Raw genomic sequence first — 57671 nt, 5'->3', positions numbered from 1 at the left:
GGCTTTTTCATACTCGCAGCTGGCTTTTTGATAGGCGAGTTCCTTTTGAAGCCGTTCCAGTTTAGGAGAGCCTTCAAGCTCCTTATCTTCTTCAATTTTCAGGAGAATCAATTCCGTTTCGTTTTGCTGCAGAGCGTCCTCGGAATCCTGAAGTTCGTTCCTGGAGATGAAACCCTTATCAAAGAGTTCCCGGTTGCTTTTCTCTTTTTCCATGAGCAGCTGATTCAAAGCAGAGAGTTTTTCCTTTTTCAGGGCCAGTTTTTTCAGACTGGTCGGGTTGGCTGAGCATGCCAGCTCGTATTCAGTCTCCGCAATTTCAAGCTTTTTTTTCAGGTTGTCCAGGGAAATATCCACCGACTGCCGTAGTTTATCCTCTTCGTCTGCAAGCAGCTCTACTTCTGAACTTTTCTGGGAAAGGGCATCTTCCCTGTCTTTCAACCTTTTATCCAGATCCTCATTGGAAAACACAGCCATCACTTCATCTGTTTTCACTTCACTGCCATCCTGGGCGAGTGTATCTGCCTTTCCCCTTGAAACATTGGACAGGAAGACGCTTTTCAGCGAATAAAACTCTGCCATGCCCTCCAGCTTTTTCACGAACTTCTTTTTAGCAACCGTTATTTTTTTGAACTTGGTAATCGTTCCTGAGCGGTCGGATCGGGCAATCGCGCTTCCGCTGATGTTCCCGTAAACCGTCATTCCAGGCAGCAGGTCAATTCCGGAAGCTTCGAAAACAGCATGACCCTTGATTTTCCGGACTCCTTTCCTGTCGTTCCTGTCATAGGATGCCACAGGGCTCAGATAGCTGATTTCAGCGGTCAGCAATTTATCCGGATAAGGCAGCAGATGAAATTCAACCTGACTCCCGACTTTGAACTCCCTGCTGTAAAATTGCGGAATCTGGAATTCCACCCTGTACTTTGAGGCGCCCTGCACTTTGGCATAGATTAGTCCTTCCCAGAGCGTAGTGCCTTTCATGACTTTCCGTGATTCACCACCGATCCAGGTTTTTTCCAGCACCAGGAATCCGGATGAAGGCGAAGTGATGCTGGATTCCTGCAAAAGCTTCTCAAGGCGCAGAAGACTTTTCTGCTTCAGGGAAAGTGTGATCTCATAATTTATCCTGTCGATCTCCTGATTTTTGTCAAAGGACTGCAGCTCTACTTTACACTGCTCGAGCTGCTGTTTTTGAGCGGAGAGCTCAGCGGCTTTCGATTTATTGGTAAGTTCCGGCTGATCATTTTTAAGCGCGAAATCCTGCCTTAATTTTTCAAGCTCGATCTTAGCCACCTGCACTTCTTTACTTTTCTGGGATACTTCCTCGCTGGAAATATAGCCTTTTTCCGCAAAACCCAGCGTATCTTTCAGTTGAATAGACAGATCTGCAAACTTTTTTTCAGACTGAGCTATTTCCCTGCGCATGGGGATCAGGGTTTTCTCTTCAGGTTTCAGGTTTTTCAGTTCCTCTTCCACGACAGCGACTTCATAGGATGCGAATTTGATTTCATTTAACAGCTGAATCCGCTCGATTTCCTTATCCAGAAGCTCTATCTGACGATTCAGATTCAAGGTCTCGATTTCTGTAGTGACTCCGTCCAGCTCATTTTTGATTTCTTCCGTGGAAAACCGGGCGATAATCTCACCGGTCTTGATAAAACTGCCTTCGTCCCTGATGTCTACAAGGATCGATTCGCTGGGACTGCAGAGGCTGTGCGAGACGAGCGGTTTCAGTTCTCCGGCGAAGATCAGGGATTTTTCCTGTTTTATTTCCGCACTTTTGAACACACTCCGCCCGCAGCCAAATACAAGCAGCAGGAACACAAAAAAAAGCAGGAGAGATTTATTGCTTTGCATTAGATATTACCTATCGGGCAGCGCCAGGGAAAAGTATAATGATTTTTAAAGGTCAGGCTGCAAACCGACCGATAAGAAAGATAGATGAAACTGAAATCATTGCTGTTATTTCTATTCGTTTCACTGGCATTCACCGGCTGCATCTTCAAGAGGAGCGGGGATATCATTTTTCCTGCTGCTGATACGCCATGGCATTTCAGCATTGAAGCCACTATTTTCAACATCACTGCCGTTGTTCCACAAGGCAGGACCGCATTCAACGATGTTGATGCCGCTTCGGAAAATCCATATTACCTGGCTTTGCCTTTCAACCCTTCCGCATATTCCGGACCCTCAGGCGCTTATCCCGCGGATGTAAAGAATCTCTGGGTGCAGATCGTGAACACTGTTAATCAGAGGAGCTGTTACGCCCAGTGGGAAGATGTCGGGCCATGGTTTGTCGACGACTGCAACTATGTATTTTCAACTGACGGCAAGATCAGGCCGGCCACTGAAAGCCTGTTCGGTAAAACTGCAGGAATCTTCCTGCACAGTCAGAATCAGACTGTCAGGACTGTCCTGAACAAGGCGGGCATCGATCTTTCTCCAGCCACAGCCGAATATCTCGGGATCAGCGGCAAAGGGCTGGTCCACTGGCGGCTGGTCGATCAGGATAGCGTACCGTTCGGACCATGGAGCCAGAAGATCAGCACCACAGCCCCTCATTACAAGAGCAAAGTTCAGTTCAGTGTCTGCAACTAGTGGTCCGCCACACTTAAATTTGTGATTTCAGCCGGAGTGCCGGGGATTCGGATGCAAGGCGCGGTGAGGAAGAAAATGTGGTGCATTTTCGACGAACCGCAACGCAGCAGACGGATCGCCGCCACCCGGCAATCAACGAGGGATGAAACATGATATCGGTCAGCTTCTTTGTCGCGGCTGTCGCGGCAACCAGCCCAGGTTGCCTTGTCGCCGCTTCGCGAATCTGTCTCGATCTCATGTTTCTGAAAGCACAAATTTAAGTGTGGCGGACCACTAGCAGCCTCTTATCTAAAGATTGGAGAACGTGGGGCACTTTCGGCAAAATTCTTGCATTGAACATGCCTGATAGGATAAAGTCATACTGAAATCTGAACTTAGCTTAAGGTGCTCCAATGACTAAATGGACTTTCATTTTTGACGCTGATGACACACTCTGGGAAAATCAGGAGCTGTTCGATCATTTTGAGGAAAAGTGGGCTATACTGGTAAAGGAATTCGGCCTGGAGATCGAAAAAGCCAGGCCCAGGCTTCATCAGCTTGATGCAGAATGTTATCAGCTGGGAAAATTCGGGAATGTTTTTTTTCTCTCCAGCATGGAAAAGGTTTTCACGGAATTTCTTACTTCACCTGAACAGGCGATCCGGAAAGTCCGCGAACTGCATGACGGCATCTTTCTCTCGCCTCCCAAAGTATTCTCTGAAATTCCAGGGGTGCTCGAAACTTTGAAAAAGAAGGCGAATCTCTATCTTCTTACCAAAGGCGAACTGTCCACGCAACGCAGAAAGATCGAGCAGAGCGGACTGGAGCACCATTTCAATGGGTTCATCGTTACCAGCCGGAAGGATGTGGACACCTACAGAAAGCTGGCCCGCCAGTATGCCCTGGATCCAGCCAGCACTGTGATGGTCGGAAACAGTCCGAAGTCCGATATCAACCCCGCACTCAACGCAGGCTGGTGGGCCATCTTTTATCAGCGCCGGCTGCTCTGGCATCTGGAAGCAGAGGAACTGGTTGAAACACCCAGAATGTTTATCATCGATAATCTGGCGGAAATAATTTCCATCGCCGAAAAAATGCAGGGAAAGCCATAACTTCCAGTCAGGAAACCAGTTGACCGGGACAGCAGTCGAATTCCGGAACACTCTGAATGCCACTGCAGTGGAAGGTTAGCGGTATTGAAATTACCTTGACAACTGTCCTGCATCTCACTACAATACAACTCTACAAAATGTGAAGACGATCTTCGCATTTAGATGGGATAGAGAGGGGTGAGTTGGGAATGGCAGAAGTCAGGGTCGAAAAAGACGAACCTTTGGAGAAGGCTTTGAAGCGCTTCCGCAAGAAGTGCGAGCTTTCCGGGATCCTGTCTGAAATCAAGAAGAGGGCGCATTATGAAAAGCCTTCTGAGAAGAAGAAGAGAAAGATCCAGGAAGCCCGTCGCAAGATGCGGAAAAAGATGATGAAAGAAAGAAAGTATTCCTGAGCGGTAAATCCGATGAAGAAAATATTGGTTGCACTTTTGACTGCAGGCGGCGTTTTCTGTGTGACATTCGGGATTTACAAAATGTACATGAATTATCTTTATAAGGAGATAATCTAGATTTGAATCAGTTCTGACTAAAAAAAAGGGAGGGATCCGACCCCTCTCTTTTTTTATCGAGTCATCTGCATGAGGCTCTATGGGATTAGTTCCGAGGCACGTTATTGACGAAATTGTCAGCCGGGTCGATCTGCTCGAACTGGCTGAAAAATACCTGAGTCTTGAAAAAAGCGGATCTAATTTCAAGGGGCTTTGCCCGTTCCATTCTGAAAAGACTCCCTCATTCATGATCAGCCCGGAGAAGCAGATCTATCACTGCTTCGGGTGCGGCGCAGGCGGGAATGTGCTTAAATTCCTGATGCAGATCGAAAACCTGAGTTTTTACGAAGCGATCAAGAGACTGGCCCAGGTCACGGGCATCAGCCTCAAATTCGATGAGAAACTGATGGACGAGGAAACCCGCAATGCCGAGAAAAAGGAGCGGATGAAAAAGCTCCTGGCCAGGGTAACCCAGATTTACCGCTCTCAGCTCAGCCAGCATCATGACGGCATGAATTATTTTCTAGCCAGGGGACTCACCCCAGAGACTCTCGACAGATTCAGCCTGGGATATGCTCCACCCAGCGGAGCGGTTGCGAGAAGCAGCGAGTTCACACCTGAACAGAGGGATCTGCTGGCTGAAGCCGGAGTTCTGCAAGGAGAGGCTGCCGACTGTTATGAAAAATTTTCCGGCAGGGTGATTTTTCCTCTGCAGAACAAGCAGGGAGAGGTGATCGGTTTCGGAGGCAGGATCATTGTGGAGAAGAATGCCGCTAAATATCTCAACTCTCCTGATTCTCTGCTTTTCAAGAAGGGTGAGAATTTTTATGGCATGCTGCAGTGCGCGCAAGGCATCCGGCAGAAGAACGCTGCCCTCCTGGTCGAGGGATATCTGGACCTGATTACACTGGTTCAGGCAGGTGTCGACAATGTCCTCGCCACGCTGGGGACAGCTCTTACTCCTCATCAGGCCAGAACTCTGAAGCGGATGTGCCGTGACATCTTTATTCTCTATGACAATGACGAGGCAGGCATCAAAGCTTCGCTGCGCTGCGGGGAAATTTTCGCCAAAGAGGGGGTGCTGGTATCGATCGTCAGAATCCCCGGGGCTAAAGACCCAGATGAGTTCATCAGGAAGTTCGGGCCTGAGAAGCTGGAGGAAGTTCTCAGAAAGAAGGTTTCCTATTTTGAGGTGAAGCTTGAGTTCCTGAATCGTGGAATCGACCTGGAAAATATCATTGACCGCAAGCGGCTTTATACTAATCTGAAGCAAGTGTTGACAGAAGTCCTGGAGTTTTCGGAATTGCTGTACGAAGACCTGCTCACGCTCTGGTCTTCAGAATACCGGGTCAGGAAAGAGCTGCTGAGGATTGAAAGCATCTCAATCCAGTCTGAAAAAAAACTGAAAAAAATCCTTGACGAACCGAAACCTATGGATAAAATTGAGAGAGAAGTTCTGCGCATGGCCTTGAATTTTGAAGAATACAGGGAAAAGCTTAAGTCCCTGGGGTCGCAGAGCGAGGATTTTTTCAAGGACGAGAGTCTCAAGGAGATTACCAGACAGATTATCAGTTCAGACAATCGAGCCGGCTGGATGAGGGAGCTTTCAGAAAAAGCGGTCCAGACCTTTACGGAGCTCACTTTTTCTCCTCCGACCGGGCTGGAATCCAGCGATTACTGGATGGGGCATATCTCAAAGCTTGAGCAGCGCTTGAAAAATGAGCAGCTGAAAAATATTAGACAAAAAATCAGCCAGGCCGAAGAGGCTGGTGACTATGAGGCGGTGCAGAAATGGCAGGAGCTTTATCTGAAGCTTTCGAAAAACCTACAACCCAATGGATGAAAAACATGAAAAAGACCAGCAAAGAAAAGACCAAGGCTAAGACTCAGACTGTGGTTGCAGCAGAGGACCCAGGGACACTGGCCATCAAAGTCGTGGAGCAGATTTCCTCTGAGAACGGGAAGAAAAAAGTCTATACTTATAAGGAAATCAACGAAATCATCCCTGAGGGACTGGATCCGGAAATACTGGATGAAGTAGTGACCAGATTGATGGACCGCGGTGTAGAGATTGTAGACACTGAAGATCAGAAATTCGAAGAAGAGATTGAACATATCATTCTGACAGACGACAAGTTCCGCCAGAAGTTCCTGCCTGACGAGAAAGTGCTCGACGCTGTCAAGCTTTATCTGCGCAACATCGGCCGTGTCAAGCTCCTCACAGGTCTGGAAGAGGTGGAACTGGCCAAGAAGATCGAGAAAGGCGACAAGAATTCAGAGCGGAAGCTGATCGAAGCCAATCTCAGGCTTGTGGTATCAGTTGCCAAGAAATACACCAGGCGAGGCCTGTTTTTCCTGGACCTGATCCAGGAGGGCAATCAGGGCCTGATCAAGGCAGTCAAAAAATTCAAATACAGGAAGGGTTTCAAGTTTTCCACCTATGCCATCTGGTGGATCAGGCAGGCCATCACCAGAGCCATTGCAGACCAGGCGAGGACTGTTCGTATCCCTGTACACATGGTGGAAATAATCAACAAGCTGAGCAAGATCTCCAGACAGCTCCTGCAGGAACTGGGCAGAGAGCCGCTGGTGGAGGAAATCTCAGGCAAAGCCAAGATGACTGTTGAGAAAGTCAAAGAAATACTCAAGATTTCCCAGGAACCGATTTCCCTGGAAACTCCTGTGGGCGAAGAGGAAGACACTCATCTGGGCGATTTCGTGGAAGATAAACGTGCCAAATCCCCTGCAGAAAGCGCTTTTCATACCATGCTGCGCGAGCAGATCAATGATGTGCTCTCCACTCTGACTACCCGTGAAGGCAAAGTGCTCAAATACAGATTCGGGCTCTGCGACGGCTGCCCGCGCACACTGGAAGAAGTGGGACAGATCTTCGGCGTGACCCGCGAACGCATCAGGCAGATCGAAGCCAAGGCTCTGCGCAAGCTTAGGCATCCCAGCAGGAGCAAGAAGCTGCGCGAATTTTACGTGGATTGAGAAGGAATTCATGTTAGCCTATAAAGGAACTTTAACCAACCGGATCGCCAAAACCGGCTTCCAGTATCCTGACGAATACCGCGCCGAGCGCGACGTGGAGCTGAACAAGAAGGGCATCCACACCTGCTCGGATCCTTATGTGGTTTTCCTATACGGCCACTGGGAAGAACTGTGGCTCGTGGACATCGATGTAGTGGAGACCAAGCATCACGTGCTGCTCGGGAATTACGTAAAATTCTTGAAGAGGCTGGATTTCAAGGACGGGCTGGCGCTCACCAAGGACAGGCCGCTCTTCGCCTATTACTGGGCTGTGAATTTCCTGGAGAAGCTGACCGAGGATGAACTCAAGCTGATCATGCAGAACATCTTGGAAAACGAGGAATGCGTGATTTCCTGGGCAGAGAATATCGCGCTTTTCATTCCTGAGCTTTCCAATCAGATCATCACTCCGCGTTATGCCTATCTCTGGAAGATCGAGGGTTTCCCCATGAACAGCAGGCTGGAGACACTGGCCCAGGAATACGCCCGCCTCTCCAAGGGGATGTGGAATGCCAAATCCCATCTCAGCGTCTCCCAGACCCCTGCTTCACTGAGTCCGGGACAGATCCAGATGCCGTTTACCGGAAAAAAATAACTTTTAAATTACCCCTCAAATTTAATTTCTTGCAAGATAGGAATTGATTCCTAAATTGTATACATTCCAGTACTAAGTAATAAATTGATTGTCATCCTACAGGTTAAAATGTATAATCATTGTAGATACAGGAGGGGATATGGTGCTTAAAATTCAGAAATGGGGGAACAGCCTGGCTCTGCGGTTGCCCAAGGCATTGCTGCAACTATTGGGCGTGGGCTGCGAGACTGCTGTTGACGTACAGGTTGAGGATGGAAGGATCATGATTCTTCCCCTGAAGAAAAAAATGGATCTCAACGAAATGTTGAGCAAAATCGACAAGCACAATCTGCATGCCGAAGAATGGGAAGTAAAATCCCGCGGCAGGGAAGCTATCTGATGGGTATAAAATACGTACCTGAGCGTGGCGACATTGTCTGGCTCAGTTTCGATCCCCAGGCCGGGCATGAGTATTCAGGCCGCAGACCTGCCCTGGTGCTGTCACCATTTTTATATAATGAAAAAACCGGACTGGCGATATTCTGCCCGATAACCTCCAGAATCAAAAGCTATCCTTTCGAAGTCCTGATTCCGGGGGATCTTTCTGAAATTGAGGGGGCAATTCTCTCAGATCAGGTCCACAGTCTGGACTGGCGAGTACGCAAGGCTCTATTCATCTGCAGGCTTCCGGAAGAGATCACGGCAGAAGTCCTGGAAAAGCTCGGGCTGCTGCTGGAGCTGGGATCTTTCTCTTGACATGAGGAAGTTATGATGCTTTACGACAAGGCGGTTTTGTCTCAGCCAGTCTGGCGCGAGTAACTTTTGCCTTGCTTTTTTTCTGCAGCATTCTCAGCTCATCGGTTCCTTTTTTCCAGAACAGCAATTGCTCATCAATGCTCATATCCTTGATCTTTTTCCAGACCATTTCAGCTCCCCGCCTCTTTAACTGTACGCAATCAAAATCCTTTTTCATCCACATACCTCCTGCGGAGAATGAATAAAAATAGCCTGGTATCCTTTGAGAACATTGACGGCATTGTATTTCGGAATCTTCTGGTAATGAACAATGTGCTTGAGATTCCAGCTGATAATCCCGTTACATCCCGAAGAAGTGCAGATTGCCACATGGAGAGCATCGTCAAAGTGTCTTCTGGAAAGGATTCCTGCTTTGAAATAGGCCTGCTGCAGTTCATAAGCCTCACGGGTGACATCAACAAGTTCACAAGCTCCAAGCATGTTATCGAAAAAAGCAATCACTTCTTTCGGAGCTGCTTGGATTTCCTGTCGCACCAGTTCGGAGGTTGTCAGAATAAACGTATTTTTTGCAGCCTGGTCAAAAAAGGCTCTGCTGATCTTTTGAAATTCAACGTCAAATACTCCTCCGAACACGGAAGTATCAATATAAAGTCGTTTTAATTTTGACATCTTATCATTTTACAAAAAATTTCAGCTCTTCTCAAGGTTCCTAATTTGTTTTGCCATTATTTTATACTGAGAGGACTTGGGATTCCTGATTGCTCTCACAGTTAGTTCAATTGATGCAGGAGACAGCATCAGCAGCCCATTCCACTCGAAAATTGACTGGGAAATACGCTTCAAGATGTAGAATACGATAAAGACAGCGTAATTGTACTTGTGCAATTTCTCGAATTTATCGTCGCTGGGAGTTAACAATATGAAAAAGGCAGTTCGGTTTGGACAGATTCTCAGCCAGATAGCGAAAAGATATGCGAAGAAAGCGGAAATAATGGGAAGATAGAAGTAGTGATGATAAATGGTTTGAATTATCTTTTCATGCATTGCGCCTCCTGGGTTGAAGGTTGTTAAATAATATCTTATGAAACCTGCCGATATTGTTAACAGTTTATTGAAATCAGGATAATTCTGTCAATTTGAGGTTTTCTGATGAATTTTGACGGTTTCGAGCCAGTATTTTTTCTCCACTCAACTGATTATTGGATTACAACCGCCCGGGTAAATCATGAGTTAGCTGCTAAAAATCGACCTGCAGTGTCCTTCAGATGTCCTACAATTGAGCTACAGGGCTTTTTTGCCGAAAATCGTGGAAAAATCGGAGAGCATTACCATAGTGCACTTCAATTCCAGGATTTTTCCAGCAGTTCGCGGCAGCCGACAAAATGGACGGTCATCCCATCTAGAGTGCGGACATATGGCTTGACTGTCCCGGGAGATACGACGAAATTGTCTCCATCCGGGTAGAAACCCCGGAAAACTCTCAGGGACTCAGTCTCAAGACGATCAGGGTTGATCTTGCACTCAAAGGCTTCGACCTTTCGGCCGCGGCTGAGCACAAAGTCCACTTCCCGGCCTGATTTGTCGCGCCAGTATCCGAGTCCATGCTCACCAGCCGAAGTACGCAATGCATCAAGAACCAGGTGCTCCCAGAGCAGACCGCGGTCTGTGTCGCGGATTTCTGAAGATCCGCGGACAAAGGAAACGAACCCGGTATCAAAGGCATACACTTTTGGCCTTTTGAGCTGCTCGCGACGCCCTCCACCATGAAAGGGAGGAAGCGCGAACAGCGCGCAGGCTACGGACATGGCTTCCAGATGAGCTTTCACTGTCGGCCTGCTGAGGTCGCATTCCCGGGAAAGGGCTGAATAATCAACTGTGCCGCCGCTCTGCCGCAGCATGAGACGCAGAAGATTCAGAAATCCGGTTCTTTCCCTGATTCCGAAAAGTTCCTGAATATCCCGGGCATAAAAACCGTCCAGCCATTCGCTGAAAAAAGCATGATCGGGTTTTTCCGCCAGCAGCTGCTCCGGAAGGCCCCCGTTCAACAGGCGGCGGTCCAGATCCATGGTGGAGAAGCCGTCAGCGCACTCCGTCCAGAGCACGGGAGTCAGATTGACAACTGTTTTTCGTCCGGTCAGGCTGTCGCGGAACTTTCCTGTTGCCGCAAGAGTGGATGAGCCTGTTGCCAGAACGTGCAGTCTGGGAAAAACATCGGCTGCAATCTTCATGACCCTGGAAGGATCTTTCAAACGATGGATTTCATCAAGTATCAGAATTCCATCCTGGGGCAATGAACTCAGAAAATGCTCAGGGTCTTCCAGTCGCCGTTCGTCGGATGGCAGGTCGCAGTTCAGGCAGACGGCTCCGGCCAGCATTTTTGTCAGAGTTGTTTTGCCGACGCGGCGCACTCCTGAAAGCCAGACAAGCGGTCTCTTGCTCCAGGCCGCATGGATGAGGGAAAGCCAGTAAGGTCTTTTAATCATGCAAGTATATTTACCAAATAGACGGCTATTTGTCAAGTATGTTTGCAGATCAGCGCGCTACGTTATCTTACAATAAAAAACCCGCCATACGACGGGTTTTGCTTGAAGTTCTCATCCTTTAGGACGCTTCGGGGGTAAGAAGCTGTAAAGTCCTCACGAGGTTCGGACTTAACAGCTTCTATACGGTCGCCACCATTACAGCCTTGATCGTGTGCAGGCGGTTTTCGGCCTGGTCGAAGACAAAGGAATATTTGCTCTCGAACAGCTCGTGGCTGACTTCGTTCTCGTGGACTGCGGGCAGGCAGTGCAAAAAGATCGGGTGCTCCTTGCCTGTAGCCTTGATCAGAGCCATGTTCACCTGATAGGGCCGCAGCTTTTCCACGCGCTCCTTGATGCCTGGCTTGTCTTCTTCGCCCATCGAGACCCAGACGTCCGTGTAGAGTACGTCAGCTCCCTTGGCCACTTTTTTCGGGTCCTCGCCGAACTCGATCACTGCACCGGTTTCCATGGCCACGCTGTTCGCATACTGGATCAGTTTCTCTTCAGGCCAGAGTTCGCGTGGAGCTGCCATGCCGAAGGTCATGCCCATCTTGGCGCAGCCGATCAGCAGTGTGTTGCCCATGTTGTTGCGGCCGTCGCCGCAGTAGACGAACTTGATCCCGCGTAATGTACCGAATTTTTCCTTCACAGTCAGCAGGTCGGCCAATACCTGGGTGGGGTGGAACATGTCAGTCAGTCCGTTCCAGACCGGCACGCCCGCGTATTTAGCAAGCTTTTCCACCACTTCCTGGGAGAAGCCGCGGAACTGGATGCCGTCGAAATAACGGCCGAGCACTCTTGCGGTATCTTCAACTGATTCTTTCTTGCCGAGCTGGATGTCATTCTTGGAAAGATATTCGGCATGTCCGCCTTCATCCACGACAGCTGCTACAAATGCGCAACGGGTGCGTGTGGAAGCTTTTTCGAAAATCAGGGCAATGTTTTTTCTGTTCAAGGCATTACCCAGAATTCCCATCCGCTTATTTTGCTTTAAAGTAGCGGAAAGGTCTAGCAGGTATTCGATTTCCGCTGGTGTGTACTCCATGAGAGAGAGAAGGCTGCGTCCTTTGAGATTGAAGGGCATGAGTCCTCCTGTTAATGATTTGGGTTAATCTATCATTGTGCCCACGGGATTGTCAAGGAACTAGTGGACTGTAAACATAGTTTTAATGCTTGGCCAGCGCTTGATAAATCATGTTAGTGACCGGATCAAGCCAACTGGCTGTCTGACAAAACTCTGTTAACACTCCACTAGGATGAGGCGTTTTCCAGGATGATAAGATACGGAAAGATACAAAAAAAATCCTTCAAAGCTCTTGACTCTCCGCGATCCCCGGGTATTATTCATTCAATAATACATCGGGGAGGAGCCTTGAAGAGACTGATCATAGCGCTGGCAATCCTGTATGTTTCGCTTCCGCTTATGGCTGATCCGCGTTTCAACTTTCCCTGGCCGTGGGGTGAAAAGGCCGGAACAGTCGCCGCAGAACTGAGATCAAATGTATCCGATTACCTCAAAGCCCAGCTTCCTTCGGCCACAGACGGACAGAAGGAATCCCTGAACGCGATCCAGACTGATCTCGGTACCGGTTTCCTCTGGACTCTGAATGACGGGAGCGCCTGCATTTTCTTCTCCAAAACCGACGGCAGCTCCTGGCCCTATGCCTTCAGCACCCAGGACCAGCAGATCATCTCCGACATCCTGGCAGCCCAGGACAAGATCAAGGACATTCTCTACAAGAAGCAGTATAAGGATTTCAAAGTCACCACTGGTTTTTTTATCAACATCAACAATGAAGTGGCTTTTGCCCTGGATATGGTCAACCAGGCAGGGGAAACAAAAGAAATCCAGTACGAAGGCAACCTCTGATCAAATAATCAAAGTGCGATCTCAAAAAGCTGGAGGATTGACCTCCAGCTTTTTTATTTGTAGAAAAATTCTGATTGTTTTCCATCCTTTCTGGGGAAATAATCCCCAGTCAGCAGCCTCCGGAAAATCATTTCTCCAGAAAGCTCAAGTCTTCCAGCCTCCAGGCACAGGGATTGCTAAAATTAATGCGGACAGTCAGGAGGTTTTGGCATGAGCGACAATCTTTTGAAAAAAGAAGACACAACAGAAGCGCCTGCAGATATGGAAAAGTTTAACGGGGCAGTGACTGAACTGATCGAAAAAAACAAGCCCAGGCTCGAGGAACTGAAGCGGAATTTTGATGCCTTTCTTCAGGACCAGAACGGAATGGATGACCTGAAAAAGAAAATCCTGGAGTCAGGAGTGCTTCCTGCGGACCTCTCCCGCGAACAGGCCGGGAAATATCTTGCCAGCATCCTGGACAACCTGAAAAAAGGCAATGATTTGAACGGCTTTGTGGAAGATTTCAAGACCCGTCTTTCTGAATGCAAAGCCTTGCCTGACCTGGAAAAATGCTTTGAAGAGACATACAATTCCTGCGCCGAGATCGAGAAGATTGTCAGGCAGTCGGCAGAAGGCATGTTTTCCCTGATGCTGGAGCAATACAGGACGGCTTCATTCGATAAAAAGGAACGCGAGGCCCTTAAGGCAGAGCTTGATAAGTACAGGAAACTCTCAGAAGAATACCTGGAAATGTCCAGAAGCCTCAAGAAGGATTACACCAGGATGCGGGAGAGGCTGACAAAGGAGAAGGATGAGATCGCGCAGACAGCCAATAAAAAACTGCTTTGCGATCTCCTGGAAGTGGCTGACAACCTCGAAGAAGCGCTGAATCAGTCGCGCAAGGAGCTGGACTGCGAAAAAAGCATGCATTTCAAAGGAGTAAGTCTGGTCTGGGACAGGCTTAAAAAAATATTCTCAGACAATCAGGTGAAAGAGATGGAAGTGATTGACAAGCCTTTTGACCCTGTTTTTCACGAAGCACTGGCTCAGGATCTGGAGTCAGGCAGGGATGAAGGCACGATCACTGAAATCTTTAAAAAAGGTTATTTCTATCGGGAGAGTGTGCTCCGTTCAGCCCTGGTAAGGGTGGCTGCGGGCAAACCAAAGATAGAGCAGACCCAATCAGAAAATCATTAAATAGGAGGCTGACATGAGCAAAATCATTGGAATCGATCTCGGAACTACTAACTCCTGCGTGGCTTACATGGAGGGCGGCGAAACCCACGTCATCCCTAATGTCGAAGGCGGCAGAACGACCCCTTCGATTTTGGCGTTTTCCAAAACAGGCGAGCGGCTGTGCGGTGTGGTCGCCAAGAAGCAGGCTGTGCTCAATCCTGAGCGTACAGTCCGCTCCATCAAGCGTCACATGGGTGATACCGACTTTTTTGTAAAAATCGACGACAAGCAATACACGCCGCAGGAAATCTCGGCTATGATCCTGCAGAAACTGAAGGCTGACGCAGAATCCTTCCTGGGCGAAAAGGTCACCAAAGCCGTGATCACTGTGCCCGCCTACTTCAACGACGCTCAGCGCAAAGCCACCCGCGACGCAGGCAGGATCGCCGGCCTGGAAGTCCTCAGAATCATCAATGAACCCACTGCTTCGTCCCTGGCATACGGACTGGACAAAAAGAAGGATCATAAGATTCTGGTGTACGATCTGGGCGGCGGAACGTTCGATGTTTCCATCCTGGAAGTCGGGGACGGTGTGTTCGAAGTGAAATCAACTTCAGGAGACACGCATCTCGGCGGCGACGATTTTGACCAGAAGATCATCGACTGGATGGTGACTGAATTCAAAAAAGATCAGGGCATTGACCTGACAAGCGATGCCAAAGCCTTGCAGAGGCTGAAGGACGAGGCGGAGAAAACAAAGATAGAGCTGTCCACAGTAATGGAAGCCACGATCAATCTGCCTTATATCACCGCAGACGCCAACGGCCCCAAGCATCTGGAAATGAAGCTGACCCGCGCCAAACTCGAAAGCCTGACCGAAGACCTGCTGGAGAGGACCAAGGCACCTATGAAGCGCGCTTTATCCGATGCCGGCCTCAATCCATCCGACCTGCACGAAGTGATTCTTGTGGGAGGCCAGACCAGGATGCCGGCAGTGGTTGCGCTTGTGAAGGAATTTTTCGGCAAAGAACCCAACAAGAACATCAACCCCGATGAATGTGTGGCTGTGGGAGCTGCGATTCAGGGAGCAGTGCTCGCCGGTGAAGTCAAGGATATTCTGCTCCTGGACGTGACCCCTCTTTCCCTCGGCATCGAGACCCTGGGCGGAGTGTTCACCAAGATTATCCAGCGCAATACAACTGTTCCCTGCAGGAAGAGCCAGATCTTCTCCACTGCGGATGACAACCAGTCCGCTGTCACCGTGCATGTGCTGCAGGGCGAGCGCGAGATGGCTTCAGACAACAAGACACTCGCCAAGTTCGACCTGATCGGCATTCCGAGCGCACCGCGAGGCATGCCACAGATCGAAGTGACTTTCGACATTGACGCTAACGGCATCATCCATGTTTCTGCCAAGGATCTGGGAACAGGCAAAGAGCAGAAAATCAAGATTGAAGTCTCCGACGGCCTGGCTGAGGACGAGATCCAGAGAATGCTGAAGGATGCTGAAGCCAATTCCGATGCCGACAAAAAGCGCAGAGAAACGATAGAAACAAAGAATCAGGCTGACACCTTGATTTATACCACTGAAAAATCGCTCAGGGAATATGGCGACAAGCTTCCTGCAGAGGAAAAAACCAAGATCGAAGCAGCGATTGAAGACCTGAAGAAATCCCTCAACTCCACAGATAAGGATCTGCTCAAGAAGAAAATGGAGAAACTGGCTCAGGCCAGCCATAAACTGGCAGAAATTATCTATTCCAAAGTGAATGCAGGAGGGCCGGGAGCCCAGACCGGCGGGCCTCAGCCTGAGCAGCCTGCCCAGGAAGATGGTCAGGGAAAAGACGAAAAAGTGGTGGATGCTGAATTTGAGTCTGTGGATGATAAAAAACAGTAAACAGTAAATAAGTCGTTGGGTAATAGGGTGAAAGAGTTTCTTCTTTCACCCTTGACCCTTCGAACTTCGAAGCATACAATGATCCCGCTAGAATTGCAGTTGATCTGGAGAATACTATGAATCGCGATTTTTACGAAGTGCTGGGTGTGCAGAAGAACGCCGGTGACGACGAGATCAAGAAGGCATATCGCAATCTGGCCCGGAAATATCACCCTGATGTCAATCCCAACAATAAGGAAGCCGAAGAGCGCTTCAAGGAAGTGAATGAAGCTTACGAGGTGCTTTCAGATCCAAAAAAGCGCGAGCAATACGACCGCTTCGGACACGCCGGTGTCAACCCTGGTGGTTTCGGGGGGAGCGGTTTCAACGGTCAAGGATTCAACTTTGAAGACATTTTCGGCGAGATGGGGATCGGCGACATTTTTGGAGACATCTTCGGTGCAGGCAGACAGGGAAGACGCGGAGCCCAGAAAGGACGCGATCTGCGCTATGACCTGGAATTCTCGCTGGAGGACGCTTACTACGGCAGGGAAATCGTGATTTCGGTGCCGAAGTTTGCAGCCTGTGAGCGTTGTCACGGAAGTGGAGCCGAACCGGGAACTGCCCCTAAGGTATGCCCCCAGTGCAAAGGAAAAGGCAAGGTCCTTCACGCCCAGGGGATCTTCAGCATCAGCACGACCTGCCCGGCCTGCCACGGCAGAGGAAGCATCGTGGATAAGCCATGCTCAGCCTGCAGAGGTGAGGGACGCGAGAAGAAGACCTCACAGATCAAAGTCAAAATCCCCAAGGGTGCAGAGGACGGAATGAGGCTGAAACTCGCCAATGAAGGAGAAGCAGCCGTTGGAGGAGGGTTGTCCGGGGATCTTTATCTTGTCATGCACCAGAAGGAACATCAGATTTTCCATAGAGAAAGTGATGACATCATCGCAGAGGTTCCGATTTCTTTTTATACTGCGGCCGTCGGCGACAACATCCAGGTTCCGACTATGGATGGGCAGGTTAAAATGACGGTCCCGACCGGAACACAAAGCGGAAAACTTTTTAAACTGAAAGGCAAGGGCATGCCTTCAATTAACAGTTACAGTCAGGGTGACCTCTACATCAAAGTGAATGTGGAAGTCCCCACAAATCTCAGCGCAAGGCAGAAGGAGCTTCTGAAAGAGCTGGATTCTTTGAGCAGCGTGAGAAATTCTCCGCAGCAGCAGGGATTCGCCGAAAAGCTGAAGAATTTTTTCAAAAAGTAGATTGCCATTAAATGGTACGCGGTACTCGATTATCTTGTTTTTTTCCTTCAGGTCGATATACTTTCCGAAACTTATAACATAATTATGAATAATGTGTAATTTTATAGTGTTTTTTATCGTGATTGCAGGACTTGCTTCAGCAACTGCCAGACCTGTTTTTCTGGATTACACACTTAATCTTGACCTGTCTGTGCAGCCTGAACTGTCTGTCCCTGAGCGGAATTCCCCTGAATTTCTTGAACGGAACTCGTTCCAGAATCATCTTAAAAAAATAGGTTTCCGCGGGAATTATTTTGAAAACAACGATCGATTCCTGCTGATCGAGAGGGGGAAAATCGCAGGCAGCGGTTTCAGAGCTCCTGAAAACAGCAGGATCACGGTTGTCGACACTGAACTTCTAAAGCGGCAATACAATTTTTCGGTAATTTTTTTCGGGAATGCCTGTAATTGGTCTGTTGGTATAGCAGGGGAAAGCAATCAGCCGGTTTCTTCTGCTCGCATCGCTGAGGGAAAACTTGTTGCAGCAGATCTGATTCAGCAGAGTGGAAGAATGCAGGGTAACAATTTATTCGTTAACAAGTATAACAAAGAAAATGGATTTGAATTAATCACTTCAGTTGATATAAATTTTTAAAGGTGGGAGTTTAGTTAAATGAACATTACTGAAGTTAGAATCAGGCCCGTGAAGAGGGAAGGAAAACTGAAGGCTGTCGTTTCGATCACTATCGATGATGTATTTGTAGTGCATAATCTGAAAATCATCGAAGGCAAGAAAGGCCTGTTTCTGGCCATGCCTTCACGCAAGATGAGCAACGGCAAGTTTCAGGATATGGCCCACCCCATCCTGACTGAAACCAGGGATGAACTGCAGAAAATGGTTCTGGAGAAGTACGAGGAAGTCCTTAAAAACGGCGGTGGCGAAGAAATCTGATTGGGGTGTAGCCAAGCGGCAAGGCACAGGACTTTGACTCCTGCATTCGTTGGTTCAAATCCAACCACCCCAGCCAAACTACATCCTCTCCATCTTCATCGATTCTCTTATATTTTTGACATCTATTCCGAGAATAACTATAGTACCCCAAACTAAATCTGCGAGGATCATATGCAAGCAATAGTTCTGGCAGCAGGAAAATCCACGAGAATGAAGAGCGCACTCAGCAAGCTCACTTTCAACCTTCTGGGAAAGAGGGTTGTCGATTATGTATATCAGGCCGTTTCAGGGCTTGGCACTGAGAAGACAGTATTTGTTCTGGGTCCCCATAATTTCGAGCTTGAGCTTCCGCCGCAGGTGCTCAGGGCAAGGCAGGAACAGCCTCTGGGTACCGGACATGCCGTCCTCTGTGCGCTTCAGTCCGGTTGCCTGTCAAAGGGAGAGATTCTGATACTTCCAGGTGACATTCCTCTGATCACTGCCGATTCCCTGAAAATTTTCGTGGATTGCCACAGGCGTGAGCAGGCCGACTTGTCCGTGCTGTCGACAGAACTTCCTGATGCCGGAAGTTACGGGCGGATCATTCGTGATAAAAATGGATTTCATTCCATAGTCGAGGCCCGGGACGCTACTGACAGGCAGAAGAAAATCAGGGAAATCAATACCGGGATTTATCTGATCAGTCTGGAACTTCTTTTGCAGGTCATCGACCGGATCGGAACCGACAATGCGCAGCATGAATTTTATCTGACAGATATCGTGAACCTTTGCAGGAAGGAACGGAAAAAAGCTTGTGCTTTCAACCTGCCGGATTCGGCTGATTTCATCGGGGTAAACACACCGCTGGAACTCGCCGAAGCCTTGCGTGAGCTAAAAATCAGGAAAAATCTTCAACTGTCGGCATCCGGAGTGATAGTTCTCGATCCTGACACTACTTACGTCGACTGGGATGTGCAGATCGGAACAGGGACCGTGATCATGCCGGGTACCGTAATCAGCGGAGACACTGTAATCGGTGAGTATAATCAGATCGGGCCATATACGCAGATCCAGAGTTCAAGGATCGGAAACCGTAATCAGGTACAATTCAGCATTGTCAATGGTTCTGTCGTCTCATCGGACTGCCAGGTCGGTCCTTTCGCCCATATCCGTCCGGGAAGCCGGCTGGAAGACACTTGCAAGGTAGGCAATTTCGTGGAACTCAAGAAAACCCGTTTTTCCCCTGGAGTGAAGGCCTCCCATCTTTCATACATCGGCGATGCGGATGTCGGAGTGGACACCAACATTGGCGCAGGCACCATTACCTGTAATTATGACGGAATCAGAAAGAATGAAACTAAAATCGGGGAGCATGCATTCATAGGCAGCAACTCCTCTCTGGTAGCTCCGGTGACGATCGGTGCACACGCTTATGTCGGCGCCGGCTCTGTGATCACAAAGGATGTGCCGCCATATGCCCTGGGCCTGGGACGTGAAAAACAGGTCAACATCGAAGACTGGGTGAGAAAAAAGGAAAAAGCTAAAGATTAATCTGGTGGAGGAATTTTGTTCAAAGAGATGAAGATAGATGAATTCCTGAGAGGGCTTTCATCAGACGCCCCTACACCTGGCGGAGGGGCGGCAGCAGCAGTTGCCGGGGCCTGCGGAGCAGCTCTGATGCTGATGGTATCGAACCTCACCCTGAAGAACGGAAAATACGTGAAAAGTCATAGTGAAATGCGCAGGATCGCGTCAATTGCGCAGCCTGGAAGGGAAGAGTTCCTAAGGCTCGCTGATCTGGATGCCTGCGCTTTCAACTCTCTGCTTTGTGCCATGCAGCAAAAGCCAAGCAATGACGCGGAAAAGGCAGCCAGAAAATCAGCCATCAATACCGCCAGCGTCGAAGCCACCCTGGTCCCACTCCATACGCTCGAACTTGCCGTCAGCCTGTCGCGGGAACTTCCGGTGCTGGCCAGGCTCGGTATCAGGCACGCCGTCTCGGATGTGGGAGTGGCTGGATGCCTGCTGGACACTGCTTTTTCCGGAGCCGAACTGAATGTGATGATCAATCTCCCAGGTATAGTCGACGAACAGGTCAGGCAGGATTTTACCGATAAAATCAAGCTTTTGAAACCTGTGTTGACGGATAATCTTAGGGATTCGCGTTCAGAAATCAAATTGTGAGGAACAGATGAAAACTGCTGTCATGATTGTTTTGATGTTGTGCCTGCCTCTTTTGGCCTTGGATCAAGCCTATCAGAAGAGGATTGAAGCTGAAGCCCCTTTTGAAAACATCAGAAAAATGAAAGTCCCTGATTCGCTCGACGCATTCAGGGTGGAAATCCAGAAAGAACTGGAGGAAGGGATTCTCAAATCCAAACTGGGAGACATAGAAGAAGCCCGCCGCCTGTTTGATGAAGTTAAGCTCAAATGCATCCTTTTTCATGAAGTGCTGGAGGCCTATCCACCCTGGGAAGAGATGCTGTCTTTCTACGAGACAGTCAAGCCCAAGGTCGAGGAGATGGAAAAGCTGGATTTTTTCAGGTTTTTTCCGGTTGCCTGCCAGCTCATGTATGAAAATTACCAGGAATTTGAGCGGAATCTGGAGAAGACAGGTCAGTCGTTGAAGGATCTTCATTACAGAGTTGTGGAGCGTCACAGACGGCCGGAACGGGTCCGTGAGATGTACTACAATGTCGAAGAGGTGATTAAACAATACCACGACAAGCTGCAGCGTTTCTATGAAATCGATACTCTGATGAAGCGTATCCGTGATACCCTGAACCAGTATAATGAAAACCGCGACATTGCAAGGCGTCCTCCGAACTACCGCGCGATCCGCGACAGTCTGGAAATAATCACTCCGGAATTCAACAAGCTGCTCGCTTCCGCCCGGGACTCGATCTGGTACGTAACACCCGCTCAGCTCTGGGATCTCAGGAACAGGCTGGGCAAGGTAAGTTCCAGTCTCGGAAATCTGAGGAGCGAGTATATCGAGCCTGTGTATACGAATCGCGAGAATGAAGCCATGGCTGCTGCCATGGCGGGCGACGAATGCTTCCGCCAGCTCTATCCTTCGCAATATCAGGATTTCAACGGGAACTATCAACGCTATCTGAAAGATAAAAAGAGATCCTATAACCCAACTGAACTGGGGCTTTCCATCCAGTATCTCGACCGTGCGCTGAAGCACAGGGGTTTGTATCTGGAATTTTCGGAAAACCGCAGGCAGGAGCTTGAGATCAGCGAGTGGCTTTCCAGGGAGGAAAAAACCTCCAGCTATACTGAGCGCAATCTGAGAAGCTTCTATTTCTATGCCGCCAAGACCGCCATTGCCGAAGCCGCGGCTGCGAGGCAGGCCGGGAATCCGAAAAAATACCTCAAGGAGTTGAAAATTGCGGTACAATACCAGGAGAAGTATGGGAAAAATTAGAATTGCGGTTTTGGCGGCTTTTTTAATCATGCTGACTGCAGCTTATGCGGACACGCTCTTTTTAAAGAACGGCGTGATTCTGCACGGCAAGGTCAAGGAGCTTTCTGACAACACTGTTTATCTGGCCAGCCCTGAAGGTGAGCAGGTGAAGATCAAGGAAGACAAGATCGAAAGCCTGGTTTTTTCGGAGCATTCAACAGGCATTTTTGAAGGATCATACAGGAATTTCAAGTTCAAGATCGCTTTCCCGATGCCAGCGGATTTCTGGTACCTGAAGGAAGGAGATCTGAAAGACAACCTGCTGATCACGCTTTCCAAGGAAAAAGATATCAGGGAAGACGCCACTTTGATCAAAATGTATGTGATCGAAATGCTGCCCGAGGAGTATCCTGACCTGAGGCAGTACCCGAAAAATGAAAAACAGATGGTGCAGACTTCTGAAAAGATCCTGAAAGGGCTTCTGCCTGACGACACTGCCCGCATCACCAAGGAAATGTACCAGAACTCCAGCGAAGTGCTTTTTTTCAAGCAGATGACCACATATACAAAGAAAATGGTGTTCGGGAACGAATTGCTTTTCAAGCAGATAAACCTGGTCACTTTCGCCCAGAACAAGGCTTTCGTGATTCTCTACGATGCCAGTGAGTTGAACTATGACAGGGATCTGCCGTATTTCACGAAAACAGCGGGTGAGTTTGAATTTATCGGCGAATATCCGATCTATGATGTTTTCAACAATCTGGGCAACATCTATTTCTATGATCAGAAATACAAGGAATCACTGCGTTATTTTGAGGCAGCGATGAAGGAAAAAGTGGATCCCGACATTCTGAACAAAGTCGGCATTATTTATTCCAAGCTGGGTGATTTCAGGAAAGCCCGGGAATTCTTCGAACAGGCTCTGAAAATGATGCCTGTGGACGCCAAGGTAAAGTTCAATATGGAGAATACTGGGGAGAAACACTATAGCGGATTCGGTGTAGATGGGAAGTAACTCTGTTTAGAACCCATTTCATAAGTCTGCGTCAGCCGCGTTCGAAGCTCCGAAGTTCAAAAGCTAGGCGCGGTGAGGAAGGCAATGTGGTGCATTTCCGACGAACCGCAACGACGCTTTTGAATTTTGCAGCCCGAACCCGGAGGGTTGCCAGCACAAGCTGCGCATTTCTTCGTTATCCGGTCTTGATGATGCGCCGCATCACCTTCGACCGGATGGCCTCGAAATGCTTGCATGTGCAAGGCAACGCGGTGACGCAGACTTATGAAATGGGTTCTAGGCAAATTTTTATGGTGTGCAGCCATATGTAGTGCAATATCATGATTTGTGGCGGGTCCTGTCCTGGAACAACTTTTTATCTCCTTCGGCAGGCTTAGTGCGCTAAAAAGTTATTCCTGGCCACCCCACATTGATTTAGTTGATTTAAGGGAAAATTTGCCAATTTCCTTTAATCAAATAATTCACTGATTATCCTGGCGATTTCGCCCTCAGTCAGAGGGCGATGGAAATTATAAGGCTCTTCACGGGCACTTTCATTGTAAAACGGCCTGTTGCATCCTGAACAGCCGCTGGTCAGAAAGGGTTTTCCTGAACCTGCGATTTCCCGGATTGCCTGATTTTCGATTTTAAAACCACAGATAAAGTCATCCTTCAAACTGAAATCACCTGAATTGAGCAGGTTGTTCTGCAGACAATAACTGGCCATCTGCAGAAAACGGTAGCGTTTTCGAGGGATTCTCCCTCGCTGTGCAAGAGGCGTACCTGCAAGCGGAAAAAAAGAAAACAAACCCCAGCCGATGCCTATGTTTTTCAGCCTGAGCATGGTGTCCAGAAATTCCTGATCAGTTTCACCCAGTCCGGCGATCAGATGTGTCCTGATTTTACCAGGATAAGTCCTGGCCAGGCGCTCCAGCAGCTGCCAGAATTCATCCCAGGAGCCTCCTTTCATTTCGCTGAAATGCCGTTCAGTTGCACAGTCAAGGGAGAGATTGAGATGGTCGACAGCAGGCAGAGCGAGCAACGCTTCCGGGTCGCAATCCGGTGAAGCTGAGATGGAAACAGGTTTAATTGCAATTCTGCAGAATTCCGTCATTTCCCGCAAGTCCTGCAGGCTGAGTTTTCTGGTGCACTGGAAACAGGACCTTCTGAATTCGCTGATCTGGTTGACTCTCCGGATTATCTCCTGAACCGGGAGCTCGATTTCAGGCCAGCTTACCCGTGAGAGCCTGCTGTGACCTGGCTGCTTGCCGCTCAGCCTGGACTGGCTGCAGAAAAGACATTTTCCAGTGCAGCTGCCACCGACGATAAAATAAGCTGTTGTGCAAGGCGGGATGGACTCCAGCCTGCCGGGGAAAGATAAGATGATTTTTCCAGCTGCCAGGGAAGCTCTCATAAGACGCAGCACTCCTCTGAAACCCCGTGATCCGGGAAAAGCCCGGGAGCAGGATTGACAATCGTCGAAACCGGGAGCTCAACCAGTCGAGGGTCGTTTCTTTTCCGCCATTCTCCGCCAGGCCTCATGCATCCGATGATGATTTCAGACTGCGGGATGGTTTCTTTGAGAGTGAGGATGAATTTCCGGATCCTTTGAAAGTCGATTCTTTCTGCACTTTTCTCCAGGGGAATTTTTACCAGCAGCACTGTTTTATCCGGAGCGAACGGCTTCAGTTTCCGGATCAGGGAAAGCTCGTCATCCCCAGGGCATAATCCGAGAAGGATGTGGGGAACGACCCTGAAACCGATTTCCTGGTATTTTTGATAGGAGTCAAGGTAATCTTTCTCCTTGAATTCCCTGGAAATATGTGCAATGGCCGACCTGACAGGCAGAAAATTGAATGAGACTACAGAAACCTGATTTTTCAGCCTTATCATCCGTTCCAGATTCCGGTCGAAAAACCCGAGATGAAGATTGATCCTGAATCTGGACGACAGCGTATTGAAAAGATCAGTTTCAGGAAGAGGCAGGGTTCCGTTTCTGAGAAAGCCTCCAGAGATGAGCAGTGATGTGTATTTCAGATTATCTGACGGGATATCGCTGATTTTTTTCATTGCCTGCAGATAATGCCTGGCACAGAAATCGCAGGATAATTCGCAGTTCCCGCCAGTCACTGAGACCACGAAGGTTTTACGGGGAATGCAGACGATCATTGCCAGCGTTCCGTGCAGGTCAGGTCATTGCAGAGCGAGCAGATGAAATTGCAATGCGGTTTGACAGGTATTTTTGGCTCTGGAAGAGGAAGGGATTCTTGAATCGATTGAGGGATTTCCGTTTTTTTTGTCTGTTCTGAAATTTTACTCTCAGGCTGCTTTTCAGCGCGTGGCTTTGAATTGATTCTATTGGGAGGCTGCATGGGCACTTTCTCTTTCAACCCGAAAGCAGCAAGAAGCCCGGGCGCAGGGTTCAGAATCTGAGTGGAGGAGTGATAACAGCCGAACCGCTTCAAGTGTTCGCTTCCGCTGTCCACTGCTTCCCTGACATCAGCGGTGGTTCCCGTAAAGGCCACAGTCACCAGTCCATTGCCAGGGTATTCTCTGAATCCCGCAGTCACCGAAACTTTTTTCAGGATGAAATCCAGAACCTCCACAGCTCCGGTGAGGCAGGTACTTTCAAGCAATCCGAGAGAAACATCCATTATTTCACCGTAAAATCCCAGTAAATTTCAGGACCTTCAATTTCAGCGACATTGAGATCTTCGACGCTGCTCATGGAAGGGCCTGTCAGGAGCAGTGAAATGAACTCCTGGAACAAGCCCAGCTCGCCCTGATAAATCACTTCGACTGTTCCATCCTCGCAGTTTGTCACATATCCCTTGATCCCGGAACCAAGGGCTTTTCTTCTGACAAAGGCTCTGTATCCTACGCCCTGCACACTGCCGCTGACAATGATTTTTCTGGTTATAATCGGCATAACTTACTCAACTCGACTTTGGCAAATTTCCAGAGTATACCCTGTAACCCTTGTGGGGTGGCCAGGTACAACTTTTTAGCGCACTGAGCCTGCCGAAGGAGAGAAAAAGTTGCACCAGGACAGGACCCGCCACAAATCAAGGTTTCGGCAGAACATCTGGCTGGACACCACAGAAATTTGCCAACCTCAACTTACTCAAGTTAGTTAATTTTACAGATTGTGTAATGAATTTTCAAGCTGATACAGATTTCCCTGAAAATAAAAAACCCCGCCTGAGCGGGGTTTATTTCAGTTCCAGCAAGCTGGTCTAATGGGGAGTTCCAGGGATATGAGAGCCCGGGGTAGGACCGGATGGATGAGGTGTGACATTGGGATTGTATGTCGGATTCGTCGGAGCAGTAGGAGCAGGATTGTTGGTAGGAGTAGTTGGAGTAGTTGAAGGAGTAGGATTACCGGGGTTATTGGGCTGAATCGGTACAGCCGGGCTGTAAGGGCTCGGTGGAGTATAAGGTGTGAGTGGAGCTGAGGGAGTGTTATTGTTGTTGGGGTAGGAGGGATTGTTCGGATAATAAGGATTGTTCGGGTAGTTCGGATTATTGGGATAATTAGGATTATTGGGATAGTATGGGTTATTGGGGTAGTAAGGATTATTGGGATATGAAGGGTTGTTTGGATAATACGGGTTATTGGGATAGCCGGGATTGACAGGATAACCTTCGTATTCCACCTGGCAGTCGAGCATCTGGAAGGCGTCGTGAGTAGGAATGATCGTAATCTGAGTGGCAAAGCAGTTCAGTGTCCATCCGTCGCGGTCATAGTTGCCGACATCTTTAGCCCCGTACGATCTGCCGTCAACATAAAGAGTGCCGTGAGAATTCCCGCCTGCATCAGTCCAGTAGACATTGATCTTTCTGATCTTTCTGGTGCGGTCTACGGTGATCGTATAGGTCTGGCCGGGATAATACCAGTTGTTGGCAGTAGGCTGCCCGGCGACAGCAACAGGGTAGTTTACAGTCTGGCTGTTCTGATGGGCGAAAAGCAGGACAGTCACTGTTCCAGAGACAGCTTCGGCGAAGGATTTGTTAAGCATGAAATTGAAAACAAATGCATTAGGGCTCAGACTGGGTGTCAGAACCTGTGCCCTGCCGGATGGAACTACTTCAAATCTGTAAAATATCCAGCCACTGTTTTTCCAGTCGTTGGGGATATCGATTTTCTCGAAATATGCTTTGGGGTCAGTGAATCTGCCACGGTTGTGGCTGATATTTTTTTTGTAGACACGATCCCCGGCAAAGGCTGCAGCTGTAAACGCCAGCAGGAGACATAAAGTCAGAAAATACGTTGCTTTTCTCATTTCCTCTCCCCCTTGGATGTTGCTTGCTTCTAATAATTATATAAAAACTATCGGATCTGTCAAGGAAAAGTCAAGGATGGAATGGGATGGAATGAATTGAAAGTCTGAAAAAATCATAAAACAGGATGATCTGAATCTCCACCTGAAACGGATTTTATGGTATATTGAATTGAATTTCAGGGACGAGGATTTATGCCGGAATTACCCGAAGTGGAAACCATTGTCAGAGGATTGTGCAGAAGAATCATCGGAAGGCAGATAAAAAAAATCGAGATCAGAGACCGGAAACTCGATGCTTTTCCAAGCGGAATGATTACAGGCAGATGCATCAAGCAGATAACCCGCCGCGGTAAATACATACTGATGGATGTCGGACTTCCAAAAAAAATTGTGTTCCATCTGCGCATGACAGGAGCTCTTCTCGTCCGGAACGATGTTGAAAGCCTTAAGTATCTCAGATTGATTTTCCACCTCAATCAGGAATTCCTGGTTCTGGAAGACAAACGCAGGTTCGCAACCGCTGACTTGATGCAGCCTGAAGCAATAGAAAAAAAACTGGGTCCTGAACCGCTCAGCGATAATTTTACGCTGGCCTATCTTGCCGCAGAATTGAAGCTCTCGAAAATGAATCTGAAGTCGTTTCTCCTGGATCAGAAAAGAATCGCAGGGATAGGAAATATCTATGCCAGTGAAATTGCCTTTGCCGCAGAAATCGATCCTGAACGGAAAACCGGGACTTTGAATGCCAGGGAAACGGTTAACCTTTACAGGGCAGTGGTGCAGATTTTGAACCTGGCCTGCGAGCTGCGGGGAACAACTTTCAGTGATTACCGGGATACTGAAGGCAGGAGCGGCGGCTTCCAGGAACAGCTGACAGTATTCCGGAAAAACGGGTCACCCTGTCCCAGATGCGGAGCAATCATAAGACGCAAAGTGATCGGCCAGCGCAGTACCTTCTTCTGCCACAGCTGCCAGAAATAACTGGAAACACCAGAATACCTAATTTATTTCCATCAACCATCCGATAGAACTTGTGAACTTTCTTCCATAGGAGGAATGAATGGGACGCCAAAAACGGATTATTGTTTTGATATTCATGGGAGCTCTCTGCTGGGTTTTCGCAAGCTTGATGGGCTGGACCGGGGGTACCCCTAAGCCTAAGAAACTTCCACCTAAAGCAACTCAGGAAGTTCAGGTGGTCCAGCTTTCCACTGCAGAAGTGGTTCCGAAAATCATCCTGGAAAAAGTGGTTTGCACTAAAACGCCGGTCAAAAGAGGCGACAAACTGGATAAAGATCTCGTTGAATTAAAAGAGTTTGATGTCAAAGATATCGAAAAAGATACCTGCAAAACTCTGGATGAAGTGATCGGAATGGTGGCTGTTGTTGATATCGAGAGTTCACAGCAGCTCAAAAAAGAGCAATTTGTTGATTTGAGAAATCTTACTAAAATGTCTCTGCGGATTCCAAAAGGCATGAGAGCGATCTCACTCAAAGTAGGAAATCCGTATTATGTCATTTCCGGACTGATCACTCAGCTCGACCGGGTGGATGTAATCGCTGTTTTCAAATCTCCCAGTGAGGTCGATGACGGATATTCCAAGATCGTCGTTGAAGATGCGATTCTCCTGGCTCTTGGCGAAACATATGATCCTGACCAAAGTGAATTCGGGTCAAAAGCGCCCCTCAGTGGGACCCCAGGAGCCCCCGGGACCACTGCAGCCCCCGGGCAACCAGCCCCTGCACCAGCCCCGGCAGCCGGAGGAAATCCAGCCCAGAATCTCAGGCTGATGGAAGGGAAGAAAATGTCGAATGTCACGCTTGCTGTTCTGCCGAAAGACGCGGAAGCACTGGCGATGATAACTGAGAAGGCGGATTTCTTTTATCTGGCGCTTAGATATCCTTTCGATGATGAAAAAATCGGTTCCACAGGGACAGTTCAGCATGAAGTGCTCGGAGTTCAGAAACGCGATGAGATTGTCAAAATTTATGAACATCAGGCTAAATTGAAAGAACTACAACTGCAGAAGGTGATGATTCTCAAGGGATCGACCGGTGTCGACAAGTCCAAGAACCAGACTGTGATCCATGTTGGTGACTGAGAAAAAACTTTTTTTGAATATGAGGAGGCTTGAATGCTGAAGAAAATAATCCTGCTAGTCATGGTGTTTACTGTGACAGCATTCGCCGAGAATCTGATCAATCTGCGGGCCGGGGAATCAAAAGTTCTTCAGTTCAAGGATTTGTCCAAAGTTTCCATTGTTGATCCGGCCATTGCCGATGTAATGGCTGTCTCGGACCATGAACTGCTCGTGATGGCCAAAAATGTCGGGCTGACCACACTTTACGTCTGGATGGGCAGCGAGATGCAGCAGTACCAGCTTTCAGTCTCGAATTCAAGCCTTCATGAGAAAGTCAGAGAAGCCATCGGCAAGGATATCGAAGTGATAGTGGCAAAGGAAGCGATCATTTTAAAAGGCGTGGTGGACAGCGAAGATGAAAAGAAAACTGCCGAGGAGATCGCCAAAGTTTATTCCGATAAAGTGACTAACTCCTTGAGAATAGCTGATCGGAATACTGGCAAGAGATTCATGAATCTGGAGCAGGAAGTCGAGGAACTGATCGGCATCAAAGGTGTCAAAGTCAAAATCAGGGATAAAAAACTGATCCTGGATGGAGAAGTCAGCAACCAGAACGATGTGAATCGTGCCATGCAGGTAGCTTCAGTTTATTCCGAGAAAGTAATCAACCTGTTGCGCGTCAATCAGCCCTATCAGATCATGATTGAGGCTAAAGTCATTGACATCAGCAAAAATTCCACGGAATCTCTCGGTGTGGACTGGGGCTCAGACATCACTGCAGCTCATCTTTCCACTGGAAACGCCAAGGGATTGTTCCCGTTCGCGGAAAAAAGGGATGCTAACATCACTTCAGATGATAATCTCAAGATCGGGTCCATCACCAGATATTATAATGTGATGGGTACTCTGAAAGCCTTGATCGAAGAAGGAAAAGCCAAGATCATCTCATCCCCGACTATGATGACCATGTCAGGAATTTCAGCCAATCTTACTGTCGGCGGACGCGTGCCTGTCAGAAGCACTACTGTCAGCAACAACTCGGTGACCGAAAATTTCACCTACGAGCAGTATGGCCTGACTGTAAACATCACCCCTGAAGTTGAAGCTAATCACAATGTGATGCTGGATCTTTCCATTGATATCACGGATCTGCAGTATGGGCAGACCAAGGACAACAACCAGAACGTGGTACCTGAATTCCTGAGCCGCAATGCCAGGAGCATAGTCACCTGTGCCAACAGTGAAACTATCGTGATTTCAGGTCTGATCAGGGAGCGTGTTGATCAGAACAACGATAAAATCCCTGTGCTGTCAAAAATCCCCGGCCTGGGCAAACTCTTTCATAACAACATCAACAAGAAGACCGAGTCGGAACTCCTGATCCTGCTTACTCCTCATGTAATCAGGGCAGGTGAGTTTGTGGAAAAGGTAACTGTTCAGAAAGCTGCTGAGGTCGAAGTTCCGGTGCTGAACATGAACACCGGGAAAACCAAGACAGTTCCAAAATCCTCCAAAGCCAAGACGGTTCAGAATGAGGAAAAAGCCAAGGCTTCCCAGCCTGCCCCTTCGCTGACAGTATCGTCCTCTCCGGCCTTCCCCCTGGGAATTCATCAGACAAACCAGATGAAAAACTACGGGTCTGACAGGCGGAGCAAGATACTTGGTTCAACCTGCAGGCCGGAAAAAGGTTATGCCCAGTCCGGTCAGGATGACCGGATGACGCTGAGATAATCTGATCAGTAAGCTTAACCCTTAATCCTGAAGCCAATCCAGATCTGAATTTCAATTGCCAACATTTGACCTGATTCTTATTTTCTATTCCCCGTACAATGTGGTAGAATAACTCATATTAAATATACGGGTAGAAAAAATGCCAATAAGAGTACTGATTGCAGACGATAATCCCGAAACCCGGGAGCATCTGAAAAAATTGTTCGAAGCGACTGAAGACATTGTCGTTGCAGGGGAAGCTGCCAATGGGCAGGAAGCCGTGGACTTCAGCGGAAAAAACTCCCCTGACATTGTGCTCATGGATATCAATATGCCGGTGAAAAACGGCGTTGAAGCAACCGAAGAGATTACCTCACTTTACCCTAATGTTTCAGTGATCATGATCTCGGTCCAGGATGAACCTGAGTATTTGCGTAAATCCATGAATGCCGGGGCCAAGGATTACATCATCAAGCCTTTCAACCCCCTGGAACTGGTCAGCAACATCCGTAAAGTTTACAATCGCGAGCATAAAAAGACCAGACAGATGGCTTCCAAGGCTCGAAAGACCGGCAAAGTAGTCACATTTTTCTCCACTAAAGGAGGATGCGGCAAGACTACTCTGCTGATCAACATAGCGATTGCCCTGAAGCAGAAATTCCCTGCCTTGAGAGTGGCGATATTTGATTTGAAGCTTCAGTTCGGGGACATAGCCCTGATGATGAATCTGAAGAATCCGACTACTGTGTTCGATCTTGTAAGCACCGAGAATTTCGATCCCATGCAGATTGATGAATACCTTTCCAAGCATGAGTCAGGCGTATCTGTGCTGGCGTGTCCGGAAAAACCTCAGCACGCCGACAGCATCGACATTGATTTCATACACAACCTCGTTTCTACGAGTAAGGAAAAGTATGACTATATTTTTATTGATACTTCGTCCATTATCAGGGAAATCGAACTCTGCATTCTCGACGAAACATCTGATGGGCATCTGATCCTGGTATTGACACCCGAAGTCACTGCTCTCAAAGATACCAGGGAAACCATGCTGATTCTGGAAGATCTTGGCTACCCACTGGATAAGATCAGCGTGATCCTCAACCGTGGAGATAAGAATCTGGTGCTGACCATCGATGACATCGAAAAAACTCTGGCCACCAGAATCGACGTCATCATTCCTTCTGAGGGTGAGATAACGGTGCAGGCCTTGAATCGAGGGGTGCCGTTCATGATTTCTCATAGTGGGTCACGAATTGCAAAGTCGATTTATGAATCTCTCCAGAAGCTTTTCCAGCTTTCCCTGAGGGAAGAGGAAGAGGGATTTCTGGATAAAATCAAGAAAATGGTGAGGTGAGCTTATGGGCTTACTGGAACGTTTGGGAGAAGACAAAAAAAAACCTGCTACCCCGCAGGGCGGTGCTACTGAAGGTATCAGAAAGCCTGAAGAATCGAGGAGGGGTTCTGCCCATGAATCAGAATCCGGCTCCGGCTCGGGAATGAATACCCATCAGGACCTGATGGAAGAAATCAAGAATACTTTAATCGAAGAAATGGATCAGGATCTTCTCAAAGAGAAGGACGAGGAAAAAAAACGAGACATCTTCGGTAAAAAGCTGGATGAAATTCTGAAAAAACTTACTGCTGAGCGGATGCTGAAGATCGCTCCCCCTGTTCAGAAGAAGATCATCGAGGATGTGCTTGACGACGTGCTGGGCCTGGGTCCGATCCAGAAACTGCTGCGTGACGACAGCCTTTCTGAAATCATGGTAAACGGGCCTAAGCAGGTGTACATCGAGCGCAAGGGAAAACTTGTGCTCTCAGACGTAACTTTCCGTGATAATGAACATGTGCTGCACATCATCGAGAAAATCATTGCGCCCTTAGGCAGGCGTTGCGATGAAAGCTCTCCCATGGTGGACGCGCGCTTGAAGGACGGTTCCCGTGTAAACGCGATCATCCCGCCTCTGGCGCTCAACGGGCCCACGATCACGATCAGAAAATTCAAGAAAGATCCGCTCCAGGTGTCGGATCTGGTGCGCTGGAATACACTGACCCAGGAAATGGCAGACTTCGTCAAAGCCTGTGTGCACGGAAGGCTGAATATAGTAATTTCCGGTGGTACCGGCTCCGGAAAAACCACCACGCTCAATATCCTGTCCGGATTCATTCCTGAGGACGAGCGCATCATTACTGTGGAAGACGCCGCAGAACTTCAGCTGCGTCAGCCGCACGTAGTATCGCTGGAAACCCGCCCGCCAAACATCGAAGGCAAGGGTGAAGTCACGATCCGCGACCTGATCAAGAATACTTTGCGTATGAGACCGGAACGGGTAGTCGTCGGAGAATGCCGCGGAGGCGAAGCGCTGGACATGCTGCAGGCCATGAATACAGGCCACGACGGTTCCCTGACCACAGGCCACGCCAATACTCCGCGCGATATGATCCGCAGGCTTGAGACGATGGTGATGATGTCAGGCATGGATCTGCCAGTCAAAGCCATCCGCGAGAACATTTCTTCAGCCATTCATCTGATAGTGCAGCAGAGCCGTCTGCAGGACGGTTCCAGGAAAGTCACGCACATCACCGAAGTGCAGGGCATGGAAGGCGAGACAGTCGTATTGCAGGACATCTTCATTTTTGAAGCCCAGGGACTGGATGAAAAAGGGAAGATCATCGGCAAATTGAAGCCGACCGGAATCAGGCCTAAATTCATGGACAAACTGATCTCACACGGGCAGAACCTTCCGGCTGACATCTTTACGGAGAAATTATGAATCTCTGGATGATCCTGTTCTTCATTGCTCTGGGGGCATTCGTATATTATCTGTTCTCTTTTCAGGGATTCGCAAATCAGAACGATGCTCTGAAAGAGAGACTGAAAACCATTTCCGATGACAAGCCCCAGGAAGCCAGGATCGAAAAAAAGACCCTGGATGCGGGCAAATCAGGTAAGGCCAGATTGTCAGATATTTTGCAGAATGTAGGGAAAATCGTCACTCCAGGCAAGATCGGACAGAATATCCAGAAAAGGCTTGAATTTGCCAATATTCCTCTCAAATCCAATGAATTCGTGGCCATCATCCTGCTCTCCACTGTACTTCCGATGTCGCTGGCTATGATGCTCTTTAAAAGCTTTGTGATCGGGCTTGGATCCGCAGTTGTCGGGTTTATCGCCCCGAACTTTATTCTCAGCAGGAAGATCGCGAAACGGCGCAGGCAGTTCCAGGACCAGATGCTGGACAACCTGGTCATGCTCAGCAATTCCCTCAAAGCAGGCTACAGCTTTCTTCAGGGTCTGGATCTGCTTTCAAAAGAAGCCGCCCCACCCTCCTGCGAAGAATACACTCGCATCGTCAGGGAGTCCGGATTAGGGATGGATCTGGAAAAATCAATGCGCGACCTTAACGAACGGATGGCCAGTGAAGATTTCGACCTGGTTGTGACTGTAATCATGATTCAAAGGCAGATCGGAGGCAACCTTTCAGAGATTCTGGACGGGATTTCCAATACAATCAGGGAACGCATGAGGATCAAGGGGCAGATTTCGACCCTGACAGCTCAGGTACGCCTTTCAGGGATCATAGTCGCCGGGATGCCGATAGCGATTTTCCTGGGTTTTTACGCGATCCGGCCAGACCTGATGAGTTTATTTTTCACATATCATGAAGGCTGGTTCCATGCCTATTACATGTTGCTCGTTTGCGGAGTGATGGAAGGCATTGGCTTCATGATCATGCAGAAAATAGGGGATATAGAGGTTTAAAGTGAATCCTTTGTGGTTGATTGGAATTGGGATAGTAGTGGCGGCTGTCTTCATGTTCTGGCCAAGCGGGCAGAAGAGGGCAATGCAGAAGCGACTTAATATGCTTGCCACTCAGGACGGCAAGAAAGTGATCGCCACTGCCGCGGAACTGGAACTGCAGAAGAGCTTCAAGGAAAGGGTCATCCTGCCGATCCTGCATTCCTTCACCAAAAAATCCGCGAAGAAGACCAATCGCGCTAAAAAGGAAAAGCTCAGGATGGAACTTGCCCAGGCCGGCAACCCCTTCGGGTTGAGCGCGGAAGAGTTCATGGCTCTGCGGACTGTGCTGACACTGCTGTTCATGTTTATCGGCCTGCTGATCTGCTTCCTGCTGCGGCAGCCAATGATTAATTTTGTCATGGCAGGCATGATCTCCGTGATTCTGGCCATGCTGATGCCGAATTTTTACATTAAAAAGCAGATCACTTTTCGTAAAGGCATGATCCAGAGAAAGCTGCCTGATGTGCTGGACCTGCTTACCGTAAGCGTCGAAGCAGGCCTGGGTTTCGACTCTGCCATGAACAAAGTGGTGGAAAAGTTCGAGGGTCCGCTGGCCGACGAATTCAAGGTCGTTCTGAATGAAGTGAAACTTGGCAAGAAAAGACGTGATGCACTTAAAGATATGGCCAATAAAATGGAGGTGGATGACCTTTCGAATTTCATTTCCTCCCTGATCCAGGCAGAAACGCTCGGAGTGAGCCTTGGAAATGTACTCAGGATCCAGTCTGCTCAGGCCCGCCAGCGCAGGAGGCAGCGCGCCGAGGAAGCTGCCATGAAAGCACCCATCAAAATGCTGCTGCCGATGGTCGGATGTATTTTCCCCTGCATTTTCGTGATCATCGGCACACCAATCGTAATTGGTGTTTATGAAGCAGCAGTCAAGAACAAGATGAAACCTTAAAAAATTGTTAGGAGAATACAAGAATGGCGATGGAATTCAGACCCCTTTCCCCGAAAACTGTGGAAGAAACCGGCTTGAAAGCGTCCTTCCTGATGGATCTGACCCTGAAGTTGATCTATGCAAGAGGCAGGATTACCGGTAAAGATGTATCCCTGGAGCTGAAGCTTCCTGCCTGCGTCACGCTGGAAGCGCTGGAAGGATTGAAGAAGCTGAAATTAGTCGAATCCGCAGGATCCTCCCATCCCATCCACTGTATTTTCGAAATCCTGGACCGGGGAAGGGAAAAAGTGCGCGAGATTTTCGAACGTGATGAATACATAGGACCTGCGCCGGTCTGTCTTGCCCAATATAATGACATCATGAAGAAGCATGTCAAAGAATTCACCAGGGTTTCTCCAGAGGAAGTGAGGAAGGCTTTTTCCGATCTCGTGATACCTGAGTCCATCATAGAGGAAATCGGGCCTGCCATCAATTCCCGCGGTTCCATGTTCCTGTTCGGCCCTCCTGGGAACGGCAAAACCTCAATTGCGGAACGCATTTCCCGCATCATCAACAATCAGGTGCTGCTGCCTTACGCCATTGAGATCGACAATCAGGTGATCAAGCTTTTTGATCCGGCATATCACAAAGTCCTGGAAACAGGCGAACCTTCGCTGACCTTCGACAACCGCTGGCTGCTCTGCGTTCCCCCTGCGGTGGTGGTGGGAGGAGAGCTGACGCTGAAGGAGCTCGATCTGATCTGGAACCCGACATCCAAATTCTACGAGGCTCCGATCCATCTCAAAGCCAATGGCGGCATGTTCCTGATCGACGACTTCGGCCGGCAGATCGTCAGGCCCAGGGATCTCCTGAACCGCTGGATTTACCCCCTGGAAAAGAATTCGGACTATCTCACACTGCATACGGGCAAGAAAATTGAGGTGCCTTTCATTCAGCTGATTGTCTTCTCCACCAACCTCGATCCTTCAGAACTGGTGGATGAAGCCTTCCTGCGGCGCCTGCAGAACAAGATCAATGTCGTAGACCCTTCGCCGCAGCAATACAAGGATATTTTCCGTTTAAACTGCAACAACATGAAAGTTCCCTTTGACGAACCCATGGTGGACCTGTTCATGGAAAAATACATGAAGGCAGAGGGAAGACCTTTCCGCTCCTGCCAGCCCCGCGACATTCTGAAGATCATCCGCGCCAAATGCCTGTTTGACGGGAAAGAGTTCCAGCTTAACGAGGACGTCTTCAAATACGCCTGCAAGCAGTATTACGTGAAACTCAAGTAATGAAACTGCCATTGACCCCGAATCTTCAGCTCGGGATCACGGACCGCTGCAATCTGTCCTGCTATATGTGCAGGCCTTCGCTTGAACAGAGTAGAAAAAAAGGCTCAGTCGAACTCGGTTCCGATATGCCATTGTCCGTATTCCGGGATGTGATCGGCAATTGTTCAGGAAGCGATTTTGACAACCTCATGCTGTGCTGGGTTGGGGAACCGCTGCTGCACCAGGATTTTTTCCAGATGCTCCGCATTCTCCGGGAATTCGACCGGCAGAGGAATTTTTTCCGCATCCTTTCCTTCAACACCAATGGAGTCTGTTTCGACAGAGCGAAGATTGATGAATTTTTTGAGATAATCGGGGACTGGGAAAAAAAGATCTCGGTTGTTTTTTCGCTGGACGCAATCAAAGCCGGTACTTTCAGCAGCATCAAAAAAGTGGACTTCTGGGAACGGGTGGAATCCAATGTCAGATACTTCTTTGAAAAAAAAGCCAGTCTGGGGATTACAGGCAGAGTGCAAGGGGTTGTACAGTTCCTGGTACTTCCTGAGAACGAGTCTGAATCCCTGGAATTCTATTATCATTTCAAGAATTTTTTTGAAAACCAGAAACTGAACTGGGAGTTGAAATTCGAGATGGATTTCGCACTGGACAACGGGATCGTCCTGAAAGAAGCCCTTCTCAGGCCACAGAACGCTTCACGCAGGCGTTTCGAACGGGTGAAAGAAAAATTTTCCGGACTCAGTTCCGGGAATCAGTTCCGGGAATCCGGATACCGGATGTATTCCGCTGAAGGTCTTGTCAGGATGCCTTTTTACGAGGGAGTAAAGAGAGAACTGCATCATTATGCCAATCGCCCGCCCTGCATTTCACCATTTATTTATCCTGCTGTTCACGTTGACGGCAGGCTGACCGTCTGCTGCAGGGACAATGGCCTGGAATTGTCGCTCGGGAATCTGGCAAATCGGAATTTTGAAGAAATCTGGTGGGGAACCGCTGCCGACAGACTCCGTCTTGCCCATCTTGAATCGAAGCAGGAAGAATATCCGCTCTGTTTCTTTTGCGGGAACTACACTGAGTATTTTCTCGCCCCGGCTACGACTGAGCGGCTGTACCAGCGGAAATTTCCCTATCAATCGCAACCTGAGCCTCTGGATGAAGTGCAGTTTCACCAGAAGCTGGAGAGGATTTTTTTCCATAGCCCGGATATCTCGCTGGCCGGGATGCTGCATGGATATTTCGAACAGAAAAATCCGGAAAAACTGCTGTGGCTCTATCAGCATCTTCTGGAGCGGAAAAACGACCAGAAAGCCAGGGAAATCCTTGCCAGCCTTCGTTATTCCCGTGGAGAATACCAGGAAGTGCTGAGACTGTTTGAATCTGAAGAAGGACTTAACAGAGATTGCCTTAAATTGAAAGCCCAGAGCCTGATCAGTTTAGGAAATGTTGAGGATGCAGCCAGGATTCTGGAGCAACTCTGCCTGGGTTCGGATGAACTGCCGCTTTTGAAAATGCTGATGGGCCTTTACCATGACCAGCGCGATAAGTCCATTTCACTTCTTCCCCGTCTGATTGAACTGGATCATGTCAATGCAGGAGATTACCGCCGTATATACGCCCAGTTACTGCTCTCTGAGGGAAAAATGGAGCAGGCCTGGGAATCCGTGCTGCCGATGTCTCCAAAATGCGGACGGGCTGAAATCTGCATAGAGATTATCCGGGAAGCAGTCAGGCGCGGCCTGGACAGCCTCGCGGAGAGATTCATGTTTGAATTTCAGGGAAATTTTTCCGAGCCTGAAACCATCGCACTGGGTACTGCCCTTTTTTCCGACTGTGCTTACAATTGGGCATTCTCACTTGCCAGGAACATGCGGATCTCCAGCAATACCCTGGAACTGCAATTCAGATGTCTGACTTCTCTAGGTCTGAAAGCAGAGGCAGCAGTGGTGGCTGAAGCACTGGCACGGGAGGAAGACAATCCGGACCAGCATGAATTTCTATTCCATTACTACCACCAGAGCGGACAATTTCTGATGGCTGCGCGGCATTTACGAAAGCTTCGGACAAAGTTCAGTCCTGAGGTTTTTCGGATCTCTTTTGCGGATCTTTTTGAGAATGCAGGAAAATATCGTTCCGCTTTCAGGAAGCTTCAGGAAACCCCAGCTTCCGATAACTTTACACGCAGGGTTTCCTTGCTGGAAAAAATCGGGGATTTTGAGAAGATCATCCGGCTCTATGATGAATCACCTGCCGAAAGAACCGAGCTGCATTTTTTCAAGTCGCTGCTTGATTCATTCTGGAAACTTGGAAGATACAGGGAAGGAGCGGAATTCCTGTCTGATTTTCAGGGTTTGAGGGATCTGGAATACAATCAGACAGCCTGGCCTTTTCTGATCCAGGCCGCTCAATATGAAAAAGCCCTGGAAGTTCTCAGGCCGCTGGAAAAAGGCTCAGACGGGCAGAGAGCGCGGGATGCAAAATGGCAGATGATCTTAGTGCTGCGCAAGCTTAAACGTCCTCTGGAAGCCTTTGGCGTCTGTCTTAGGCTGTGGAAATCAGATAAGTTCAATCCCAGAGTCTGGAAGATGCTCTGGAGGATCATCAGGCGGGATCTCATGGATGGTAAGAGGAAAAGCAGATGAAAATATTAATGGCATTGCCCGAATTATCCCAGGGAGGTGTGGAGCAGTATGTGTTCCAGCTTGCTCCGCGCCTCTGCAGGCTTGGGATCCAGATTACAGTGGTTTCTTCAGGCGGACCCCTGGCGGATCAGCTGTTGAGGATGGATGTGGAGCACATTGAGATGAACCTGGCGAGCAAATCGCCTCTCAGTTTCATGATGATACCCAGGCTGAGAAGATTGATCAGGCGTGAAAAATTCGACCTGGTGCATGCTCATTCCAGAGTTCCTGGATGGCTGCTTTATTATGCTGCAAGCGGCCTCTGCCCGTTTGTTTATTCTCCTCACGGGCAGTACCGCCCGCACTGGGGTTCCTCGATTGTGAAAAAACCAGCACATCTGATCGTAGGTGCGGAATTTCTGCGGGACTATTTCAGGGATCAGTTTTCAGTACCTGAATCAAGATTCAAGCTGGTACCCTACGGGGTAGATCTCGGAAAATATTATCCCGGGCCGCAGAAGCGAAAAGACCCTTATCTGGTAGAACTTGGAGCTGCAGGGAGACTCTCAGTTGTCAAAGGATTCGACATGCTGCTCAAGGCTCTGGCGGTATTGGTCGGGAAAGGGATTAAAAATTTCAACCTGAGACTTGCCGGCAGTGGCGAAGAGCGGGACAGGCTGGAAAAAATGATCAGGGAGCTCGGAATTTCCAGTAGAGTGGCTCTGCTCGGAAATCTTACAGATATGCGGCCATTCTATCGCAGTCTGGACTGCCTGGTGATCTCTTCCAGAAGGGAAGGTCTGCCCCTGGTGCTCCTGGAAGCCATGGCATGCGGACTGCCGGCCATAGCCACCACTGTCGGAGACATTCCACGTGTCATAACCGAAGGTGTGGAAGGATAACTCGCAGCCCCTGAAAATCCCGAATCCTTGGCAGGCGCACTGGCAAAAGTCCTGGAAAATCCGGGAAAACTGGCAGGAATGGGTCTCTCCGCCCGCCTAAAAGTGGAAGAACGGCATGACCTGGAAAAAATGGCTGTGCAGATCGCCGAGACTTACAGGGAGATTCTTGGCGTGGCAGAGTAATTGTTATGGAAGAAAAAATCGGTAAAATCTGATCTGAACATTTCTTAATGGAGCAGGTGTTTTTCAGTGGAAGGTAATTATCTCAGCAGGATCAAGCTCAATGCCATCGATCTTCTGGTGCGGCAGGCTGAGACCAATCCCCGCCTGAACCTGGTGATTGAGAAACTGTTCGTCATTTTCGCCGGAGAGCCGGCAAATCTTTCAAAGCTTATTGATTCCCTGTCCCACACAGCCTTGGATTACCGTGAACAGGTAGCCCGCTGCCTGCAGAGCAAGCACCCTGCAATACGCAGGCAGAGCATCTTGTATCTGGCTGAGAGGAAGATCCCTGGATATACTGAAGAATTCCTTGTTTCTTACCCTGAGGAACCGCCGGAAATCAAGCTCGCTTTTGTGGAATATTTCCAGTTCTCATTCACTCACCAGGAAGTTCCGTATGTGATTAATTTTCTCGAAATTGAGAAAGATCCCTGCATCCGTTCTTTGATGATAAAATTACTGTCGCGTTTTCTCGACAACAGGGAGACGTTCAAGTTCTTTCAAATGCTCAGGCAGTCACTTTCCGATGAACGGGAGTGGTTCGAATACGTGGAAGTCCTGCGCCAGCGTAAAGACTGGAGGACATTGATGCAGCTTCCGCGTGATCTGCCTGTAGTGGTGCGGATCATGATCTGCTCTGCGCTGGTCCAGATCAAAGATTTCAAGACCAGGGAATTTCTCTGGGATAGATTCAGCCGGGAAGAGGAAATCCCCAGGATAGCTCTTTTAAAGTCCCTTCCTGTAGATACGGACATAGAAGCACAGCAGATCAAGGAAGCAGTCGAGAACATGAATCATGTTCTTCACCGCAAGTTGATTTCGATTCTCGCGGAACGGGAAGAAAACTGTCTCGTTGTTTTCATCACCCGCTGGCTGATCGATGAAATCCGCAGAAAAATCGTCACTTTGATCAGGAAAGTCAATACTGACCTGATTTTGAAAAGCCTGACCAGATTTTACAGATCCAGATCCGAGAAAGAGCGGAAAAATCTCCACCAGCAGATCGCAGACAGCCCGCTTAAAGCAGAAGAACAGAAATTTCTGATCTATTTTCTGGACAATCATTTCAGCCAGATCTCAGACAACCTGCTGCACGAACTGGAAAAATCCACTTACATCAATGATCTTCGGGAATATCCTGACTCCCCTTTTTTTTATCTCTGGCTATCATTCCTGATGATCAGGGATGCTCTGCCGTTTGATCTGATCTGTCCATTCGTGGATCTCCCGGAATGCACTAACAGGCAGGAGATAATCTGTTATGGAGTCAGGAAAAATGAAAAAAAAGGCCTGGCGCTGATGTTCGATCTGATTGAGAACCGTGAAAAGGAGCGGCCGGCAGCCATCAGGATGATGACAGGTAATCTGGACCCTGTTACCCGCAAATTCCTGATTTCCCATTTCAGTTCGCTCGACTCGTGCAGCAAAATCGCTGCTCTGGAACTGTTTTCCAGGGAAACAAACGATCTGATTCCGCTGCTGCGCTTATCTCTTGAAGACAAGCATCATGAAGTGAGGTTGAAGGCTGCGGAACTTCTCATGTTTCTACCAGACGATCTTGAGCGGGAATTCATGAAACCAATGCTTAAATCCGGAAACCCTGAACTGCTGCTGGCTGCTGCCAACCATTACCAAGGCCGGACCGAGGAAGAATTCAAAATCAGGATCCTGCAGGCACTTTGTGTGATCCCGGAACTGGAACTCCTGAAACTCTTTTCGACTGCACTTCTGGAGCTGTTCTCTGATTTCCCTCTTTTCTTTTATTCTTTAGTTGGATTCGAACTTCAGGACATTTCAGATCAGCTGAGCGTAAAATTCAAGCTGGCCTGGCAGAATGAGAAAAACTGGGCGGAGCTTCTGGCTCTGTTCAACGACGAACTTTTTTTCAGAGAGATCGGGAATCCTGCGGAAGCCTTTTTTTTCTGTCTGATTATTTATTGTTTCAAAAGCAGGATCGACCTGGATGCTCTTAAAATCTGGGAAACTCCGGGAGTATCAGAAGATTTTCTCGCCAAGATTAAGCATGAACTCGAATCAGAAAAAAAGCAGATCCTCATCCGGGGTGTCCTGGATCTGCTTGAAGGAGGGATTAAACAGTCATATTTCTGGAGATTGTACTGCTGGGAATTCGAAATTCCTCCAACCTCAGAACTGCAGGAATTTGCGAGAGCTTATCCTGCGAATCGGCAGGCATTACTGCTCATGATCGGGGAGACGTATTTTGCAGAGGGGGATTATCAGCAGACCATCTCCTTTCTGCAGCGATTACAGGACGGGGAGATAAAGGATGCTAAAATTCTCTTCCAGATCGGATATTCCTATATCAGGCTTGGACATTTGAGCCTCGGAATGCCATATCTCGACAGGTTGGATAAATTGACTCATGTAACTGATCACAAGGAATATCTGTATATAGTCGGTGAAGAACTTGAGAAAAAAAGGGAATGGCGGTCTGCACTTCATTTTTTCAAGAAGATAGCGGAAGTAGATCTGGGTTACAGGGACCTGTCCCAGCGGTTGATCAGTCTGCAAAAAAAAATCGAGGTGGTCAGCGAAAAAAGCTACCCGTTTGACATGGAACGTTTCGTCGAGATCGAAGAGATTGGCAGCGGAGGAATGGGCAGAGTTTACAAGGCGCATGATCTGAAAAACAACAGATCCGTTGCGGTCAAGATCCTTTCCAGGGAGCATCTCGGCAACCAGAAAATCGCCAGACGCTTCATTTACAGGGACGGGCTGGTGACCCAGAAACTGAATCATCCTGGAATCGTAAAGATATATGAGGTTTTCAAGGATTCGGTACCTCCCTATATTGTGATGGAATATCTGGAGGGGAGCAACCTGCATGATCTGATCAAATCCGGACCCCTGACAGAGGAACAGCTGAAAAAGATTTTCAAGGGGATCCTGGATGCAATCAGTTTTGCCCATTCTCAGGGAATTATTCATCGCGACCTCAAACCGGACAATATCATGGTAAATTTCCAGGACTGCATCAAACTGATGGACTTCGGGCTGGCCAAGGAAGCCGGTGCCACTACACTGACTCAGGCCGGGGAAACATTCGGTACTTTGTATTACATGCCTCCGGAGCAGATCCGGGGAATCGATGTCGACGAGCGTGCCGATATTTACGCTTTGGGTGTGATCCTTTACGAGATGCTTACCGGAGGGCTTCCCTTCTGCGGCGAAAATCCGGAAGCTACGATGTACAAAATATTTAAGGAACAGCCTAAAGCCCCTTCCGAAACTGCCCCCAGGCTGGAAAAATGGAATCTGCTGATTCAGAAGGCTTTGGAAAAAAAGCCTGAAGACCGTTACCAAGGGGTGAGCGAGCTTCTGATTGCTTTTGAAAAGGTTGATTGAAGCTGAATCCAAGATTATTCTTCACAAATCAGCTGTCTGAATGTAAAATATTTCTAGAACAACGGAATTGGGGGTTAAATGTCTGTACTTAAATCTTTCAGAGGTTTGCGGCCTAAACCTGAACTGATTCAGAAAGTGGCATCCCTGCCTTACGATGTGCTTAATTCTGAGGAAGCCCGGAAACTCGCTGCCGGTAATCCATGCAGCTTACTCCACGTATCCAAGCCGGAAATCGACCTTGACCCGTCCATCAATCTTTACGACGACCGCGTCTACCAGAAAGCCAGGGAGAATTTCCGCAGGTTCATCAGTGAGGGCATCCTGGTACAGGATCCTGAAGCATATCTCTATATATATCAGCAGCAGATGGGCGAACATGTGCAGACCGGTATTCTGGGCTGCGCAAGCGTGGACGACTATCTCAACAATGTGATCAAGAAGCATGAGCTGACCAGGAAGGACAAGGAAGATGACCGCACCCGTCATACCAGGGAGCTCAACGCCAATTCAGGTCCGGTATTTCTCACATACCGGGCCCACGATAAAATCGACAGACTGATCGATGATTTCATCAAGCAGAACAAACCTGAAAATAATTTCACGGCCGGAGACGGTATTCGGCACACACTGTGGGTGATCAGGGACCAGAAATTGATCAAGAAAATCAGCAGCATCTTTGAAAATGAAATTCCCAGGCTCTATGTTGCCGACGGGCATCATCGTTCTGCTTCGGCAGCCAGGGTCGGGGCTGAACAGCGCAAAGAGCATTCAGGGTACAGCGGGAAAGAAGAGTTCAATTTTTTCCTGGCTGTCTATTTTCCACATAACCAGTTGCGGATACTTGATTACAACAGAGTAGTCAAGGATTTAAACGGCGTTACCGAAGAGCAATTTTTCAAATCGGTCGCTGACAAGTTCAAGCTGGATCTGGTGAATGACTATTCCAGGGGCGGAACTCGCAAGCCATTTAAGCCGGGAAAAAGTCATGAATTCGGGATGTACCTGAAAGACAGATGGTTCAAACTCACTGCCAAAGAGGGAACCTACCAGAAAGATGATCCGGTTCTTGCCCTGGATGTGTCCATTCTGCAGCTGAATCTGCTGGAGCCTGTTCTTGGGATACAGGATCCCAGGGTAGACAAGCGGATTGACTTTGTCGGAGGCATCCGCGGCCTTCAGGAATTAGAGAAACTTGTGGACTCCGGCAAGTTCATGATTGCCTTTGCCATGCATCCCACCACTCTGGACGAGCTGATGCGGATCGCCGACAATGGCAAGCTGATGCCCCCGAAATCCACCTGGTTCGAGCCGAAACTGCGCAGTGGAGTCGTGATTCACTTGCTGGACTAGGAGATGCATTGAAGCGGAAGAAAGTTTTTTATGTGAAGTACAACTGGCAGACCTATTTCAAGGAAACAGGCTTCAGAATACCTGAGGAAGTTCCTGTCAGGGTTAAATCAGGCGAAAATCTGTCCATGCCTGCAATAGTGGATGGTTTCATCTACCTGATGGAGAAGAGGGAGAATCTGAAATATCTTGAAGAATTCAAGGATTTCATCATCAACATCTGCCTCAGTTACTCGGAAAACCTCAGCGGACAGGGAGAACATGAGCAGGCAGTCCTTACTCTCAAGGAATTGAAAAATTTTTACACAGGTTCCGACCTTATCAACCTGCGGATCTCTCAGCATTATTTCGATGCCGGTTTTCCCCGCGAAGCTCAGAAATACATAGTGACTGCTTTGAAGCTCAACCCCGGCTCTTCAATGATTCTTACCTATGCCGGGGTGATCAAGGCCGCCATCGGCAATGTCAGGCAGGCCGAAACGCTCTGGAAAAAGGCTGTCCAACTAAAAAAAGACTACCGGAAGGCCTGGCTCAATCTTTCGAATCTGTATAATTTTCAGGGTAAATATCAGAAGAATATCCAGTTGTACCGGGAAAATCCCGAAATAATAGAATTTCCTGAGATCGCCAACCAGCTGGGGATCTCTTTCGCTTCAATGAGAAGATACGATGAGGCGATCGGTTTATTCGAACAAGCGAAGAAAAGTTCCGAGGTGGAGATACCTTACCTGGACTTCAACCTGGCCCAGGCGCACATGGATGCCAAAAACTGGAAGAAATCCCTGGAGCTTTACAAAGAAATCTACCGCAGATCGCGCAATGAGCAGACCAGGAAATCGCTCGAGGAACGGATCAATTTTTTGAACAGCAGATTAAAAAACCCGGAAGTAGAGAAACCTCAGCCGCAAAAAGGAGGCTTCTCATTTGCTCAACTGGCCAAGGAAGAGGAATATTACCTGCAGATTATGAAAAACATAGAGCAGATGAAGAAAGAAGCCGCTGAAGATCCTAATAACCCCTGGGTTTATTACAATCTGGGGAACCTTTACGCGCAACTGGGCAAATTCGACGATGCAGTGGATCAACTTCAGCACTCGCTGGAACTCTACGAGGAAAACTCCCTGGTCTGGCATACCCTGGGTTTGATCTACCTGGAAATGAAGAAAGTCGACAAAGCCTTGAACGCGATCCAGCGGGCAGTGATTTGCAGGCCTGATCCTGAAGTGGAAAGCATCTATCAGAAAATGAATTTCAACCTCAGCCTGCCTTATTTCAATCTGGGAGATGTATACATCCGGAGAAAGAAATACCCTGAAGCCCTGCATGCCTTCCTGAAAGGTCTCGAGATTGATGCACGCTCTTTTCTGGCACATTTCCGAGTCGGGTTTCTCTACGAATATCAGGGGGACCAGGTCCGGGCCGAAGAAGAATACCGCAAATCGCTGATGCTGAATCAGGGATTCCCGGAGGTCTATCTGAAGCTGGGAGAACTGCTGATAAAAAAAGGAAAGAAGGATGAGGGACTGCTCCTCCTGCAGAGACTGCTGTCACTGTCTCCTGAGAGCAGAGAGGCTAGAAAAGCCACGAATTTATTGAAAAAACATGGTTGATATTTTTAAACCTTTTAATTACCTGCTGAATTTTCTCATCTCCATGATAGTTTTCATAGTCAGCTACTATCTGGCCATCTCAATTTCCGGACTGTACAGCATCAACCCGTATTTTTTCATCATTCCTTTCATGGCTTTGCTTGCATTTTTAAGTGAAAAACTTCTGCTGGTGCAGGCTGCAATAGAGATTCTGGGAATATTTGTCTGCACTTTGGTCCATCATTTCTACACAGCGGACAAGTTCATTGACCTGAAAGTCCTTTTTATGGGAGCTTTTCAGGCGGAAATGGATGCTTTCCATAAATTCCGTCTGGCTTTTCAGGGTTCCCTGACTCCGGAACTGCTGATCACAGGGATTAAGTTCACTTTATTTTTTTACGCACTGCATATCGCTGTTCTGCTCTTATTACCCGGCTTGAAGAAGAGGAAATGACTTGTTCCGCGAACGTGACGGAGACACACTTTTCGAACTCACTGTCAAGCCCGGGTCCGGCAGAGTAAGCTTGAAGGTGAAGAAAGGAATTGTGCATCTCTCAGTGACCAATCCCCCGGTGAAGAACCAGGCCAACAGGGAAATCATCAGGTTATTATCGGAATTTTTCGATGTCCCGGTGGAGATCGAAAAGAGCATGCCCGGATATCGCAAGCTGATCAGGGTTAAAGGACTTTCGATGTCAGATCTGAAAAAAAAACTGGGGATGGCAGATGAATAAGATTGTGGCGATTGTTCCAGCTGCAGGCTGCGGAAGGCGTGTTGGCACCAAAACCAACAAGCAGTTCCTCAAACTTAAAGGAGTGCCGGTTTCCATTTTCACGATGCGCAGACTCTCGGAAATATCTGAAATCGATGGTATTTTCCCTGTGATCAGGCCTGACGAGATCCTGCTGTTTGAGCGGAAGATTCTGCAATTCCCAGTGGGGAAAATTCTGGGTGTGATTCCGGGCGGCCCAGAGAGGCAGGATTCCGTTTTCAATGCTCTGAACGCTCTGAGAGAAACGCGGCCAGAAATCGTGCTGATCCATGACGGTGTAAGGCCTTTTTTTGAGTTGAAGTGTGTTACTGCCTGCATCAGCGCTGCCAGGGAGCATGGTGGAGCTGCCGTCGGTTTAAGGGCCGTGGATACAATCAGGCAGGGGCGCCAGGGTGTCTTTGGAAAAACTCTTCTGCGGGATGAGATTTATCAGATGCAGACCCCGCAGGCTTTCAGATTTGGCGAACTGCTGTCTGCATACGAAGAAATCAGAAAACAGGGCTTGAAAATCACTGACGATGTCCAGGCATTTGAATTCTCGGGCAGAGTTACTGCCATCGTGGAGGGCAGCAGATACAATTTTAAGATTACGACTCTGGAAGACATGATGCTCGCGAGGAAAATGATCAATCATGTGGAAATTTAAGGCTCCCGCCAAAATAAATCTGTTTCTGGATGTGATCAGACGCCGGGATGATGGATATCATGAGCTTGCCACCCTCATGCAGAAAGTCAGCCTGTTCGACGAGCTCGAATACGAGGAAGCGCCTGTTTTTTCGATCTCTTCCTCTGATCCTGACCTTGATCGGGAAGCCGACGGCAATCTTGTCACCAGGATGTACCGCCTGCTTCTGGAATGCGGAGTGAAACTTCCGGGTCTCAAGGTAAGGCTTAGGAAGAATATCCCGATCGGAGCAGGAATGGGTGGTGGATCCTCTGATGCGGGGACATTTCTAATGTCTTTGGAAAAAGAACTCGGTATCCGGATCCCGGGACCAGCCAGGCAGTGGATCTGCCGTGAGACCGGCGCAGACGTCTCTTTCTTCGCTGGACCCGCCACCTCCGCATGGGCAACTGGAATCGGTGATCAGATCGAGCCTGTTGAAATTACAGGCAGATTCCCGCTTCTGATACTCAAACCCTATTTCCCGCTCTCCACGGCTGAAGTCTATCATGCCCTGACATGCGGACCTGTTCCGGAATCTCAGGTGGTCGCTCTGGTGGAAGCCTTGAATTCGGAAGACTGGAACGGCATCAGCCTGAATCTTTATAATGAACTGGAACAGGCTGCTGAGAGTGTCAGACCGGAGATCCGGAAATACAGGGCTCTCGTTTCCAGGATGTGCCTGGGGCCAGTGATGATGAGCGGCTCAGGCAGCGCTTTTTTCGGCTTTCGACCGAAGGAGATATACTTTTCTCCCTGCCAGGATTATGCTCTATACAGGGTGAATTTCCTATGAACAGAGCAAAGCTGAACGTGCTTGAACTCGTCAAACTTTTTTATCCCCCTGAAGTGGGTGGAATCGAAGTGTTTGTCAATGAATTTTCCCACGAGGCCGCCAAATTTACCAATTTGAAAGTACTCTGCGCATCCAACGACAGCAGGAAGCATCTCGACCAGTTCGAAGGATTTAAAGCATACCGCGCACCCAGCCTGGGAAAATTCTTTTCTCTGCCTGTGGCTCCGGGAGCATTATGGTATCTGAAACAAGCTCTGTCCGGGATTGATCTGATCCATTTCCACCTGCCGAATCCGATCTTCAATCTGGCCTGGTGCCTTCTGAATCCTGATCTGCCGATAGTGATCCAGTGGCACAGCGATATTGTCAGGCAATGGTATTTCATGCCTTTTTACCAGCCTTTCCAGACCATGCTGCTCAAACGTGCCAACTGCATAGTCACTACTACCCCTAATTATATTGACGGTTCTCAGTATCTCGCACCATTCAAGGATAAGTGCCGCACGATCCCGCTGGGCATCAATCCCGGCAAATTCACTGAAAATCCAGCCATGGAACTTGAAATAAGGCGGAAATACCCGGGTAAGCCGATCGTTTTCTCCCTGGGCAGGCTGATCCCATATAAGGGCTACTCCTATCTGGTTGAAGCTGCCCGCGAATTCGACGCGTATGTTCTGATCGGGGGAGAGGGTCCGCTGCGGAATGAGCTGCAGCAGCAGATCAGAGAGCTTAACCTGTCAGACAGGGTATTCCTGCTGGGAGGCATGTTGCAGAAAGAATTGGCTGCTTATTATCGGGCCTGCGATCTTTTTGCCCTATCCTCCATTACCCGCAACGAAGCCTTCGGGATTGTACAGATGGAAGCCATGTATTTTGGACGTCCGGTTGTTTCCACTGTGATTCCCGGTTCAGGCGTATCCTGGGTCAATCAGGACGGGATCACAGGTTTCACAGTTCCATGCATGGATGCGAAGGCTTTCGGCGGAGCTGTAAAAAAAATCCTCTCCAATCCGGAACTGGCTTCAGAATTTTCCACGAACGCGAAGCAGCGCTTTGAAGAACTTTTTCATATCAGAAGCGTGGTTCAGGCATATCTGCAGATATTCGAGGAAGTAGCTGGGAATCGATGAAACGCAGGGGGGTGGAAAAATTTGACCGCATCTATCTCAGGCTGCTGCTGGATGACGCAGTTTATCCCCTTACAGAACATGAAACTTCTGAAATCATCAGAATCGACAGGCTCAAGTCAGATGAAGACCTGTTTTTTGCCAAAAAACCTGAACTGAACTGAATTTCTTATTGTCAGACTCAAATTTCTGATTAAAGCAGGGCTCGCTTATCAGTCGCCGCCCAGTAATCGGCCTACTCCACCCAGCAGTGACCCTTCGTCCTTATGCTTGCCACCGCCCTGCCAGGCTGCTGCAAAGATTCTGCCTGCCAGCCTGCTGAAAGGCAGTGACTGCAGCCAGACTTTTCCCGGGCCGGTGAGTGTGGCGTAGAAAAGACCTTCACCGCCAAAGATGGCGGTTTTGATGCTGCCGACATATTGGACATCGTAATTTACGCTAGGTACATAAGCCACAATGCAGCCTGTATCGATCCTGAGAGTTTCTCCGGCAGCCAGATCCTTTCCGAACAGAGTGCCTCCGGCATGCACAAAAGCCAGGCCGTCGCCCCGGATTCTTTCCAGGATGAAACCTTCTCCTCCGAATAATCCTGTGCCGATTTTCTTGTTGAGAAAGATATCCAGATCAACTCCCTTTGCGGCGCAGACGAATGAGTCTTTCTGGCAGATTATATCTCCGCCGAGTTCACGCAGATTCATGGGAAGGATTGTACCAGGATAGGGGGCTGCAAACGCGACTGTGGTTTTATTGCTGCCTGTTGCTGTGAAGGTCGTCAGAAAAATAGACTCACCTGTCAGAAGGCGTTTCCCCACTTTGAACAGTTTGCCCATCAGGTCAGTGCCTTCAGGCGTACCCATGCATGTTTTCAATTCCACATCACTGTTCATGTAGAGCATGGAACCTGCTTCTGCAATTACTGTTTCTCCCGGATCCAGATACACTTCAACATACTGTATATCCTCACCGAATATCTTGAATTCAATCTCGTCGGCGATTTGGCCTGCGGGCTTCGGAGTAAAGTCTTTCATTATCCCTCCTGGAAAAATATTGAATTATGTTTATTATTCCAGAATCAAGGGAACCTGTCAAAAATCACTCTGCCTTCATTGATACTTCTGCAGCCCTTCCGGGACATACCAGTACTGGATGGGTGTCAATGTTCCTGAATCAGTAACAGAAATTCCATAAAACCTCTTATCAACCGCAAGCAGCTTATCAGAAATGTAGAAGAATGTGCAGGGCTGGTCTTCATAAATCAGCTCATGCACGCGGTTGTAGATTTTCTTTCTCTCTTCGAAGTCATATGTTTTCCGTCCCTGATCAAGCAGACTGTCCATCTCGGGGTTGCTGTAGCGGGGGTAATTGTATCCTGCCCTGCCGGATGAGTCTGGAATCTGCGATGAGTGCCAGGCCGAATATTCTATGTCAGGATCCCAGGAACCCAGAGCCCGCCCTGAAATCTCGGCATCAAAATCGCCGGCAGACACTCTGCTCATCTGGGTTTTCCAGTCCACAAAGCTCAATTTTGCCTTGACTCCGATCTTCCGCCAGTATTCCTCAATCAATTTAGGCAGGATCATGGCTTCAGGGTTTTTACCGACCTTGAGGATTTCTATTTCGAGAGTTTTTCCATCACGGTCCAGGTAGCCGTCTGCATTGCTGTCGCAGAAGCCTGCCGCGCTCAGCAGTTCCCGGGCTTTCTCCGGGGAATACTGAAGAGGAACAATGCCCTGATTGCACGGCCATGAGCCGGGCACAAAAGGACCTGAGGCAGGTTTTCCAAAACCACGCAGGACTTCTTTGATCAGATTTTCACGGTCAATAGCCATGGTGAGTGCGCGACGGACATTTTTGTCGGAAAGGAAGGGCTTCTGTGTGTTGTAAGGCATGTAATAAAAAAAAATGGAGACTTTGTAAATGTTGTACTTTTCCAGAAACTGCGGATCCATCTGTTTTGCATACTGGTCCCATGTCAGGGAGTAGCAGTCAATTTCCCCCCGTTTGAAAGCCAGAAATGCCATTCCTTTGTCAGGGATGATCTTGCAGATATAGCGGTTTATGTAAGGCCGGCCGGCAAAGCTCCCGTTATTGGCTTTCATCACGATCTGTTCGTTGGACCGCCATTCTACAAACCTGAACTGGCCTGTCCCGATCGGGTTCCGGTTGTATTTTGATGTTCTGATGTCTTCATTCTGATAGATATGTCTGGGGATCACATAAAATCCGCAGTAGATCAAAGCAGGAGCAAACTGCTCTTTTAGCCTGAACCGTACTGTATAGTCATCAGGGGTTTCCACTGTTGCGAATGAACCGAAAGACTCCAGTGCCGGACATCCTGTCGCAGGGTCCATGATTTTTTCAAAAGTAAATTTAACGTCAGCTGAAGTGAATGAAACCCCGTCATGCCACTGCACATTCCTTTTCAGTCCAAAGGTGAGCAGCAGGCCGTCAGGAGAAATTTCCCAGGTGTCTGCCAGGTCGGGAACGATCCTGAAATTTTCATCATAGCGCACCAGGCCGTTGAAAATCCTGCTGTAGAAAAGTTCAGACACTCCTTCATTGCTGATGAGGGGATTTAAAGTTATGAGATCCCCGATGTAGGATTCAATAAGAGTATCGCCATACGATGGAGAAGGGGATACAACTTCAGAGGTTCCTGGTTTTAATTCTGTTTCAACCCTCTCAGTCACTGTTCCGCCGCATCCGGACAATACAATGATGCTGGAAATGATCATGCACAATTCAATTCCAAATGTTTTCATTCAGTCTCCTTGGACTTCAGTTTTCCGCTTCCACACCAGGTAAATCGCCGGATAGACAAGAAGTTCCATGATGAATGAGGTGAAGATTCCGCCGATCATTGGGGCAGCGATGCGCTTCATCACGTCGGCTCCTGCACCGTCAGACCACATGATGGGGAAGAGGGCCAGGAACATCACCCCCACAGTCATCACTTTGGGACGCAGCCTGAGCACTGCGCCATGCTCAATCGCCAGCTTGAGGTCAGATGCGGTTTTCAGCGCACCTTTCTTCTTCATCTCCTGAAGTGCAAGATCAAGATAGAGCAGCATGAACACGCCTGTTTCTGCGTCAATCCCGAGCAAAGCGATGATGCCCACCCAGACCGCAATGCTCAGGTTGTAATGGAGCAGGTAGATCAGCCAGAATGCGCCGACAGCCGAAAAAGGCACTGCCAGCATCACGATCATGGTTTTGAGGAGCGAGCCTGTATTGAAATAAAGCAGCAGGAATACGATGAAGAGAGTCAATGGCAAAACAGATTTCAACCGCTCGCGGACGCGGGTCATGGATTCATACTGCCCGCTGTAGAGCAAAGTATAGCCTTGTGGAAGAGAGAGTTTTTCCCTTACGACAGCTTTCAATTCTTCTACATATCCTCCCAGGTCTGAGCTTTCCACATCCACATACACATATCCTGACAGCATGCCGTTTTCGTTCCTGATCATGCCTGGCCCGTTCACAAGCCTGAGATCAGCGATCTGCGCCAGAGGAACGTTTCCATAGGCTGTCGGAACCAGCACCCGTTGGAGGCTTTCCAGGTCATCACGATATTCACGGGCATAGCGGAGGTTGATGGGATAGCGTTCCAGACCCTCGATGGTAGTAGAGATATTATCGCCACCGATGGCTGACATGATGATCAGCTGGGCATCAGCCACGGAAAGACCGTAGCGTGCCAGTTCCTCTCTCTTCAAATCAAAATCCAGAAAATATCCGCCTGCAGTGCGCTCGGCAAAAGCGCTTCTTGTGCCCCTGACTGTCTTGACGATCGCTTCGATCTGCACGCCCAGTTCCTCGATCTTTTTCAGGTCAGATCCCATTACCTTGATGCCCACCGGCGTGCGTACTCCAGTGGAAAGCATGTCGATGCGGCCCTTGATCGGCATAGTCCAGGCATTGGAGACTCCGGGAAACTGCATGGCCTTGTCCATTTCAGCGATCAGTTCCTCATAGCTGATCTGATCTGATTTCAGATGCCTGAAAATATTCTGCAGGAATTCAGGCAGATTTGAATACCAGCGGTGTACCTTCCTCCATTCCATCTCCGGCTTCAGGATCACTGTGGTTTCAGACATGGAAAATGGTGCCGGATCAGTGGAAGTCTCGGATCTGCCGATTTTCCCAAAAACGCGCTCGACTTCAGGGAATGATTTCAGGATTTTATCCTGTACCTGCAGCAGTTTCTCAGCTTCCGTCACTGAAATTCCGGGAAGAGTTGTAGGCATGTAAAGTATGGAACCTTCGTGAAGAGGCGGCATGAATTCAGAGCCGATCTGTTCAAAAAGAGGAATGATGGAAAGAATCACGATCAAAGCCATGCAAATTACAGTGTATGGAAATTTCAGCACAAAGCCTACCAGCGGTTTATACAATTTCATCAGCGGCCTGCTGATCGGGTGTTTTTCCTCGCTGTAGATTTTCCCTACCAGCAGTACATTGGCAAGAGCAGAGAGCCAGCGGGGCTTGAAATTATATTCATTGAATCTGGTGAACAGAAGTCTGATTACCGGGTCCAGCGTGATGGCAAGAACAGCAGCCACCAGCATCGTGAATGTTTTGGTATAGGCAAGAGGCTTGAACAGCCTGCCTTCCTGGGCTTCCAGCACAAAGATCGGCAGGAATGAAACTGCGATCACCAGCAGTGAGAAAAAGCTCGGGCCGCCCACTTCCTTGACTGCGGAGATGATCACGTCTTTGAACTTTCCCGGTCTGCCCTCGATTTCCCAGTGCTCCAGCTTCTTGTGAGTCTGCTCCACAACCACGATCGCCGCATCCACCATGGCGCCGATGGCAATGGCAATTCCGCCGAGCGACATGATATTGGCTGTGGTTTTGGTGAAATACATGGGTATGAAGGCGATCATTACCGCGATTGGGATAGTGACGATCGGGATCAGTGCGCTCGGGAAATGCAAAAGAAAGATCAGGATTGCAAGACTGACTACGAATAATTCTTCCTTGAGAGTATGCTTGAGATTGTCAATGGCGCGCAGGATCAGGTCAGAGCGGTCATAAGTAGTGACGATTTTCACCCCTTGGGGGAGCGAGGGTTCGATTTCCTTGAGCTTCTGCTTGATCCGCTCGATCACTGTGAGGGCGTTTTCACCCTGCCTGATGATCACGATTCCGCCTGCTGTCTGGCCGATCCCGTCCAGTTCAGCTACTCCGCGCCTGATGTCAGGGCCAAGGGTGACGGATGCAACGCTTTTCAACAATATGGGAGTGCCGCTTTTCTGATTCAAACCAATTACGATCGATTCAAGGTCTGCGGTAGTTTTGGCGTAACCTCTTCCACGCACCATGTATTCGCGGCCATTGAATTCCACCAGCCGTCCGCCCACGTCATTGTTGCCTGAACGGATCGCATCGACCAGCTTTGGAAGCGGAATTCCGAATGCCTGCAGCGATACCGGGTCAACATTCACCTGATACTGACGGACGAAACCGCCTACAGGTGCAACTTCAGCCACTCCCTTCACAGCCTGCAGCTGATAGCGCAGGTACCAGTCCTGGAAACTGCGCAACTGTGAAAGATCATTTTTGCCGGAAGTGTCGACCAGGGCATACTGGAACACCCAGCCCAGGGCAGTGGCGTCAGGACCCAGCTCGGTTTTGACTCCTGCCGGAAGCTGAGGAATGATCCTGCTCAGATATTCCAGTACCCTGGAACGCGCCCAGTAGATGTCAGTTCCTTCATCGAATATCACATACACATATGAATAGCCGAAGTCCGAGAATCCCCTGACAGCCTTGACTCCTGGAGTACTCAGCAGTCCGCTGACAATCGGATAGGTGACTTGATCTTCGAGTATGTCAGGGCTTCTGTCCCAGCGGGAATAAACAATCACCTGAGTATCCGACAGATCGGGAATGGCGTCCAGCGGCAGGTGCAGCATGCACCACCAGCCGGTGATGACTGCAAAGGCAGTGAGTAGAATCACCAGGAACTTGTTCTCAGCGCAGAAATCTATGATGCGGTTGATCAAATAGAAATCCTTTTATCAAAACATGAAACCATCCGGTAATCATTGGAATCAGGCCGGAAGATTAGTTAACATTATATACGGTGAACAGCAGTGCCTGCAACAGCACTAAAAAAGGGGTTGACGGCAACGTCTTTCCCTTCCGTCTTTACCGGAACCGGGTTTTCGGTTATAATTCAGATAAATAATCAGGAACGGAAAAAACATGAAGCAGAAATTGCGGCACAAGCCACCAGAAATTGTTTTCCACAAAGGGGAACCAACTGCAGTAATTCTGGATATTGAAACCTACAGGGAGATGCTGGAACGGCTTGATGATCAGGATGATCTGAAGCTGCTGGAAGAAATGAGAAAAAAGCCTCTTAAATTCAAAGACCTCGGCGATTTCCTGAAGGAATACAATCCAGGTGTATAGGATTCTGCTGGAACGTACTGCTGAACATGATCTCAAAAAGCTTTCTCCATCTGATTTCCACAGGATAATTCCGCATATAAAATCATTGGCAGAAGAACCCCGTCCGACTGGATGCAGGAAAATTACGAATTCCAAGAACGACTGGCGGATCAGAGTAGGCGAATACAGGATAATCTATGAAATCGAAGACCGGGAAAAGGCAGTCAAAATCATTCTACCGATTAGAGAGCTGACTGCCACTTTCTTTCAAAATATGTCCGGGAAGATCCTAACTTTTACACGTAAATCATGGTCCTGCACTTGATCAGCTTGGCCTGGATGCGCTTGAAGCCGGCATAGTCATGTCCGTACTGAGCTGTCCCAGAGATTTCAGGAGCAGGCAGAGCTGACTCCGAGCCCTGTCCACAGGCCAGCGCAATGACCATCAGGCCGTCTTATCTTTGAAGGCGAAACAAAGTATTTTCCCGGCCTCTGAAAACATCGTCTGCGATTGTGGACAGCTCGGTTTTCAAAATATTGAAGTCCACACTGGAAGTCCATTTGACTGTTTGCAAAGCTTCCACAGGGACTGAATTGATGATCTCGAAAAATGCGACAGGATCAATCCCGATTTCCTTGTTTTTAGCTTCCTTTATTATCGCTCTCCAGTCGAAAGCCCTGTTTTTGGACAAGGTCCAGATATCCGCGATATCCTTGGCTTCAAAGCGGAAAAGAGCGCAGACCTTATTTGAGAGAATATTCCGCCAGGAATCGATCTGACCGAGCACAGGAGAATTTTCGAAATCACCGTAATGCGGTACTGTATCGTTCACCAGATCAATTTTGAGCGAAAAATTCAGGTCAGCCCGGGGTATGATAAATGTCTGAAGAAAATTTTCCGCTTTCCGAGTCCGCTCACGGTCGACCCTGAAACCCTTGATTTTAGTATCTAAATCCTGAATCAGGTGTTCCACAAGAACCGCAAAATCAATCCGGTTATCTAAGAAAAGATCCAGGTCATCGGAATATCTGTGACCGAAATAATGCCTAGAAAGAGCGGTACCACCTGTCAGATAGAACGGTGCTCCTGATTTTTTCACGATATCCAGGACTCCATCCTGCAAAGGGTACAGGCTCTCCTCGTAAAACTTTGCCGGCAAACTCATATTTCTCCTTCAGCTCAGGAAATCTGATTTTGGAAATGATTCCAGGGTCAAGATATTTGGAAATTTCCGAAATTCCGAAAAGGTCCAGAAGATCGTACCAGCCTA

Annotated in this window: 56 protein-coding genes and 1 tRNA gene (2 of these 57 cut by a window edge); 41 read left to right on the top strand and 16 right to left on the bottom strand. The window is 48.6% G+C overall.

The genetic code is table 11. From position 1 onward, the window contains the following. On the bottom strand, window positions 1-1854 hold the 5' portion of the coding sequence (locus PHW04_05960; GenBank protein MDD2715423.1) for an efflux RND transporter periplasmic adaptor subunit. The gene continues 690 nt to the left of window position 1, outside the view; the window shows 1854 of its 2544 coding nt (coding positions 1-1854); it begins with the start codon at window positions 1852-1854; its stop codon lies off the left edge, out of view. Between the two features lie 84 nt (window positions 1855-1938). Here PHW04_05960 and PHW04_05955 point away from each other — a divergent pair, with 84 nt between their 5' ends. The 8 genes from PHW04_05955 to mazF all read left to right on the top strand — a co-directional run bounded on the left by PHW04_05955 (window position 1939) and on the right by mazF (window position 8537). Beyond that, window positions 1939-2595, top strand: coding sequence for a hypothetical protein (locus PHW04_05955; protein ID MDD2715422.1), 657 nt, complete (start codon window positions 1939-1941; stop codon window positions 2593-2595). A gap of 392 nt (window positions 2596-2987) precedes the next feature. Beyond that, window positions 2988-3686 (top strand): HAD family hydrolase, encoded by a 699-nt coding sequence (locus PHW04_05950; protein ID MDD2715421.1) that lies wholly within the window; start codon window positions 2988-2990, stop codon window positions 3684-3686. Window positions 3687-3874: 188 nt separating this feature from the next. Further along, window positions 3875-4078, top strand: coding sequence for a 30S ribosomal protein S21 (gene rpsU, locus PHW04_05945; protein ID MDD2715420.1), 204 nt, complete (start codon window positions 3875-3877; stop codon window positions 4076-4078). A gap of 196 nt (window positions 4079-4274) precedes the next feature. Beyond that, window positions 4275-6017, top strand: coding sequence for a DNA primase (gene dnaG / locus PHW04_05940; protein MDD2715419.1), 1743 nt, complete (start codon window positions 4275-4277; stop codon window positions 6015-6017). A gap of 5 nt (window positions 6018-6022) precedes the next feature. Beyond that, a complete protein-coding gene (gene rpoD, locus PHW04_05935) occupies window positions 6023-7168 on the top strand; it encodes an RNA polymerase sigma factor RpoD (GenBank protein ID MDD2715418.1) in 1146 nt (381 codons plus the stop codon). Between the two features lie 10 nt (window positions 7169-7178). Beyond that, complete coding sequence (locus PHW04_05930) at window positions 7179-7802, top strand: hypothetical protein (GenBank protein ID MDD2715417.1); 624 nt, start codon at window positions 7179-7181, stop codon at window positions 7800-7802. A 139-nt stretch (window positions 7803-7941) separates the two neighbouring features. Beyond that, window positions 7942-8181, top strand: coding sequence for an AbrB/MazE/SpoVT family DNA-binding domain-containing protein (locus PHW04_05925; protein ID MDD2715416.1), 240 nt, complete (start codon window positions 7942-7944; stop codon window positions 8179-8181). After that, the gene (gene mazF, locus PHW04_05920) at window positions 8145-8537 is read left to right on the top strand and encodes an endoribonuclease MazF (protein MDD2715415.1); all 393 of its coding nucleotides are present in this window, start codon (window positions 8145-8147) and stop codon (window positions 8535-8537) included. Before PHW04_05925 ends, mazF begins: the two co-directional genes overlap by 37 nt. Window positions 8538-8547: 10 nt before the next feature. Here the strand turns inward: mazF and PHW04_05915 are convergent, their stop codons facing one another. The 4 genes from PHW04_05915 to argF all read right to left on the bottom strand — a co-directional run bounded on the left by PHW04_05915 (window position 8548) and on the right by argF (window position 12143). Further along, complete coding sequence (locus PHW04_05915) at window positions 8548-8754, bottom strand: hypothetical protein (protein MDD2715414.1); 207 nt, start codon at window positions 8752-8754, stop codon at window positions 8548-8550. Continuing rightward, window positions 8751-9206: a type II toxin-antitoxin system VapC family toxin gene (locus tag PHW04_05910; protein ID MDD2715413.1), complete on the bottom strand. Its 456-nt coding sequence runs from the start codon at window positions 9204-9206 to the stop codon at window positions 8751-8753. Before PHW04_05910 ends, PHW04_05915 begins: the two co-directional genes overlap by 4 nt. A gap of 671 nt (window positions 9207-9877) precedes the next feature. Beyond that, complete coding sequence (locus tag PHW04_05905) at window positions 9878-11020, bottom strand: ATP-binding protein (protein MDD2715412.1); 1143 nt, start codon at window positions 11018-11020, stop codon at window positions 9878-9880. A 178-nt stretch (window positions 11021-11198) separates the two neighbouring features. Further along, window positions 11199-12143, bottom strand: coding sequence for an ornithine carbamoyltransferase (gene argF, locus PHW04_05900; GenBank protein MDD2715411.1), 945 nt, complete (start codon window positions 12141-12143; stop codon window positions 11199-11201). A gap of 288 nt (window positions 12144-12431) precedes the next feature. Between argF and PHW04_05895 the strand changes: the two genes are divergently transcribed. The 11 genes from PHW04_05895 to PHW04_05845 all read left to right on the top strand — a co-directional run bounded on the left by PHW04_05895 (window position 12432) and on the right by PHW04_05845 (window position 22565). After that, the gene (locus tag PHW04_05895) at window positions 12432-12929 is read left to right on the top strand and encodes a hypothetical protein (GenBank protein MDD2715410.1); all 498 of its coding nucleotides are present in this window, start codon (window positions 12432-12434) and stop codon (window positions 12927-12929) included. Window positions 12930-13139: 210 nt separating this feature from the next. Further along, window positions 13140-14108 (top strand): nucleotide exchange factor GrpE, encoded by a 969-nt coding sequence (locus PHW04_05890; GenBank protein ID MDD2715409.1) that lies wholly within the window; start codon window positions 13140-13142, stop codon window positions 14106-14108. 13 nt (window positions 14109-14121) lie between these two features. Then, complete coding sequence (gene dnaK, locus PHW04_05885; protein MDD2715408.1) at window positions 14122-15984, top strand: molecular chaperone DnaK; 1863 nt, start codon at window positions 14122-14124, stop codon at window positions 15982-15984. A 116-nt stretch (window positions 15985-16100) separates the two neighbouring features. Beyond that, a complete protein-coding gene (gene dnaJ / locus PHW04_05880) occupies window positions 16101-17228 on the top strand; it encodes a molecular chaperone DnaJ (GenBank protein ID MDD2715407.1) in 1128 nt (375 codons plus the stop codon). Between the two features lie 91 nt (window positions 17229-17319). Then, complete coding sequence (locus tag PHW04_05875; protein ID MDD2715406.1) at window positions 17320-17862, top strand: hypothetical protein; 543 nt, start codon at window positions 17320-17322, stop codon at window positions 17860-17862. A gap of 18 nt (window positions 17863-17880) precedes the next feature. Beyond that, window positions 17881-18159 (top strand): septation regulator SpoVG, encoded by a 279-nt coding sequence (spoVG, locus tag PHW04_05870; protein ID MDD2715405.1) that lies wholly within the window; start codon window positions 17881-17883, stop codon window positions 18157-18159. 1 nt (window position 18160) lies between these two features. Next, window positions 18161-18235, top strand: a tRNA-Gln gene (locus PHW04_05865). A gap of 95 nt (window positions 18236-18330) precedes the next feature. After that, on the top strand, window positions 18331-19689 hold the full coding sequence (glmU, locus tag PHW04_05860) for a bifunctional UDP-N-acetylglucosamine diphosphorylase/glucosamine-1-phosphate N-acetyltransferase GlmU (protein ID MDD2715404.1): 1359 nt from the start codon (window positions 18331-18333) through the stop codon (window positions 19687-19689). 15 nt (window positions 19690-19704) lie between these two features. After that, window positions 19705-20322: a cyclodeaminase/cyclohydrolase family protein gene (locus tag PHW04_05855; GenBank protein MDD2715403.1), complete on the top strand. Its 618-nt coding sequence runs from the start codon at window positions 19705-19707 to the stop codon at window positions 20320-20322. 7 nt (window positions 20323-20329) lie between these two features. Further along, window positions 20330-21571 carry a hypothetical protein gene (locus tag PHW04_05850; protein MDD2715402.1) on the top strand — a complete coding sequence of 414 codons (1242 nt, stop codon included), beginning with the start codon at window positions 20330-20332 and terminating at the stop codon, window positions 21569-21571. Then, on the top strand, window positions 21558-22565 hold the full coding sequence (locus PHW04_05845; GenBank protein ID MDD2715401.1) for a tetratricopeptide repeat protein: 1008 nt from the start codon (window positions 21558-21560) through the stop codon (window positions 22563-22565). The genes PHW04_05850 and PHW04_05845 overlap by 14 nt, the downstream gene beginning before the upstream one ends. Window positions 22566-23013: 448 nt before the next feature. Here the strand turns inward: PHW04_05845 and PHW04_05840 are convergent, their stop codons facing one another. The 5 genes from PHW04_05840 to PHW04_05820 form a co-directional block, all read right to left on the bottom strand. Next, window positions 23014-23958, bottom strand: a complete 945-nt coding sequence (locus PHW04_05840) for a radical SAM protein (protein MDD2715400.1) — start codon at window positions 23956-23958, stop codon at window positions 23014-23016. Further along, window positions 23955-24713 (bottom strand): hypothetical protein, encoded by a 759-nt coding sequence (locus PHW04_05835; protein ID MDD2715399.1) that lies wholly within the window; start codon window positions 24711-24713, stop codon window positions 23955-23957. The genes PHW04_05840 and PHW04_05835 overlap by 4 nt, the downstream gene beginning before the upstream one ends. Beyond that, window positions 24710-25198 (bottom strand): BMC domain-containing protein, encoded by a 489-nt coding sequence (locus PHW04_05830; GenBank protein ID MDD2715398.1) that lies wholly within the window; start codon window positions 25196-25198, stop codon window positions 24710-24712. Before PHW04_05830 ends, PHW04_05835 begins: the two co-directional genes overlap by 4 nt. Continuing rightward, window positions 25198-25473, bottom strand: coding sequence for an acylphosphatase (locus PHW04_05825; GenBank protein ID MDD2715397.1), 276 nt, complete (start codon window positions 25471-25473; stop codon window positions 25198-25200). The genes PHW04_05830 and PHW04_05825 overlap by 1 nt, the downstream gene beginning before the upstream one ends. Before the next feature lie 307 nt (window positions 25474-25780). Continuing rightward, complete coding sequence (locus PHW04_05820) at window positions 25781-26827, bottom strand: hypothetical protein (GenBank protein ID MDD2715396.1); 1047 nt, start codon at window positions 26825-26827, stop codon at window positions 25781-25783. Window positions 26828-27019: 192 nt separating this feature from the next. Here PHW04_05820 and mutM point away from each other — a divergent pair, with 192 nt between their 5' ends. The 20 genes from mutM to PHW04_05720 all read left to right on the top strand — a co-directional run bounded on the left by mutM (window position 27020) and on the right by PHW04_05720 (window position 50165). Further along, entirely contained in the window at window positions 27020-27808 is a 789-nt protein-coding gene (gene mutM, locus PHW04_05815) for a bifunctional DNA-formamidopyrimidine glycosylase/DNA-(apurinic or apyrimidinic site) lyase (GenBank protein MDD2715395.1), read from the top strand. Between the two features lie 79 nt (window positions 27809-27887). Continuing rightward, entirely contained in the window at window positions 27888-28928 is a 1041-nt protein-coding gene (gene cpaB / locus PHW04_05810) for a Flp pilus assembly protein CpaB (protein ID MDD2715394.1), read from the top strand. Between the two features lie 33 nt (window positions 28929-28961). Continuing rightward, complete coding sequence (locus tag PHW04_05805; protein MDD2715393.1) at window positions 28962-30638, top strand: pilus assembly protein N-terminal domain-containing protein; 1677 nt, start codon at window positions 28962-28964, stop codon at window positions 30636-30638. Window positions 30639-30777: 139 nt separating this feature from the next. Continuing rightward, window positions 30778-31974 (top strand): response regulator, encoded by a 1197-nt coding sequence (locus PHW04_05800; protein ID MDD2715392.1) that lies wholly within the window; start codon window positions 30778-30780, stop codon window positions 31972-31974. A gap of 4 nt (window positions 31975-31978) precedes the next feature. Further along, on the top strand, window positions 31979-33394 hold the full coding sequence (locus PHW04_05795) for a CpaF family protein (GenBank protein ID MDD2715391.1): 1416 nt from the start codon (window positions 31979-31981) through the stop codon (window positions 33392-33394). Continuing rightward, window positions 33391-34383, top strand: coding sequence for a type II secretion system F family protein (locus PHW04_05790; GenBank protein ID MDD2715390.1), 993 nt, complete (start codon window positions 33391-33393; stop codon window positions 34381-34383). The genes PHW04_05795 and PHW04_05790 overlap by 4 nt, the downstream gene beginning before the upstream one ends. A gap of 1 nt (window position 34384) precedes the next feature. Further along, window positions 34385-35323 (top strand): type II secretion system F family protein, encoded by a 939-nt coding sequence (locus tag PHW04_05785; protein ID MDD2715389.1) that lies wholly within the window; start codon window positions 34385-34387, stop codon window positions 35321-35323. A gap of 29 nt (window positions 35324-35352) precedes the next feature. Further along, window positions 35353-36600 (top strand): ATP-binding protein, encoded by a 1248-nt coding sequence (locus tag PHW04_05780; protein MDD2715388.1) that lies wholly within the window; start codon window positions 35353-35355, stop codon window positions 36598-36600. After that, complete coding sequence (locus tag PHW04_05775; GenBank protein ID MDD2715387.1) at window positions 36600-39236, top strand: SPASM domain-containing protein; 2637 nt, start codon at window positions 36600-36602, stop codon at window positions 39234-39236. Before PHW04_05780 ends, PHW04_05775 begins: the two co-directional genes overlap by 1 nt. Then, a complete protein-coding gene (locus PHW04_05770) occupies window positions 39233-40117 on the top strand; it encodes a glycosyltransferase (protein MDD2715386.1) in 885 nt (294 codons plus the stop codon). The genes PHW04_05775 and PHW04_05770 overlap by 4 nt, the downstream gene beginning before the upstream one ends. Window positions 40118-40144: 27 nt before the next feature. Then, window positions 40145-40300 carry a hypothetical protein gene (locus PHW04_05765; GenBank protein MDD2715385.1) on the top strand — a complete coding sequence of 52 codons (156 nt, stop codon included), beginning with the start codon at window positions 40145-40147 and terminating at the stop codon, window positions 40298-40300. Window positions 40301-40366: 66 nt separating this feature from the next. Beyond that, window positions 40367-43705, top strand: a complete 3339-nt coding sequence (locus PHW04_05760; protein ID MDD2715384.1) for a serine/threonine-protein kinase — start codon at window positions 40367-40369, stop codon at window positions 43703-43705. A gap of 78 nt (window positions 43706-43783) precedes the next feature. Further along, on the top strand, window positions 43784-45055 hold the full coding sequence (locus PHW04_05755) for a DUF1015 family protein (GenBank protein MDD2715383.1): 1272 nt from the start codon (window positions 43784-43786) through the stop codon (window positions 45053-45055). Between the two features lie 8 nt (window positions 45056-45063). Further along, entirely contained in the window at window positions 45064-46662 is a 1599-nt protein-coding gene (locus PHW04_05750; protein ID MDD2715382.1) for a tetratricopeptide repeat protein, read from the top strand. Then, window positions 46655-47095, top strand: coding sequence for a hypothetical protein (locus PHW04_05745; GenBank protein MDD2715381.1), 441 nt, complete (start codon window positions 46655-46657; stop codon window positions 47093-47095). The genes PHW04_05750 and PHW04_05745 overlap by 8 nt, the downstream gene beginning before the upstream one ends. 1 nt (window position 47096) lies before the next feature. Further along, on the top strand, window positions 47097-47375 hold the full coding sequence (locus PHW04_05740; protein MDD2715380.1) for a DUF167 family protein: 279 nt from the start codon (window positions 47097-47099) through the stop codon (window positions 47373-47375). Continuing rightward, window positions 47368-48060, top strand: coding sequence for a 2-C-methyl-D-erythritol 4-phosphate cytidylyltransferase (gene ispD, locus PHW04_05735; protein MDD2715379.1), 693 nt, complete (start codon window positions 47368-47370; stop codon window positions 48058-48060). The genes PHW04_05740 and ispD overlap by 8 nt, the downstream gene beginning before the upstream one ends. Beyond that, window positions 48047-48874 carry a 4-(cytidine 5'-diphospho)-2-C-methyl-D-erythritol kinase gene (gene ispE / locus PHW04_05730; GenBank protein MDD2715378.1) on the top strand — a complete coding sequence of 276 codons (828 nt, stop codon included), beginning with the start codon at window positions 48047-48049 and terminating at the stop codon, window positions 48872-48874. The genes ispD and ispE overlap by 14 nt, the downstream gene beginning before the upstream one ends. Continuing rightward, on the top strand, window positions 48871-50004 hold the full coding sequence (locus PHW04_05725; GenBank protein ID MDD2715377.1) for a glycosyltransferase: 1134 nt from the start codon (window positions 48871-48873) through the stop codon (window positions 50002-50004). Before ispE ends, PHW04_05725 begins: the two co-directional genes overlap by 4 nt. Further along, complete coding sequence (locus tag PHW04_05720) at window positions 50001-50165, top strand: hypothetical protein (protein MDD2715376.1); 165 nt, start codon at window positions 50001-50003, stop codon at window positions 50163-50165. The genes PHW04_05725 and PHW04_05720 overlap by 4 nt, the downstream gene beginning before the upstream one ends. Before the next feature lie 48 nt (window positions 50166-50213). On the opposite strand, the gene PHW04_05715 is transcribed toward PHW04_05720, so the two are convergent. From PHW04_05715 to PHW04_05705, 3 genes are all read right to left on the bottom strand, one after another. Then, the gene (locus PHW04_05715; GenBank protein MDD2715375.1) at window positions 50214-51029 is read right to left on the bottom strand and encodes a TIGR00266 family protein; all 816 of its coding nucleotides are present in this window, start codon (window positions 51027-51029) and stop codon (window positions 50214-50216) included. 75 nt (window positions 51030-51104) lie between these two features. Then, the gene (locus tag PHW04_05710) at window positions 51105-52763 is read right to left on the bottom strand and encodes a peptide-binding protein (GenBank protein MDD2715374.1); all 1659 of its coding nucleotides are present in this window, start codon (window positions 52761-52763) and stop codon (window positions 51105-51107) included. Further along, complete coding sequence (locus PHW04_05705; GenBank protein MDD2715373.1) at window positions 52764-56009, bottom strand: CusA/CzcA family heavy metal efflux RND transporter; 3246 nt, start codon at window positions 56007-56009, stop codon at window positions 52764-52766. Window positions 56010-56211: 202 nt separating this feature from the next. Here PHW04_05705 and PHW04_05700 point away from each other — a divergent pair, with 202 nt between their 5' ends. Both PHW04_05700 and PHW04_05695 read left to right on the top strand, forming a co-directional pair. After that, on the top strand, window positions 56212-56421 hold the full coding sequence (locus PHW04_05700) for a type II toxin-antitoxin system Phd/YefM family antitoxin (GenBank protein ID MDD2715372.1): 210 nt from the start codon (window positions 56212-56214) through the stop codon (window positions 56419-56421). Further along, complete coding sequence (locus PHW04_05695; protein ID MDD2715371.1) at window positions 56414-56725, top strand: type II toxin-antitoxin system RelE/ParE family toxin; 312 nt, start codon at window positions 56414-56416, stop codon at window positions 56723-56725. The genes PHW04_05700 and PHW04_05695 overlap by 8 nt, the downstream gene beginning before the upstream one ends. Here the strand turns inward: PHW04_05695 and PHW04_05690 are convergent. The 3 genes in view from PHW04_05690 to PHW04_05680 are tightly spaced (at most 9 nt apart) and all read right to left on the bottom strand, a layout consistent with a single transcriptional unit that may run on beyond the window. Further along, the gene (locus PHW04_05690) at window positions 56697-56846 is read right to left on the bottom strand and encodes a hypothetical protein (GenBank protein MDD2715370.1); all 150 of its coding nucleotides are present in this window, start codon (window positions 56844-56846) and stop codon (window positions 56697-56699) included. The two genes, PHW04_05695 and PHW04_05690, sit on opposite strands and share 29 nt — an antisense overlap. 9 nt (window positions 56847-56855) lie before the next feature. Next, window positions 56856-57500 carry a nucleotidyl transferase AbiEii/AbiGii toxin family protein gene (locus tag PHW04_05685; protein MDD2715369.1) on the bottom strand — a complete coding sequence of 215 codons (645 nt, stop codon included), beginning with the start codon at window positions 57498-57500 and terminating at the stop codon, window positions 56856-56858. Then, window positions 57448-57671, bottom strand: partial view of a hypothetical protein gene (locus tag PHW04_05680; protein ID MDD2715368.1) — the 3' portion only. 205 nt of this gene lie beyond the right edge of the window; the window shows 224 of its 429 coding nt (coding positions 206-429); its start codon lies beyond the right edge, outside the window; it ends in the stop codon at window positions 57448-57450. Before PHW04_05680 ends, PHW04_05685 begins: the two co-directional genes overlap by 53 nt.

Source organism: Candidatus Wallbacteria bacterium (assembly GCA_028687545.1).
Classification (GTDB): domain Bacteria; phylum Muiribacteriota; class JAQTZZ01; order JAQTZZ01; family JAQTZZ01; genus JAQTZZ01.
Note: the sequence above shows the minus strand (reverse complement) of the source record. Positions and strands in the feature narration are given on the sequence as shown.

Excerpts from the sequence above, each read along its gene's own strand:
- PHW04_05955 (MDD2715422.1), top strand. The coding sequence starts at position 1,939 with ATGAAACTGAAATCATTGCTGTTATTTCTATTCGTTTCACTGGCATTC.
- PHW04_05950 (MDD2715421.1), top strand. The coding sequence starts at position 2,988 with ATGACTAAATGGACTTTCATTTTTGACGCTGATGACACACTCTGGGAA.
- rpsU (MDD2715420.1), top strand. The coding sequence starts at position 3,875 with ATGGCAGAAGTCAGGGTCGAAAAAGACGAACCTTTGGAGAAGGCTTTG.
- dnaG (MDD2715419.1), top strand. The coding sequence starts at position 4,275 with ATGGGATTAGTTCCGAGGCACGTTATTGACGAAATTGTCAGCCGGGTC.
- rpoD (MDD2715418.1), top strand. The coding sequence starts at position 6,023 with ATGAAAAAGACCAGCAAAGAAAAGACCAAGGCTAAGACTCAGACTGTG.
- PHW04_05930 (MDD2715417.1), top strand. The coding sequence starts at position 7,179 with ATGTTAGCCTATAAAGGAACTTTAACCAACCGGATCGCCAAAACCGGC.
- PHW04_05925 (MDD2715416.1), top strand. The coding sequence starts at position 7,942 with ATGGTGCTTAAAATTCAGAAATGGGGGAACAGCCTGGCTCTGCGGTTG.
- mazF (MDD2715415.1), top strand. The coding sequence starts at position 8,145 with ATGGGAAGTAAAATCCCGCGGCAGGGAAGCTATCTGATGGGTATAAAA.
- PHW04_05915 (MDD2715414.1), bottom strand. The coding sequence starts at position 8,754 with ATGAAAAAGGATTTTGATTGCGTACAGTTAAAGAGGCGGGGAGCTGAA.
- PHW04_05910 (MDD2715413.1), bottom strand. The coding sequence starts at position 9,206 with ATGTCAAAATTAAAACGACTTTATATTGATACTTCCGTGTTCGGAGGA.
- PHW04_05905 (MDD2715412.1), bottom strand. The coding sequence starts at position 11,020 with ATGATTAAAAGACCTTACTGGCTTTCCCTCATCCATGCGGCCTGGAGC.
- argF (MDD2715411.1), bottom strand. The coding sequence starts at position 12,143 with ATGCCCTTCAATCTCAAAGGACGCAGCCTTCTCTCTCTCATGGAGTAC.
- PHW04_05890 (MDD2715409.1), top strand. The coding sequence starts at position 13,140 with ATGAGCGACAATCTTTTGAAAAAAGAAGACACAACAGAAGCGCCTGCA.
- dnaK (MDD2715408.1), top strand. The coding sequence starts at position 14,122 with ATGAGCAAAATCATTGGAATCGATCTCGGAACTACTAACTCCTGCGTG.
- dnaJ (MDD2715407.1), top strand. The coding sequence starts at position 16,101 with ATGAATCGCGATTTTTACGAAGTGCTGGGTGTGCAGAAGAACGCCGGT.
- PHW04_05875 (MDD2715406.1), top strand. The coding sequence starts at position 17,320 with ATGTGTAATTTTATAGTGTTTTTTATCGTGATTGCAGGACTTGCTTCA.
- spoVG (MDD2715405.1), top strand. The coding sequence starts at position 17,881 with ATGAACATTACTGAAGTTAGAATCAGGCCCGTGAAGAGGGAAGGAAAA.
- glmU (MDD2715404.1), top strand. The coding sequence starts at position 18,331 with ATGCAAGCAATAGTTCTGGCAGCAGGAAAATCCACGAGAATGAAGAGC.
- PHW04_05850 (MDD2715402.1), top strand. The coding sequence starts at position 20,330 with ATGAAAACTGCTGTCATGATTGTTTTGATGTTGTGCCTGCCTCTTTTG.
- PHW04_05845 (MDD2715401.1), top strand. The coding sequence starts at position 21,558 with ATGGGAAAAATTAGAATTGCGGTTTTGGCGGCTTTTTTAATCATGCTG.
- PHW04_05840 (MDD2715400.1), bottom strand. The coding sequence starts at position 23,958 with ATGAGAGCTTCCCTGGCAGCTGGAAAAATCATCTTATCTTTCCCCGGC.
- PHW04_05835 (MDD2715399.1), bottom strand. The coding sequence starts at position 24,713 with ATGATCGTCTGCATTCCCCGTAAAACCTTCGTGGTCTCAGTGACTGGC.
- PHW04_05830 (MDD2715398.1), bottom strand. The coding sequence starts at position 25,198 with ATGGATGTTTCTCTCGGATTGCTTGAAAGTACCTGCCTCACCGGAGCT.
- PHW04_05825 (MDD2715397.1), bottom strand. The coding sequence starts at position 25,473 with ATGCCGATTATAACCAGAAAAATCATTGTCAGCGGCAGTGTGCAGGGC.
- PHW04_05820 (MDD2715396.1), bottom strand. The coding sequence starts at position 26,827 with ATGAGAAAAGCAACGTATTTTCTGACTTTATGTCTCCTGCTGGCGTTT.
- mutM (MDD2715395.1), top strand. The coding sequence starts at position 27,020 with ATGCCGGAATTACCCGAAGTGGAAACCATTGTCAGAGGATTGTGCAGA.
- cpaB (MDD2715394.1), top strand. The coding sequence starts at position 27,888 with ATGGGACGCCAAAAACGGATTATTGTTTTGATATTCATGGGAGCTCTC.
- PHW04_05805 (MDD2715393.1), top strand. The coding sequence starts at position 28,962 with ATGCTGAAGAAAATAATCCTGCTAGTCATGGTGTTTACTGTGACAGCA.
- PHW04_05800 (MDD2715392.1), top strand. The coding sequence starts at position 30,778 with ATGCCAATAAGAGTACTGATTGCAGACGATAATCCCGAAACCCGGGAG.
- PHW04_05795 (MDD2715391.1), top strand. The coding sequence starts at position 31,979 with ATGGGCTTACTGGAACGTTTGGGAGAAGACAAAAAAAAACCTGCTACC.
- PHW04_05790 (MDD2715390.1), top strand. The coding sequence starts at position 33,391 with ATGAATCTCTGGATGATCCTGTTCTTCATTGCTCTGGGGGCATTCGTA.
- PHW04_05780 (MDD2715388.1), top strand. The coding sequence starts at position 35,353 with ATGGAATTCAGACCCCTTTCCCCGAAAACTGTGGAAGAAACCGGCTTG.
- PHW04_05775 (MDD2715387.1), top strand. The coding sequence starts at position 36,600 with ATGAAACTGCCATTGACCCCGAATCTTCAGCTCGGGATCACGGACCGC.
- PHW04_05770 (MDD2715386.1), top strand. The coding sequence starts at position 39,233 with ATGAAAATATTAATGGCATTGCCCGAATTATCCCAGGGAGGTGTGGAG.
- PHW04_05755 (MDD2715383.1), top strand. The coding sequence starts at position 43,784 with ATGTCTGTACTTAAATCTTTCAGAGGTTTGCGGCCTAAACCTGAACTG.
- PHW04_05745 (MDD2715381.1), top strand. The coding sequence starts at position 46,655 with ATGGTTGATATTTTTAAACCTTTTAATTACCTGCTGAATTTTCTCATC.
- ispD (MDD2715379.1), top strand. The coding sequence starts at position 47,368 with ATGAATAAGATTGTGGCGATTGTTCCAGCTGCAGGCTGCGGAAGGCGT.
- ispE (MDD2715378.1), top strand. The coding sequence starts at position 48,047 with ATGTGGAAATTTAAGGCTCCCGCCAAAATAAATCTGTTTCTGGATGTG.
- PHW04_05725 (MDD2715377.1), top strand. The coding sequence starts at position 48,871 with ATGAACAGAGCAAAGCTGAACGTGCTTGAACTCGTCAAACTTTTTTAT.
- PHW04_05720 (MDD2715376.1), top strand. The coding sequence starts at position 50,001 with ATGAAACGCAGGGGGGTGGAAAAATTTGACCGCATCTATCTCAGGCTG.
- PHW04_05715 (MDD2715375.1), bottom strand. The coding sequence starts at position 51,029 with ATGAAAGACTTTACTCCGAAGCCCGCAGGCCAAATCGCCGACGAGATT.
- PHW04_05710 (MDD2715374.1), bottom strand. The coding sequence starts at position 52,763 with ATGAAAACATTTGGAATTGAATTGTGCATGATCATTTCCAGCATCATT.
- PHW04_05700 (MDD2715372.1), top strand. The coding sequence starts at position 56,212 with ATGAAGCAGAAATTGCGGCACAAGCCACCAGAAATTGTTTTCCACAAA.
- PHW04_05690 (MDD2715370.1), bottom strand. The coding sequence starts at position 56,846 with ATGGTCATTGCGCTGGCCTGTGGACAGGGCTCGGAGTCAGCTCTGCCT.